Here is a 47,416-nt window from a genome sequence, read left to right on the forward strand (position 1 = left end):
GCCCTGCGCGCGCCGGTAACTCTCGATCGTCGCCTCCCGGCTCGCCGCGATGGTCGTGAGGGATTTGGCATCCGCGGGCGCCGCTCCCCCGAGGGCGAGCGTCGATCCGCGCTCGATCCGCAGCGGCAGGATCGCCCTGAGGAGACCCTGGCTCGCCTGTGCCAATGTTACGGCCCTGCTCGCAGCCGTCGCCTGCACCCGCGCGTCGAGGCAGGTCGCGACCGCGTTGCCCAGCGCCATGCAGGCCATGACGACGATCACCAGGCACAGCAACGTCCTGATCGAGAAGCGTCCCAGCCAGCGAATCATGGAATGGAAGTCCAGGGTTTCGATATTTTCTTTTAAGACATAAGTTTTTTCCGGGCAATGAATGGCAATTGTTCAAGTTAATAGTCGGGTAAATATTTATGCATCTGTAAAACTGCGAAATAATATTCTACACTTGTCAAAAAAGGAATTATAGACTGAGTAATAGAGCGACGAATTCAACGCAGTTTCGCACGCGGCGGCGTGGTGCATCCAGTTCGCTAACGCTGAACGGTGCAATGCGGGCTGGCCCGAGCCTGGATCCGGTCGTCCGGTCGGCAACCCCGTCTCTGCGAGCGGAGCGAAGCGATGACGGAGGGGGCGGCGACGCCGGACGCGTTCGGCAGGACCCCGGCTGGCGCGATGGGGCCTCACCCCAGGACTGCCCGCAGAGCCCACGCGCGACGTCCGACGCGGCGCGCGCCTGCGCGCCCTACAGCCTTCGCTCGTAGCGCCACGCCTCCATCCCGTCCTCGTAATAATCGGCCCGCACCGCGAAGCGGCTGTAGCCCCGGCGCTGATAGAGGCGGATGCCGGCGCCGTTGTCGGCCCGCACCTCCAGCCGAAGCCGGTCGCAGCCGTGGGTGCGGGCCTGCGCCTCGGCGCCGTCGAGAAGCTTGCCGCCGAGCCCGAGGCCACCGCGATTCGGCGCCACCGCGATCGAGGCGAGCCGGGCGATCCGGCTGCCGCGCCGCCGCTCCAGCACCGCCGCGCCGACGAGCAGCGGACTCGGCTCGTCGTCGAGCGCCTCGATCAGCGCGGCCAACACGTCCATGGTGGGCGACAGAATCGCGTGGCGGATCGCCCGGCGCTCGGCCCGGTCCGTGGCGAAGGCGGCGTGCTCCAGGGCGACCAGGGCGTCGAGATCGGCGAGCGTGGCGGTGCGGATCGTCGGCTCGGGGAGCCCATCGCCGACCGGGTTGCGCAGGGGGGCGCTCACGCCCGCGCCGTCGCGGTGGATCTGGTCGGCCCGGCCATCGTTCGCTCGCCTGAGTGCGTCGCCCACCGGTCAGATGCCTGCTTCCGCAACGCTTGGGAAGCCCGCAGGACACCGCTGGCTTGGCCGGAATGCGTCGTTTTTGCAACGGCGGCCGCGCGGTGTGGAAGGCGGGGGAAAAAGGGGGCGTTCCGAAGGCAATTCCCCTTGTCGCGCCGGCTCCGTATCCGTATATCGCCCCTGCCCAATTTCGCACGTGCCTGTGGCCGCGTGTCGGTTGGTGGGCATCCGGTCAACTGCCGGACAGCCGCCAGGGGTCTTAAAGGATCGATGGTCGCAAGGGTGGATCCCTACGGCCGGCATCCAGGTGGCAACACCGGACCCCGACAACAACCGGCAGCCGGAGGCGAAACCGGCGAACCCCGCTCTCCACGGGGGACGCAGCTTAAAGCAACGACGAACGGGCTTTTTTGGTCTCGTCGGCCCTCCACAGGCCGGCACCGAAGAGGCTTGTTTCTCTTTGCCCGGCGTGCGGTGGGGGTCATCCCTTCCAATCCACGGCAGCTTCCGGGTGCTCTGCGCCCGCATGGATGCACGCGTCTCCAAAGCGCGTGAGCCCACGCGACGCATCGCCCCCTGACGCCGGCGGCCAGTCCTGGCCGTCACCTTCGACAGCGCGCCCCGCGCAGGGCGCTCGCGAACCCGTGCCGGGAGACGATAATGACCGACCGCATCCGTGACTACCTGCGCGTCCGCCGCGACCTCGGCCAGGACGAGGGCCCCGTGATGGTCCTCGACCTCGACGTCGTGCGCGACAACTACACCGCCTTCGCGCGCGCCCTGCCGGACACCCGGGTGTTCTACGCCGTGAAGGCGAACCCGGCCCCCGAGGTGCTGCGCCTGCTCGCCGAGATGGGCTCCTGCTTCGACACCGCCTCGGTCGCCGAGATGGAGATGGTGCTGGCCGCCGGCGCCACCGCCGACCGGATCTCCTTCGGCAACACCATCAAGAAGGAGCGCTGCATCGGCCGCGCGCTGAAGCTCGGCATCCGCCTGTTCGCGGTGGACTGTCAGGCCGAGGTCGAGAAGATCGCCCGGGCCGCCGACGCGACGGGCGTGCCGGCCGGCGAGGTGCGGGTGTTCTGCCGCATCCTGTGCGACGGCGCGGGCGCCGACTGGCCGCTGTCCCGCAAGTTCGGCTGCGTGCCCGAGATGGCCGCGGACGTGCTGGAGCACGCCCATCGCCAGGGGCTCGAGGCCTACGGCATCTCGTTCCACGTCGGCTCGCAGCAGGGCAACACCGAGGCCTGGGACGGGGCGCTGGGCTCCGCGGCGGCGATCTTCCGCGAGTGCGCGGAGCGCGGCATCGGCCTGTCGATGGTCAATCTCGGCGGCGGCTTCCCGACCCAGTACCTCAAGGCGGTGCCGGGCGTGGAGAGCTACGGCGAGGCGATCTTCCGGGGCCTGACCAAGCATTTCGGCAACCAGATCCCCGAGACGATCATCGAGCCGGGCCGCGGCATGGTCGGCAATGCCGGCCTGATCGAGGCCGAGGTGGTGCTGGTGTCGAAGAAGTCCGCCGCGGCCGACGAGGTCCGCTGGGTCTATCTCGACATCGGCAAGTTCGGCGGCCTGGCCGAGACCATGGACGAGGCGATCCGCTACCCGATCCGCACCGCGCGGGACGGGGAGGCGACCGAGCCCTGCGTCATCGCCGGCCCGACCTGCGACTCGGTGGACGTGCTCTACGAGCGGCAGCTCTACCCGCTGCCGGTCTCGCTCTCGATCGGCGACAAGGTGCTGATCGAGGGCGCGGGCGCCTACACCACCACCTACGCGGCGGTGGCCTTCAACGGCTTCCCGCCCCTTCAGCAGATCGTCATCTGATTCTTCTCAGGACTTCCCGGCAGCCCTCGGCTGCCGGGAGCCATCTTCCGCTGCCGCATCGACGGATCGCGTTCTGCCGTCCGTCGGAAAAAACCGCTTCTCCCGCTTGTCGGCCCGGGGAGGGCACAGCCATGATCGAGATCCGCGCGGAGTGTGGCCACGACGTCCCGGCGCGCGAACGCCTGCTCGACGCGTGCTTTCCCGGCAACCGACGCGCCAAGACCTCGGAGCGCCTGCGCGAGGGCCGGCTGCCGGCCCGCGGCCTCGCCTTCGCGGCGACCCGGGCGGGGCGCCTCGTCGGCACCCTGCGGCTGTGGCACGTCGAGGCCGGTCTCGCTCGCCCGGCGCTGCTGCTCGGCCCGCTCGCCGTCGACCCGGCGATCCAGGGCCAGGGGCTCGGCTCGGTGATGATGCAGGCGGCCCTCGGCCGGGCGGAATCCCTCGGCCACGGCGCCGTGCTGCTGGTCGGCGACGCGCCCTACTACGCCCGCTTCGGCTTCGAGCGCGCGCTCGCGGAGGGCCTGACCCTGCCGGGGCCGTTCGAGCGCGACCGCTTCCTCGGGCTGGAGCTGCGCCCGGGCGCGCTTGCGGGCGCCGAGGGCATGGTCCGGGCGACCGGCGTGCTGTCGCCGGTGGACGCGGTGGCCAACGAGGCCGGGGTTGCGCGACGACACGCCGCCTGAGTGGGGACATCACGCGCAGCCGGGGTTAGATCGGCTCTCCCAAACGCGACCTCATCCTGAGCTACCCGCGTGAGCGGGCTTCGAAGGAGGCCTCCGCTGCGCTCCGACACCTCAGGATGAGGGAGAGGGTTGGACGGGCGCCCGTCTCGGATGGCGCAGGCCCGGCCTGCGCCCGTTGATGGGTGCGTGCGCGACCCTGGCCGGTCTCGTGCATTGCGCCGGGCGCCCGCGATCCCGCATAGACGATCCGCCGGCCTCCCGGAGAAGGTTGCTCGACCGATGCAGATCGCCACGCCTTACCTGATGTTCCTGGGCGACGTGCCCGACACGCTGGCGGCCAAGACCGCCTACGGGATCAAGGACTGGCGCCCCGAATGGTGCGTCGGCCAGATGCGCCTGCCCGGCTGCGCCGCCGATCTCGGCATCCCCGACATGACCCTGCCCGAGGCCCTGGCGAAGGGCTGCCGGACCCTGGTGATCGGCGTCGTCAATGCCGGCGGCGTTCTGCCGGACCACTGGGTGAAGGAGATCGTCGCGGCGATCGAGGCCGGGCTCGACGTCGCGAGCGGCCTGCACGTCAAGCTCGGTGCGGTCCCGGCCATCGCGGAGGCCGCCGCGCGGCGCAACCGCCAGCTCCACGACGTGCGCCACACCGACGAGCGCTTCCCCACCGGCAAGGGCACCAAGCGGTCGGGCCGGCGGCTGCTGACCGTGGGCACAGACTGCTCCGTCGGCAAGAAGTACACCGTGCTGGCCCTGGAGCGCGGCATGCGCGAGCGCGGCCTCGACGCGGATTTCTGCGCCACCGGCCAGACCGGCGTGTTCATCTCCGGCCGAGGCGTCGCGATCGACGCCGTGGTGGCCGACTTCATCTCCGGCGCCGTCGAGACGATCTCGCCGGACGCCGCCTCCAACCACTGGGATCTGATCGAGGGCCAGGGCTCGCTCTACCACCCGTCCTTCGCGGGGGTGAGCCTCGGCCTGCTGCACGGTGCCCAGGCCGACGCCTTCGTGGTCTGCCACGAGCCGACCCGCACCACGATGCGCGGCGTGAAGCATCCGCTGCCGACGATCCGGCAGGTCATCGACCTCACCGTGCAGCTCGGCAGCCTGACCAATCCGGGGATCAAGCCGGTGGGCATCGCGGTCAACACCCAGGCCCTCGCCGAGGGCGAGGCCCGGGCGCTGCTCGAGACCCTGGCGGCCGAGCACGACCTGCCCGCCACCGACCCGGTGCGCTTCGGCGTCGACGGGCTGGTCGACCGGATCGTCGCCGACTTCCCGGAGATCTGACATGGCGCGCCGCCTGACCCTTGCCGTCGAGCGCTTCCCCATCGCCGGCGCCTTCACGATCTCCCGCGGCAGCCGCACCGAAATCGCCGTCGTGGTGGCGACCATCACCGACGAGAACGGCGTCGGGCGGGGCGAGTGCGTGCCCTATCCGCGCTACGGCGAGAGCGTCGAGAGCGTCAGCGCCCTGATCGCGGAGCAGGCGGAGGCGATCGCCGCCGGAATCGGCCGCGCGGATCTGATGGAGCGCATGAAGGCGGGCGCGGCGCGCAACGCCCTCGACTGCGCGCTGTTCGACCTCGAGGCGAAGCTCCAGGGCCGCCCCGCCTGGGCCATCGCCGGGCTGCCGGCGCCGCGACCGGTCATCACCGCCTACACGCTGAGCCTCGGCACCCGCGAAAGCATGGGTGAGGCCGCCCGAAAGGCGGCCCATCGGCCACTGCTCAAGGTCAAGCTCGGCGGGGACGGAGATCCGGAGCGCATCGCCGCCGTCCGGGCCGCCGCGCCGGAATCCCGGCTGATCGTCGATGCCAACGAGGCGTGGCGGCCGGCAAATGTGGAGGCCAACCTCGCGGCCTGCCTGACGGCCGGCGTCGCGCTGATCGAGCAGCCGCTGCCGGCCGACGCCGATGCCCTGCTCGCCGAAATCGCGCATCCGGTGCCGGTTTGCGCCGACGAGAGCCTGCACGACCGCGCCGGCCTCGACGCGCTCGCCGGGCGCTACGACGCGATCAACATCAAGCTCGACAAGACCGGCGGCCTGACCGAGGCGACGCTCCTCGCCCGCGAGGCGAAGGCGCGGGGGTTGTCGATCATGGTCGGCTGCATGCTCGGCACCTCGCTCGGCATGGCGCCGGCGGCGCTCCTCGCCGAGGGAGCCGATTTCGTCGATCTCGACGGGCCGCTGCTGCTGGCTCGCGACCGCGAGCAACCCCTCCGCTACGAGGGCAGCCTGATGCACCCGCCCACGCCGGAGCTGTGGGGATAGGATTCGCCCCGCCTGTCACCGGCGGGGCGTCACAAGCGGTTTGGGATTAGGTATACCAGAAGGCTTGCGTTCCTCCCGCCCGGCTGCCATCCATCGGCGGTGCGATGGGGGCTGTGGCGTGCACGCGCCGTTCCCACCAGCCAGACAACACAACAGCAGTCTTCAATGCTGGGGAGGAACGACGTGGCCAGAAACATCCTGATCCTGGGGGCCTCCTACGGCTCGCTCCTGGGGACCAAGCTCCTGATGGCCGGTCACAACGTGACCCTGGTCTGCCGCAGGAAGACTGCCGACCTGATCAACCGCGAGGGGACCGAGGTCCGCATCAAGCTCCGCGACGAGAAGGAGCACCGCGCGATCCACTCGCGCGACCTGCCCGGCAAGGTCGACGCCATGCCGCCGGAAGACGTCGACGTGTCGCGCTATGACCTTGTCGGCCTCGCCATGCAGGAGCCGCAGTACAACAACCACACGATCCGCGTCCTCATGATCAAGATCGCGGCGGCCAGGCTGCCGTGCCTGTCGATCATGAACATGCCGCCGCTCCCCTACCTCAAGCGGATCCCGGCGCTCGCCGCCATGGACCTCGAGGACGCCTACACCAATGCCGGCGTCTGGGACCGGTTCGAGCCGGGGCTGGTGTCGCTCTGCTCCCCCGATCCGCAGGCCTTCCGGCCGCCGGAGGAGGAGGCGAACGTCCTCCATGTCGGCCTGCCGACCAACTTCAAGGCCGCGACCTTCGCGGACGAGGCGCACAACCGGCTGCTCCGGGAGCTGGAGGCCGACATCGACGCCGTGCGCCTCGACGGGCACGACGTGCCGGTGAAGCTCAAGGTGTTCGACTCGCTGTTCGTGCCGCTGGCCAAGTGGTCGATGCTGCTGACCGGCAATTACCGCTGCATCACGCCCGGCCAGCCGCAATCGATCCACGACGCCGTCCACGGCGACCTGGCCCGCTCGCGGGCGATCTACGATCACGTCGACGGGATCGCCCGGAAGCTCGGCGCCGACCCGGCCGATCAAGTGCCGTTCGAGAAATACGCCAAGGCCGCCGAGAGCCTTCTGAAGCCGTCCTCGGCGGCGCGCGCGGTGGCGAACGGCGCGCCCTACATCGAGCGCGTCGACCTGCTGGTGAAGCTGATCTCGCATCAGCTCGGCGATCCGAACGCCGAGATCGACCGCACCGTCGAGACCGTCGACCGCAAGCTCGACGAGCGCATCATCGAGGGCTGACGGCACCTCGCCGTCGCTCGGGCGCGACGCCGCGCGGCGTCGCGCCGCCCACTCTGTCGTCACGCGCGCAGCCGAGTGATCCCGGCTCGCGCGACGGCACCCGTCGCGGCGGCGCCCCGCTTTGCTGCGCGGCGCGCGCAGGGACGGTCGGCAGGTCTTCAGATCACTCGGCCAAGTCGAGGAAGTGCCGCCCCTGGCGGTCGTCGATCTCGATGATCCAGAGATCGGAATCGAACCGGATCTCCTTGGTCAGCCGCTCCTCGACGTCGAGGGGGCTCCCGCCGGTGACGATGGCGGTGAAGCGGCGGTCGCCGCTCTCCTCGGCCTCGAACAGGGCCTGCGGCGCCGGCCCGTAGAGGTCGGCTCTGCCGTCAAGGCGATCGACCTTCACGAAGATTGCGCCCGCCTCCGCGGACCCGCGCCGGCGCAGGACGGCCGGGACGCCCTCGACATCCAGCCGCCGCAGATGGGCCGAGACCCAGAAATCGGAGCGCAGGCGCATGCGTCTGTGGCCCTCGGCTCGCGGCAGCATGGGCAGTCCGACGCGGCGGTCGGACCGTGAACCCCGCGGGTTCGGAGCGGCGCGGCCTCCGCCATGCGCGAAAGCGCCCGCGCGAGCAACCTCGGGCGCGCGACATCGCCCCGTTCTGAAGCAACGGTTCAGTACGCGAAATATTCCACTGGAAAATCCAGTATTTTTTGGGATTAAAAAATAGTTTATCGATGTGTTGTGTCGCACATCTATAGTATTGTTTGCTGATTAACTGAGCAAAGGGCGCCCGAATTCGCATGTCACGATGATTTAAGGAGCACTCCGATGTGGAGAATGACCTCGCTTGCGACGTTGATCGTCGCCGGCCTGTGCGGTGTTGCGCCCTCGGCCCACGCCCGTTCGGAGACGCTCATGGATTGGCTGGGCAACCGCGACTCCGCGCCCTGCCCGCGCTACCAGCGGACGCCCAGCGATCGCTGCAACATCGTCGTGCATCGGCCCGGCGGTAATCCCACGCAGGACATGACCGGATCGATCGGCCACGCGAAGTCCTGGCAGGGCAATGGCGGTCCGCGCTGCAAGACGATCTGCCGGTTCACCGGCACGCAATACTGAGGGCTGCGCCGCCGAGCGCCCCCGATGAGCCGCACCCGCGCCACGCCGGCGCGGGTGTCGCGCCGGACGCGGAAAGCGCGTGCCATCCGCCCGAGCGCGCTAGCCGTGGCCCGCCCGGGCGATCAGCGCGCGCAGGGTCCGGCCCGTCGCCTCGCCGGTGACCGGCAGCTTGGCGCTGCGCTCGAACTTCTCGATCGCCGCGCGGGTGCCCGGACCCATCGCGCCGTCGGGCTTCACCGCGTAGCCGAGCTTCGACAGCGCCTTCTGCACCTGCAGCACCGGATCGCCGTCGGTTTCGGGCTTGGCCGCCTTCGCGGGCTCCTTCGGAGCTGGCTTGGCAGCCGCGCGGGCGGGGGACGCCTTCGGGGTGACCGAGGCGGTGGTCTCCTCGGACCGGATCAGCTCGCCGATCGCATCCCGGGCCGCCGGCTTGGCGGGCGTCGGCGCGGCGGCGCGGTCGGCCTCGATGACGCGAACAGGATCCCGGGCTGCCTCTTTCACGGGCTCCTTAGCGGGCGCCGCCGCCGCGCGGGGGGCGGGGGCCTTCTGGGCGAGCTTGGGCAGGATCGGCGCCGGGTGGCGCCCGGCCTGATAGCTGAGGGCGTTGACGCAGACGAAGCCCGCGGCGCCCAGGGCGACGAGGCTGCCCAGGACGGTGCCCGGGCTGGTCCGGCAGGTGGCGCCCGACGCCTTCAGCGCACCGACGAGGACGCCGCGCCAGTCGCCCGGGGCGGCGGCGCGACGCGGCGCGGGTCGGCGCGCTCGGCCGACTTCGCCCGGTACGGTGATCTCGCGGTAGCCTGACATCATGTCTCCTTCCGGGGGATCTGGGGCTCAGCCGGTGCGGCGCAGGACCCGGTCGGCCGGGGTCGCGGCACTCGGCTCAGCGTCGAACAGGCCGAGCGGCAGGCGCACTACCCGGCGGGGCACCGGGGCGCCCCGCACGGCCGTGCGSATCGGGGCGGGGCCTTGGGCCGCCGCCGGGATCCGCCCAGCGACGGGCAGGGTCACGGTCACGACGGTCCCGGCCTGCGGCGCGCTCTCGATCAGCAGGGCGCCGCCGTGCAGGCCGACCAAGCCCTGAACCACCGAGAGCCCGAGGCCGGTCCCCTCGTGGGGGCGCTTGTAGCCGCCGCCGCCGGCCTGGAAGAACGGCGTGCCAAGCTTGGGCAGATCCTCCGCGCCGATGCCGACGCCGGTATCGGCGACGACGATGTCCAGGCTGTCCGCGCCGCGGCGCAGGGAGAGGTCGACCCGTCCCCCCCGCGGGGTGAACTTCACGGCATTCGAGATGAGGTTGATCAGCACCTGCCGGCAGGCGGCGGGATCGGCGGTCAGCTCGACCGGCCCCGACGGGGCGGCGGTGAGGACGATGCCGGCCTCCTCGGCCTTCAGGTGCATCAGGTCGCAGCAGGCCTGAAGCAGGCCGGCGATGTCGAAGGTTTCGGGGGCGCAGTCGAAGTTGCCGCTCTGGATCCGGCTCATGTCGAGCAGCGTGTTGACGACACCGAGCAGGTGATGGCCGGAGGCGCCGATGATGCCGGCATATTCCCGCGCCTGGTCCCGGCCGAGGCTGGCCACACCTTCACCCGCCAGGACCTCCGAGAACCCGATGATCGCGTTGAGCGGCGTGCGCAGCTCGTGGGTGACGTTGGCCAGGAACCGGCCCTTGATCGCGTCGGCCCGCTCGGCCTCGGCGCGGGCGCGCTCCAGCTCCTCGGCATGCCGGTGATGCTCGGTCATGTCGCGGGTGACCGCCACCACCGCCATGGCGGCCTCGTGCGGCCCATGCTCGATCCGGTGGGCGCGCATCTCGGCATGGATCAGGCTCGCCCCGTCGGCCCGGCCGGCCTCGTGCTCGACATGCAGACGAAGCGGCAGGGTCGCAGGCCGCCCGGTCTCAGCGACGTCGCTCACGGCCTTGAGGAAGGCCGGCCGGTCGGCCACGTGGACGCGCTCCAGGAGGCCGTGGCCGCGCAGCCGCGTCGGCTCGCTGCCGAGCAGCCGCACCGCGGAGACGGAGGCCTCCAGCACGCGGCCGTTGCGGTCGTGCCAGGTGACGAGGTCGTCGATCGCCGAGAGCAGCAGCCGGTCGCGGGCTTCGTTGTCGCGCAGCCGTTCCCGCCAGATGCCCTCGTTGCGCATGTGTTCCAGTGCCTGGGCTGCGACATGGCCGATCGCCGTGATCGCGAAGGCCGGAAGGGCGAGCCCCGCCGAGATGTCCATGACCGGCAGGGCGCCGGCCCAGGCGCCGAGGGCGACCACGGCCAGCACGCCCAGGACCGCCATGACGGAGGCCGCGATGGTCGCCCGGAGCGATCCGGAGACCAGCGCCTCGAGGGGAATCGCCACCAGCCAGACGGCGGCGGGCGAGGTGGCGCCGCCGGTGACGCTCGCCAGGGCGATGACGAGGCCGGTGAGGCCCGCCGACGAAACCGCATGGGCGACCCAGAGGGAGCCGGTGCGGGCCAGAAGCACCGCGGCGAGGACCGGCAGCAGCAGGCTGGCGATCGCCAGGACCTCGAAGCCCGACGGGACCCCGCGCCAGAGCAGGTAGGGCGGGAGCCCGACCATCATCACGGCGCCGGTCGCCAGCCGCGACACCAGGAAACGCTGGTGGCGCGACCGGGCGGCGGCATTGTCGGCCACGGATTCGTGGACGAGACCCGCAAGCCGATCGTCGATCAGGGACGTCAGGACATTCTTGATGGGCAAGGCTGGCACACGCCGCGACGGATGCGTTCCCGCATCGATCGCGCCTCCGGTTCGACTTCGAACGACTTCCGGACGGTCGCAGAGCCGGCTTAAACGAGTGTTGCGTGACTTCTTCGAATGATCGAGATGCTTTCCGCGAGGTAACCAGCCGATTGCGAACAAGTTTCATTCACCATCGTGCGGGAAAGCCCGGGCCGGTTGAGGCCCGGTTCACCAAATCGGTCGAATGCTTTTGCTCGACATCGAGCGGAGGAACCGTCTGATGACCGTCCTGCTGCGCGCCGCGCTGGTGATCGGCGTGCTCTCCTACTTCGCGTTGATCCGTACCGGTGCGGATCCCGCCGCCGAGGCCCGCAGGCTCGCGGGCGCGGTGCCGAGCCCCCAGGCAGCCCTCGACGCGGTTCCGGCCGAGACCCGCGAGCGGGCCGTGCGCGCCGTCCTGGCCCGCGGCCTGATGGCGGAACTCAGTCGCCGCGCCGCGGAGGGGCCGGCCTCGAACGATACCCTGCAGGAGACCGATCGGCAGCCCGCCTGGCGGGGCGCCGATCCGCAGTTCGAACCGCGCATCGATCCCCGCTGACCGCCGGCGGGTCAGCCCGGCTCCCCGCCGCCCGCCGCGCGGGCTCGCACCGGTTGTGGCGCCCGCTGTCCGGCGACGCGCTCGGCGCCCTGGCGCAGCTTCGCCTCCGGACCGTGCAGCGGCTGGTGGCCGTCGCTGCGCCCGCGCTCGGCGAGCGGCCGGTCGAGGATCGCGGCGATCAGATCCCGAGAGGCCGGCCGGCTCACGGTGCGGAACAGCCGCACGAGGTCGGCCACGCGTTCGGCCGAGCGCGCCACGCCCTGGTTGAGGGTCAGAAAGATGTAGACCGCCTCCTCCTCGTGCAGGCCGGCGGCCCGCAGCCCGAGGGTCAACAGGTCGTAGCGGGCGCTCGGGTCGGCGACCACGGTGAGGAAGTCCCGGGGCAGGCCGAGGCCGTCGGCCAGCGTTGCCATGAAGGCCGGCACGTCGCGGGCGGCGGACAGGCCGGTCAGGGTCTCGCCGAGACCGCGGGGCGCCGGCGGGCAGGGGCGCAGGGCGGCGGTCGCCTCCACGGTCCGGCCGATCACGGTCCGGCGCATCGGGTCGGCGTGCAGGTAGAGCGGCACGAGGTCGGCGGCCGACACATCGGGCCTGACCAGGAGGAGCCGGGCGAGATCGGGGGCACGGCGGCCCCGGTCGACGAGCCGGGCCAGCGCCGAACCCCGCAGGGTGTGGCCGAGATTGGCGGCGAGGGCGCGGTCGATCTCGGGGCGGCCCTCGCGGGACAGTTCGTCCACAGCCTCGCGGCTCAGCCCGGCGCGGGCGGCGATGCGGGCGGCGATATCGGACCCTTCGGCGAGGGCCGCCTCAATCAGGCGGTGGTTCAGGGTCGGGGCGAGTTCCACCACCGCGTCGCGGGCGCCGCCGCCGCGCAGGGCGAGCGCCTCCAGCACCGCCGACGGCGTCTCGGGGCAGGGGGCCAGCTTGCAGGCGACCACCCGGGCCGTCTCCTCATCCACCGTGGGGATCAAGCCGCAGGCGAGCGATTCGAAGATCTCGATCTCGGTCCGGTCGCGGGCCGCCGCTCGGACGAACAGGTCCGTTTGCACCCGGAGGATCACCGGCTTGAGATCGAGATTCTCGATGCGTGACAGTTCGAGGAGCCCGGACAGGTCCGGCGGAGCATCGACGGATGGGGGCATGGGGGATCGGTTACGCAGGACTGCAGTAAGGCCACGCTAACCGCATCGACGTGAATCGACCTTTAAACCGCCTCCGCGGGCACCGTGCCGTCCTGCATCATGAGGCGCTGCACCCGCCTCCGATCCGGCTTCAGCGCGTCAGCCATAGCACAAGGCCGAGGCCCACCGCGGCCGCGACGATGATGCCGACATAGAGCGGCAGGACCCAAGGCTGCCGTTGATGGACGTAGCCTTTCGCCGCCCGCTCTGAGGGTGCCCGCTCGTTCTGCCGGGCAAGCCTGACCTCCTGCGGTGTCGGCGGCGTTCCCCCGGCCTCCTCGCAGGTCCCGAGGGGAGCCGCCCCGACATCCATGTGCGGGGCCTTGTCGGCGGTGCGGCCGCTGTCAATGTCGGCCTTGAGCTGCGCGGCGGTGGGCGAATCGGAATCCGGCGGCGGATCGCAGGGCAGGCTCGCGGGCGGCGGCGTGGTTTCGGATCGCAACGTCATCGACAGGGCTCCAGAATCCCGGATCAACGCCCGATGCGCGCTGTCGGCTGCAGCCAGGATGTCGCGGGGCTCAACCCTCCGCCGCGCCCCGCTTCAGCAGGGGCCGCGCCAGCATCTCTCCATCCGCGGTGAAGCCGGCTGCCGTACAGAACGCGCGCAGCGCCGCTTGGTCCGGCGCTGCGGCCAGGATCAACCGGTCGCAGTCCGCCTGCCGCGCCGCCCGGCCGGCCGCCTTCAGCAGCACCCGGCCGATGCCCCGGCGGCGGGATTCGGCGGCGACCACGAGGGTCGTGATCAGGCCGAACGGCCGCGGCGCGTCGAGGGTCAGGACGGGGGATACGGTGATGAGGCCGCTCGGCGGTCCCCATTCCACGGCGACGAGGGCGATCCCGCCGTCGCGTTGCAGGGCGTCGAGCCGGGCCGCGAGGTCCGCAGGGCCGACCGCGATCGCCGCCTCGCCGAGCAGGGTCGCAAGACCCGCGGCGTCGGGACCCGCGGCGGCGCGGATCTCCAGCCCGTAACGATTGCCCAAATCCCGCTCCCGATCGGTGTCACCGGGCGTTCAACGCGGGTCGCCGCGATCGGTCGCCCGCCGGACTCGCACAGCGTCCCCGCCGCGCTGCGGGGCGGAACGCGCGCGGGACTCGCGGCTTTGCTTCCCCATCGAGCGATCGGGGAGGGCGCAGCATGCCGGACGGGATGACGGATCGATCCCCGGACCCGGAGGCCGGGACGGCCTCCCCGGAGGCGCAGCGGCCGGGCCTGCGGCCCGAGGCCAAGAACGAGGCCGATCAGGCCGAGCGGGAGAAGACGGAGACCGAGATCGCAGCGGGCGACGTGGCCGACGACCTCGCCGATTTCGCCTGATCCAGCCGGCACGCTCTCTGCGCGCCGGCCGGGATCCGTGAGTCGCGGCCGGAGGCCGGGCTCAGGCCGGTGTCAGGCCGTTTCCTTGGCCTTGCGGGGGCGGCTCGCGCGCTTCGGCTTCTCGGCCACCTCTTCGACGGGCTCGGGCGCCGGGGCCGGGGCGGCGGACTTGCGGCGCTGCTGGCCGAGGCCGAGGCTCCGGGCAAGTTCAGAGCGCTGGGCGGAGTAGCTCGCCGCCGTCGACGGATAGTCGCGCGGGAGCCCGAAGCGCTCGCGATACTGCTCGATCGTCAGCCCGTTGCGCGAAAGATGGCGCTTCAGCGTCTTGTACGGCTTGCCGTCGATGAACGAGATCAGCGCATCCGGGGTCACCGACTTGCGGATCTGGGCCGGCGTCGGCTTGTCGGCCGTCTCGGTAACAGTTGCCGCAGGCGCGGAGAGCTTCGTCAGCGCGGCGTGAACGCCGGCGAGCAGACCTGGCAATTCGCTGATGGGCACGGAGTTGTTCGAGACATACGCCGAGACGATGTCCGAGGCCTGCTCGATAAAGGTCTGCTGCTGCTCAGTGGCGTTGTCGTCCATCGATGATTCCCTCTATCCGACGGTGGTGAGACGGTTCTAACGTCTGTGCAGCAAAATCAAGTCGTCGTCGAGCATTTCCCTACACAATGCGCCGGTCATGAACACGCATATTATTCAAGCCGTCGGTCGAGCTGAAATCGTCCATCGAGGCAACCGACACGCCGGCGGCGATGTTGGATGAGACCGCGGCGTCCGGGGCCGCGCCGGTTATGCCTTCGATCGCGATCTAGCCCTCGGCTTCCTCTGAGAAGATCCGTCTCCGGTCTGATGACTGGCCCAAAACTTCAGGCTGCGGCACGCCGTGAAGTCCCGCCAGCCCATCGGGGCAGGACGAACGTTTCGGCCCGACTGTCGCTTGGTCTGCCGCGGTCGGGTCGTGGGCTTGGACGTGCGCCTGGGCCATAAGGATCCGGACGGGGCGCAATCCGGGAACGATCGACGTGGACCAGCAATCGGAACCGGGCACTGTCTTCGGCGCCCACATCCCGTTCGTGGATCATTGTGGGATCGAGGCGCTCGACGTACGCGCCGGTCGGACGCGTCTGCGCCTCGCCCTTCGGCCGGAGCACGCCAACAACCTCGGCATCGCGCATGGCGGTGCGCTGTGCACGCTGCTCGACGTCGCCCTCGGGACGGCGGCCCGTCTGCGGGCGGGTCGCCCGGTGGTGACCCTCGACATGCAGACCCGGTTCCTCGCCCCCGGCCGCGGAATCCTGATCGCGGAAGGGTGCGTCACCCGGGCCGGGCGCTCGGTGATCTTTTGCGAGGCCGAGATCCGCGACGTCGCCGGAGAACTCGTGGCGACCGCAACGGGCCTGCTCAAGCCCGTCGGGGAGCGCCCGGCGGCGGCCTGACGCGATCTGGCGACACGGGCCAGCGGTTCGGCGACGCAAGCCTGCGCTCGAGGGCGAGAGCCGGCGCATGACGCGCCGGCTTGCCGATGCAGGTCAGCTCGGACCGCGGCACGGTCACGCCGAGGCTCAGACCGAATTGACGTCTGCCCGGCGGGGTGGGAAAGCCACTGTCATGACGATGCCGGACGACGCGCGCGCAGCCCTGGCTGCGCCTCCCTCAGAGGCCGACGTGACGGCCATGAAGTCCGAGGCCGCGGCGTGGTTCGAGACGCTGCGCGATCGCATCCTGGCGGCCTTCGAGGCCCTCGAGGCGGAGGCTGCGGCTCCCTTTCATCCCGACGCACCCGAGGGACCCGGACGCTTCGAGAAGACTCCGTGGACCCGGACCGACCACACCGGCCGGCCCGGCGGCGGTGGCGTCATGGCGATGCTGAAGGGCCGGGTCTTTGAGAAGGCCGGGGTCCACATCTCGACGGTGCACGGCGAGTTCGCGCCGGAATTCCGCGCGCAGATGCCCGGGGCGGCCGAGGACCCACGCTTCTTCGCCACCGGAATCTCGCTGATCGCCCATCCGTGGAACCCGCACGTGCCCACGGTCCATATGAACACCCGGTTCGTCGCGACGACGCGGGCGTGGTTCGGGGGCGGCGCCGACCTGACCCCGGTCCTGGAGCGGCGCCGCAACCAGGAGGATCCCGACAGCCGGCATTTCCACGCCTGTCTGGAGCGGGCCTGCTCGGCGCACGGCATCGACCACGCCCGCTACAAGGCGTGGTGCGACGAGTATTTCCACCTCAAGCACCGGAACGAGCCGCGCGGGATCGGCGGGATCTTCTACGACTATCTGTGGAGCGGTGATCCGCAGGCCGACCTCGCCTATACCCGCGATGTCGGGCAGGCCTTCCTGGAGGCCTATCCGAAGATCGTGCGCGACAATGTCGCCACGCCCTGGACAGAGGCGGACCGCCACGAGCAGCAGGTGCGGCGCGGGCGCTACGTCGAGTTCAACCTGCTCTATGACCGGGGCACGATCTTCGGCCTGAAGACCGGTGGCAACGTCGCCTCGATCCTGTCCTCTCTGCCGCCGACCGTGCGCTGGCCGTGAGCGGTGGGCTGCCGGCCGCCTACGCGCCGCAGCAGGACGCGGCGCTGAAGGCGATCGCCGCGTGGCGGCGCGACGGCGGATCGCAGGTGTTCCGGCTTTTTGGCTATGCCGGCACCGGCAAGACCACCCTCGCCCGGCGTATCGCCGAGGACGTCGACGGCACGGTGGTGTACGGGGCCTTCACCGGCAAGGCGGCCTCGGTGATGCGTCAGAAGGGCTGCTACGACGCCGCCACGATCCATTCGCTGATCTACCGCACCAAGGAGGCGGAGGAGGGGGGGCCGACCTTCACGCTGAACCGGTCGGGACCGGCCGCCAAGGCGGACCTGATCATCATCGACGAGTGCTCGATGGTGGATTCCGACCTCGGCAACGATCTCCTGTCCTTCGAGCGGCCGGTCCTCGTCCTGGGCGATCCGGCGCAACTGCCGCCGGTGCGCGGCGGCGGCTTCTTCACCGAGGCCGAGCCCGATGTGATGCTCACCGAGGTGCATCGGCAGGCCAAGGACGACCCGATCGTCCGCATGGCGATGACCATCCGGGAGGGCGGCCGGCTGGAACAGGGGATCTACGGGCAGAGCCGGGTGGTGTCGCGCCGCGCCCTGGACCCTGCCGAGGTGCTCGAATGCGATCAGGTTCTGGTCGGCCTCAACAAGACGCGCCGCCTCTACAACGCGCGTCTGCGCGAACTGGCCGGCCATACGGACCCGATGCCCGCGATCGGCGAGAAGCTCGTCTGCCTGCGCAACGACCGGGTGAAGGGGCTGCTCAACGGCTCGACCTGGACCGTGCAGGCCCTGCGCCCACCGCCGCGGCCGGACCTGGTGCGGCTCGACGTGGTGCCCGAGGACGACCCGGCGCTGCGCCGCCGCCCCACCGACATCAAGGTGCTCCGCGCGATGATCAGCGGGACGGACGAGGAGATTCCGCTGTTCCTGCGCCGCGAGACCGACGAGTTCACCTATGGCTACGCGCTCACGGTGCACAAGGCGCAGGGCTCGCAATGGGATCGGGTGACGCTGTTCGACGAATCCTACGCGTTCCGCGAGCATCGGGCGCGCTGGCTCTACACCGGCCTGACCCGGGCCGCGCAGGCGATCACCGTGGTGGTCTGATCTGCGGCTGCGCGCTTCGCAACCGCTTGTGAAGCCGGATCGTGCGTGCTAGGCACCCCCCGTCTCAGCGAGGCACCTTGCGGAGAGGTGGCAGAGCGGTTGAATGCACCGCACTCGAAATGCGGCATGCCTGCAAGGGCATCGGGGGTTCGAATCCCCCCCTCTCCGCCAGTTCACTGTGCTTAGTCATTGCAAAGTTTCATATTTTTTGGTTCGGCCTGCGGGTCTAACCCACTTTGCGCCCCACATTTTCAAACGGCTTCTAACGGTTGTCCTCGGACTACGATGGGCATTGGGGCCTCGCGCGCGCGGGCCGAGCAGGTTGGGGCCGGTCGTGTTTGCGGGCATGGTGTAGCTCGCTAAGAGCCACGACGATTACCGGCTTGGGCCGGGAGGATCAGGCTGCCAGGGTTGGCAGGCTGACGAGGGGATCATCGCTGATGGGGGCGATGCTTTCCAGTGTGATGTAGCGCGAGCGCTGGATGGCCCATTCGTCGTTCTGTTCCAGCAGGATCGCGCCCACAAGGCGGGTGATGGCCGCCTCGTTGGGGAAGATGCCGACCACCTCGGTTCGGCGTTTGATCTCACCGTTCAGGCGTTCCAGCGGGTTCGTGGAGTGCAGCTTGACCCGCTGCTGGACGGGGAAGCCCATGTAGGCCAGCACGTCCGACTCGGCCGTGTCCATCAGCGCGGCGAGCTTGGGGACCTTCGGCCGGAGTTGATCGGTCACGCGCCGCCACGGGAGCCGGGCCGCCTCGGCGTCGTCCTGGGCAAATGCCGTGGCGATGAAGGCCGAGACGACACGCCGCCCGCTGCGTCCGGCATTGGCGAGCACGTTGCGCATGAAGTGGACGCGGCAACGCTGCCAGGTCGCGTTCATCACCTTGACCACCGACGCCTTGATGCCCTGGTGCGCGTCCGAGATGACCAGCTTCACGCCGCGCAGCCCCCGGCGGGCGAGCTTGCGGAGAAAGTCCGTCCAGAACGTCTCGGCCTCAGACGGGCCGACCTCCATGCCGAGCCCCTCGCGACGGCCGTCACCGTTGACGCCCACCGCCACGATTACGGCGACAGAGACCGGGCTCCCATCGCACGCGTGCGATGGGGACCCTGGATGCGGCCGTCCTGACGCACCTTCACGTAGGTCGCGTCGATCCAGAGCGGGCTCCCATCGCAGCCTGCTGCGATGGGGTTCCCGGTAGGGCCACTCGCCCTCGATGGGCCGGTCGAGGAACGCGCCCACGCGCTCGTCGATCTCTTGGCAGAGCCGGCTGACCTGGCTCTTCGACACGCCCGTGCCGCCCATAGCCTGGACGAGATCATCGACCGAACGGGTCGAGATGCCCTGGATGTAGTCCTCCTGGATCACGGCGCTGAGCGCCTTCTCGGCCATTCGGCGCGGCTCCAAGAAGGCCGGGAAGTACGACCCCTTGCGCAGCTTCGGGATGCGCAGCTCGACCGTGCCGGCCCGCGTCTGCCAATCCCGGTCGCGATAGCCGTTGCGCTGGACCAGCCGCTCGGCGCTCTTCTCACCGTGGGCGGCGCCGGTCAGGCCACCCATATCCAACTCCATCAGCCGCTCGGCCGCAAAGCCGATCATCTCTCGCAGCAGATCGGCGTCGGCGCTCTTCTCCATCAGCCCGCGCAAGGCCATCATCTCGTCGGTCATCGGGGGTCTCTCGGGTTCGAGGTCGGTGCTCGCAACCCGACCCTACCCGGCAACCGCCGATGACCACCCCACGCGAGAGCCCGCCTGCTACAGCGCTGTGAACGGCGCGCAGGCGGGCTCTCCCGCTACCAGCGAGCTACACCACAACCCGGGACACGACCCGGCCGTCTCACCACCCTCAACTGCAGCCCAGAAGCAGACTTCGTCACGGCATAGGGATCCGGTCTACAGCGCGCCGTAAGTCGACCTCTGTCCCGCAACACGCGAAGGCAGACCGCGACCGCTTGCAGAAGGTCGGAACGTCGGCGTCTTTAGTCACCGGCACCTTCGACTAGCACCCTCGGTCTTTTCAAGCGATCAGCCCAGTCGGAAATCGGCTGGCGAGGTCACGTCACCTCTCCGTGATAATCCGCTCCAGCGGAATGTCGTGCGACTGCGGGCAAATCGTTTCCAGGCGTCCGAGTTCGAAGCCGACACCAACGGTGCGTGGCCTCTCCGGCATTGCGGCAATTGTCCGGTCGTAAAACCCGCCGCCATAGCCGAGCCGGTAGCCCTGACTATCAAACCCAACCAGCGGCACCACGAGGAGGTCTGGGAAAACTGCCTCGCCCGACTCAGGCATCGCGATCTTCCAAGTTCCTTGCACCATCAGGCTGCCAGGGGACCACTCACGGAAGACGAGCGGCTGCCCGCGCTCGACGATCACCGGCAGAGCAAGGCGTGAGCCGCGCTCCCGCATCGCGGTGAGAACGGCTCGTGGATCATACTCGCCCCGGAACGGCCAATAGAAGCCAATCAGCCTGCCGGCGTACGGCACAAGAGCCGCTTCCAGTGCCCGGCCGATCCTCTCGCTCCAGGCGGACCGATCCTCGGCCGAAATGCTGGTACGCCGCGCGATCAGTCTGTCCCGGGTTTCCTTACGCCAGTCACGGATCGTCGGCCAATCCGCATTGGCGGCTGGCCAAGCCGGACCTGGGCCGGTGACCTCACACACCTCATTCACGGAACTCATGGTCTCGCTCCCGCCGCTCCCGTGTTGCTGCCTATGAAACGCCATCGGTCAGTGCAGGTGCATACCGTGCCGCATCGGCTATTGCCCGCCGAAGGCGCGCAAGGGCCGTCCCGCTTCCGAGCGGTGCATCATCACGGCCGTTCCTGCAGCATCATCGATCGCGGCAAGCCGAGGCCCCACGGCTGCATGGAGTGACATCTCGCTGCGATCCAGAACGAGGTTGACGCGCTCGCACCATTCACTGTCGGGGCTGTTCGCTGCTTCTGCTTCCCGAAGCGCCTCGGCGATCACCTGACGAACCTCCTTCACGAGTTGGCGTGTCAATGGTGGCCGAGTTTTAGCAGCATACGCCTCGCTGATGATGCCGGCCCACTTGTCTGCCGTTCGACCAGGGTGTGTGCCCATGCGCCCTCCCTCGTGTCTCGAAATGTACTCAATATTCAAATCGGTCCTGAGTGATTACGCCTGCATTGGGCATTTAATACACTTATCGCGAACCGAAGCCAGCTCTTGGGTACAACAGCGATTCCACGACGAAAATAGGCCGAGGTAAGAACCGTACAGCTTCTCGCAGTTCTCGAGAGGCGATTTACATAAACGGGGCAACCGACCCGCGCCTGTCCTCGGTACGGTTACGGTGAGCGATAGGATTGCGCGCCAGGGTAGCTGCAAGTGACGGCCGCCGACATGGGCACGGGAAGCGATGGATCATCCGCTTCAGTTGAATTCCAGGCGGCCGGTTCGCGCGTATCCCGGCCATTCGCATACCCGATGCGGAGATGACGGGATGGCGGATGAACCGGAAACCTGATGTCTGTTGACAATCGATGCGCCGACCGCTTCTCGCTCCGGTGTCACCCCCGTTCCTCAGGACAATATCGAGGATGGAAGCGGCCTGCCTTCATGAACAGGCGTTCTCGACCTTTGAGAACACGGTCGTTTCGAGCGCGATGTGACAGTCCACGGCCTGCGGCTGCGAACACCGTTCGACGGCATGGAAGACCGCGTGGATCTCCTCGGCCGTCTTTTCGTCGGCGCGGACGAGACGCCCTGTCCAGGCCGTGATTTCCTGTGGCGACGACGTGCTGGTCACGAAGCCGATGATGTCGCCCTCGGCCGTGCCGACGAGGATGCGGCTTCGATACGTCTGCGAAAAACCGGGATTGGCGGCGGTGTAGGTTCCGGAGACGGCCTCGCCCATCTGGAGGAGGCGAAGTTCCGCGCCTGCTTGGCTCCGCCAGACACCATCGAACATTGTTGCCCAAGCCCGCCGATCGAGCGGCCGTTCGCACGGCCAATCACAAGCGATATAGCAGATTTGATATAACGGAAGCCCGAGCCCGGCAATGCTCCAGCGCGGTCTGTGTCTGGCGAAGTTCTGAGTACAGCTTTGCTACCAAAGGGCTTCGTACGGATGGAACCGCACGAAGTCGCCCGGCACGACCTCGATCCGGCCCTCCTCCAGCTCCACGAGGCCGTCGGTTTCGGTGAGCGATGACAGCATGCCCGCGCCGTCGCGCTGGAACTTCCGGGCTTCCCAGGTGCCGTCGGCGTCCTGAGCGAGGCTGGCCCTGACGAACTCCCTGCGGCCCGCGCGCTTCCGATAGGAGAAGGCCGCCCTAATGGTGAATCCGCGCGGCGGCGCGTGAGCCTCGCCGGCGAGCCGGGCGAGGAGCGGCCGGACGACGAACACCAGGGTGACGTAGACAGCCACCGGGTTGCCCGGCAGGCCCAGGAACGGCTTGCCGTCGATCATGCCCATCGCGACCGGCCGTCCCGGCTTGATCCCCAGCCTCCAGAACACGAGGCGCCCGATCGTCTCCACGGCGGTCTTCACGTGATCCTCGTCGCCGGTCGACACGCCGCCCGAAGTCAAAATCACGTCATGCTCGGCGGCCGCCGCCGAGAGCCTCGCCGCGAGTGCCGCCGGATCGTCACGGATGACGCCGAGGTCACGCGCCGCGACGCCCATCCGCCGGAGAAGAGCAAGCAGCAGGATGCGGTTCGAGTCGTAGATCGCGCCTGGCCTCAAGGGCGCCCCCGGCTCGACGAGCTCATTGCCCGTCGAGAACACGCCGACCCGCAGGGTGCGGCGGACCTTCAGCGTGCGCAGGCCGACCGCGGTCGCCAGAGCCAGGTCCTGCGGCCGGAGACGCCGGCCGGCCGGGATGATCGACGAGCCCTTCGCTGCGTCCTCGCCGGCGTCGCGGCTGTTGGCGCCCCGCTTCAGCCCGAGCGGCAAGGACACCCGGCCGTCGGGCAGGACGTTGACGTCCTCCTGCATGAAGACGGTGTCGGCCTCCGCCGGCATCGGGGCCCCGGTGAAGATCCGGATGGCCGAGCCCGCCACCGACACGCCTTCGGACGAGCCGCCGGCCGCGACGACCGCGCCGACCGGCAGGACCGTCGCATCGGAGGCGCGCAGGTCCGTGAAACGGACCGCGTAGCCGTCGACGGCCGAGTTGGGGAACGGCGGGACGTCGATGGGCGCAACGCAATCCTCGGCCAGGATGCGACCGTCGGCGTCATCGACGGGAACGTCCTCGGTGCCGACGATCGCTACGAGCCGCTCGCCGAATAGGGCGTGCGCGTCCTCGATGGTCATCAGAGGGCCACCGAACGCGAAGCAGTCGCCGCTGAGCTGGGCCATCCGGCTAGAGCCTCCCGAGGACGTCTTCGAAGGGGACAGCCACGTCGAGCATCAGCCCCGTCACCGCCTTCGTGTCGTTCAAATCTACGACGGGAATGCCCGATGCCGGAAATTCGACGTCGCTCACGATGCCCACGATGGTGGTGTCCAGAGGATGGATGGGCGGGCGGCCGTTGTCGACGCGATGGACCTCGATCTTGGGGATCGGCTCCCGCTTGTACCCTTCCACGATAATGAGGTCGCAGGGGCTGATCCGCCGCAGGAGCTGACCCAGGGTCGCTTCCTCCGCGTCACCCAGCTCGTGGACCTGCGCCCATCGGCGGCCCGACGAGACCAGGACCTCGCTAGCCCCCGCCTTGCGGTGCTCGTAGGAGTCCTTCCCGGGCTGGTCTGTGTCGAAGTCGTGATGTGCGTGCTTGAGGGTCGCGACCTTCACCCCGCGCGCGACGAGCACGGGGATGGCCCGAACCAGGAGGGTGGTCTTTCCGGCCCCGCTCCAGCCGGCAAGTCCGATTACGCGCATGCCGGACACCGCTGACCGCCTCCCCCGTGATGTTTCCACTGCCCCGCTCGACCACTCAGGGCAAGCGTGCGCCATGTCGTCGGGACGCGTGACCCTCGCCCCACGCAAATTGAAACGACTTCAAAAACGATATAACACCTCCGCTATAACGCGTGCCATGTGGCATGCCACCGGCGAACGCCACGCTAACGGACCCGAACGGGCACGCCATGCACGACTTCGACCTTCCCTGGATCGCGCAGGCATGAACATGGGCGACGCATCCCCTGCGGCGGACTGGGCCGCCATCGTGACGGACGCCTACTGCGTCGATGCGAAACCGCCGCTCACGCAGGAGCTTGCGGACCGCGTTCGCGCCGCGCTCGCGAGGACGGTCGATTCCCCGACCGGAGAGGCGCCGAATTCCCTAATGGACCACCTGAACGCCACCCTCGACGCGTTCGAGATCGAGCTTCGCTCCGTCGTCGGCCCCAGGATTACGTCCCTGGACCAGGGGACGGGAGCCGTTGAGATGAAACATCGGTCCGAGGCCGGTCAGCCGCTTCGGGCCTTCGGCGGCCAGTAGGACCCGACCGGACCTCGGGACGCAGCGACCACCCGCCCCAGCAGTTGGAAATCAGATACCGCATGAGTGAGGCACCGGGGACAGTCAGGAACTTTTCGCATCCCGGTCGGGGGCGGAACAAGGCGCGCAGCGTACCCAAGGGGCGCCAGGTCGAGCCGCGGGCGAAGGTCGAGATCGAGGAGCTTCTCGGCTCCCGCTCGCGCCAGCGCGACCTGCTCATCGAGTACCTCCACCTGATCCAAGACACCTATGGCCAGATCAGCGCCGAGCATCTAGCGGCGCTGGCCGACGAGATGGCCCTGGCCTTCGCCGAGGTGTTCGAGACCGCGACCTTCTACGCGCATTTCGACGTCGTGAAGGAGGGTGACGCCTCGATCCCGCGGCTGACCGTCCGGGTCTGCGACAGCATCACCTGCGCGATGTTCGGCGCCGAGGAGTTGCTGGAGACGCTCCAGCGGGAACTCGCCTCCGACGCCGTCCGCGTCGTGCGCGCGCCCTGCGTGGGCCTGTGCGACCACGCGCCCGCCGTCGAGGTCGGGCACAACTTCCTGCACAAGGCCGACCTCGCCTCCGTGAGGGCCGCGGTCGAGGCCGGCGACACGCACGCCCACATCCCGGACTACGTCGACTACGAGGCCTATCGGGCCGCCGGCGGGTACGCGACCCTCGACCGGCTCCGCAGCGGGGACCTTCCGGTCGACGACATCCTGAAGGTGCTCGACGACGGCGGCCTGCGCGGCCTCGGCGGCGCGGGCTTCCCGACGGGGCGCAAGTGGCGCTCGGTGCGTGGCGAGCCCGGGCCCCGCCTGATGGCGGTCAACGGGGACGAGGGCGAGCCCGGCACCTTCAAGGACCAGCTCTACCTCAATACCGACCCGCACCGCTTCCTCGAAGGCATGCTGATCGGCGCCCACGTCGTCGAGGCGCCGGAAGTCTACATCTACCTGCGTGACGAATACCCGATCTCCCGTGAGATCCTGACGCGCGAGATCGCGAAGCTCCCCGAGGGTGGCCCGCGCATCCATCTGCGCCGCGGCGCCGGCGCCTATATCTGCGGCGAGGAATCCTCGATGATCGAGTCCCTCGAGGGCAAGCGCGGCCTGCCGCGGCACAAGCCGCCGTTCCCGTTCCAGGTCGGCCTGTTCAACCGTCCGACGCTGATCAACAACATCGAGACGCTGTTCTGGGTCCGCGACCTGATCGAGCGGGGCGGGGCGTGGTGGAAGAGCCACGGCCGCAACGACCGCGTCGGCCTGCGCTCGTACTCGGTCTCGGGGCGCGTGAAGGAACCGGGGGTGAAGCTCGCCCCGTCCGGCCTCACCATCCAGGAACTCATCGACGAGTATTGCGGCGGCATGGCGGACGGCCACACCTTCGCGGCCTACCTGCCGGGCGGCGCGTCGGGCGGCATCCTGCCAGCGTCGATGAACGACATCCCGCTCGATTTCGGGACGCTGGAGAAGTACGGCTGTTTCATCGGCTCCGCCGCCGTCGTGGTCCTGTCGGACCGGGACGATGTGCGCGGCGCCGCGTTGAACCTGATGCGATTCTTCGAGGACGAGAGCTGCGGGCAGTGCACCCCCTGCCGTTCGGGGACCCAGAAGGCCCGCATCCTGATGGAGCAGGGCGTCTGGGACACCGAGCTCCTGGGCGAATTGTCCCAGTGCATGCGGGACGCCTCGATCTGCGGCCTCGGCCAGGCCGCCTCGAACCCCCTCAGCAGCGTCATCAAGTACTTCCCGGACCTGTTCCCCGCGCCACACGCCGCGGCGGCCGAGTGAGGGAACCGATGGCGCCCGCGAACCCTATCCCGATGCCCGAGCCAGGAGCGGCCGCATGAGCAACGCCCCCGAACAGCGCGGCGACAAGACCGAGAAGCCCGAGATCCGGGCCGACGGGCTGCAGGATGCCGGCGGCCCCGCGCAGGGCCCGAAGCCGGGGGCCGGCGGCTCCTACTCGGAAGGCGCGAAGGCGGGCGGCCAGGCGGCCCCGGAGCCGTCGGGCCTGCACGATCTGAAGGGGCGGCCGACCGCACCGCCGACCATCGCTTTCGAGCTGGACGGACAGCAGGTCGAGGCCGGCCCCGGCGAGACGATCTGGGCCGTCGCCAAGCGCCTCGGCACCCACATCCCACACCTCTGCCATAAGCCCGAGCCCGGCTACCGCCCGGACGGCAACTGCCGCGCCTGCATGGTCGAGATCGAGGGCGAGCGCGTGCTGGCCGCCTCGTGCAAGCGCACGCCGGCCGTGGGCATGAAGGTCAAGACTGCGACCGAGCGCGCCACCAAGGCCCGCGCCATGGTGCTCGAACTGCTCGTGGCCGACCAGCCCGAGCGCGAGACCTCGCACGACCCGACCTCGCACTTCTGGGTTCAGGCCGACTTCCTCGACGTCTCCGAGAGCCGCTTCCCTGCGGCCGAGCGCTGGACCGGCGACTTCAGCCACCCGGCCATGAGCGTCAATCTCGACGCCTGCATCCAGTGCAACCTCTGCGTCCGCGCCTGCCGCGAGGTCCAGGTCAACGACGTCATCGGCATGGCGTACCGCTCGGCCGACGCCAAGATCGTGTTCGACTTCGACGACCCGATGGGCGGCTCGACCTGCGTGGCCTGCGGCGAGTGCGTCCAGGCCTGTCCGACCGGCGCGCTGATGCCGTCCGCCTACCTCGACGCCGAGCACAACACCCGGACGGTCTATCCCGACCGCGAGGTGACCTCGCTGTGCCCCTATTGCGGCGTCGGCTGCCAGGTCTCCTACAAGGTGAAGGACGAGAAGATCGTCTACGCCGAGGGCGTTGACGGTCCGGCGAACCACAACCGGCTCTGCGTGAAGGGGCGCTTCGGCTTCGACTACGTCCACCATCCCCACCGCCTGACGGCGCCGCTGATCCGCCTGGACAACGTCGCGAAGGATGCCAACGACCAGGTCGACCCGGCCAATCCGTGGACGCACTTCCGCGAGGCGACCTGGGAGGAGGCGCTCGACCGCGCCGCCGGCGGCCTCAAGACGATTCGCGACACCCACGGCCACAAGGCGCTTGCCGGGTTCGGCTCCGCGAAGGGCTCGAACGAGGAGGCCTACCTCTTCCAGAAGCTGGTGCGGCTCGGGTTCGGCTCGAACAACGTCGACCATTGCACCCGGCTGTGCCACGCCTCGTCGGTGGCCGCCCTCATGGAGGGCCTGAACTCGGGCGCCGTGTCGGCGCCGTTCTCGGCGGCGCTCGACGCCGAGGTCATCATCGTGATCGGCGCCAACCCGACCGTGAACCACCCGGTCGCGGCGACCTTCCTCAAGAACGCCGTGAAGCAGCGTGGCGCCAAGCTGATCGTCATGGATCCGCGCCGGCAGGTGCTGTCGCGGCATGCCTACAAGCACCTCGCGTTCAAGCCCGGCTCGGACGTGGCGATGCTCAACGCAATGCTCAACGTGATCATCGAGGAGCGGCTCTACGACGAGCAGTACATCGCCGGCTACACCGAGAACTTCGAGGCGCTCAAGGAGAAGATCGTCGAGTTCACGCCGGAGAAGATGGCCTCGGTCTGCGGCATCGACGCGGAGACGCTGCGCGAGGTCGCCCGGCTCTACGCCCGCGCCAAGTCCTCGATCATCTTCTGGGGCATGGGCATCAGCCAGCACGTCCACGGTACGGACAACTCGCGCTGCCTGATCGCGCTCGCCCTCATCACGGGGCAGATCGGGCGCCCCGGCACCGGCCTGCATCCGCTGCGCGGCCAGAACAACGTGCAAGGCGCGTCCGACGCCGGCCTGATCCCGATGGTCTATCCGGACTACCAGTCGGTCGAGAAGGCCGCGGTGCGCGAGATGTTCGAGGAGTTCTGGGGTCAGAAGCTCGACCCGCAGAAGGGTCTCACCGTCGTCGAGATCATGCGCGCGATTCACGCCGGCGAGATCAAGGGCATGTTCGTCGAGGGCGAAAACCCTGCGATGTCCGACCCCGACCTGAACCACGCCCGGCACGCTTTGGCGATGCTCGACCACCTCGTCGTCCAGGACCTGTTCCTGACGGAGACCGCCTTCCACGCCGACGTGGTGCTGCCCGCCTCCGCTTTTGCCGAGAAGGCCGGCACCTTTACCAACACCGACCGTCGCGTACAGATCTCGCAGCCGGTGGTATCGCCGCCGGGCGACGCGCGGCAGGATTGGTGGATCATCCAGGAACTGGGAAAGCGCCTCGGCCTGCCCTGGAACTACGGAGGCCCGGCCGACATCTTCCGCGAAATGGCTCAGGTGATGCCGTCGTTCAATAACATCACCTGGGAGCGCCTGGAGCGGGAAGGCGCCGTGACCTACCCGGTCGACGCGCCGGACAAGCCTGGCAACGAGATCATCTTCTACGCCGGATTCCCGACGGAGAGTGGGCGCGCCAAGATCGTCCCGGCCGCCATCGTACCGCCGGACGAGGTGCCGGACGAGGAATACCCAATGGTCCTGTCGACCGGTCGCGTGCTGGAACACTGGCACACTGGCTCGATGACCCGGCGCGCCGGCGTCCTCGACGCGCTGGAGCCCGAGGCGGTCGCCTTCCTGGCCCCGAAGGAGCTCTACCGGCTCGGGTTGGAGCCCGGCGATACGATGAAGCTGGAGACGCGCCGCGGCGCCGTCCACCTGAAGGTGCGCTCCGACCGCGATGTGCCGGTCGGCATGATCTTCATGCCGTTCTGCTACGCCGAGGCCGCAGCCAACCTGCTGACGAACCCGGCGCTCGATCCCATGGGCAAGATCCCCGAGTTCAAGTTCTGCGCGGCCCGGGCCTCCGCCGTCCACGCGACGCCCATGGCTGCCGAGTAGGCGGCTGGACCTCCGGCGGCGCGCTCAGGCGTGCCGCCGGACCTTGACGGCGGCATCAGGAGGATGTGGCGGGCAGCGCTGGAAGCAGCAGGCTTGCCGGCACCAAGCCAAGGGCTACCTGGCCGGGCCGACGCACAACCTCAAGACTCTGCTACCGATGGATCCCGCCTCCACGCGACGTCCTCGATCCTAGGAGTCGGGCTTCATCAGCGAAGCGAGAAGGTCAAGTTCTCCCGCGACGGCCTCCGAGGCGAGCCGCTCCATGCGCAGGTAACTATCGAGGATGGCATTGCCCGTGCTCGTCAGGGTTGCGCCCCCGCCTCTCCGTCCCCCCTTGCTCGCGGAGACGAGCGGCTCCTGAAACGCCTTATTCAACGTATCGATGAGGTACCAAGCTCGCTTGTAGCTCATGCCCATCCGGCGCCCTGCGGCGGCGATGGAGCCGGTGTCGTGGATGCCGCTCAGAAGGGCGACCTTGCCCGGTCCCAGCAAGGTGTCCGAGCCGAGCTCGATCCTCAAACTGATGCTTGTGTCCCCGCCCAATGCCCACCGCCGCTTCGATGGAGGCCCCAGCGCCTCGCAGGCGTCCCTACGCGAAACGGCATCGTCGATCATCTCGGCGAGCGACAGGACCGTCCGTTTCGTTCCACGAAGGTGAGCCCAACTTATCGCGGGTCGGCGGATGCGGGCTTATGCGATCTTGGCCGGGTTGGTCGGGGGCATGCCGCCCGCAACAAGGCCGGCAAGCCACCATGCGCTCGTCACGAGGTTTTTGCGGCGGGCGAGAAGCCCAGATCGCGCAGCGCCGCGGCCGTCTCTGGCTCGCCGAGCAGTCTCAGGAAGGCCGCAAGCGCCGGCATCCCCTTGGCGTGCTCGCAATACGCTAGGTCGTAATCCTCTTCCATCAGCGGATGGAAGCCTAGCCCATAGGCATGCGCGACGCTTGCTATGGCCACGCCCCAGTCCGCCCTGCCTTGCGAGACCGCCGCGGCGACGGCGTTATGCGAGCGCGGCTGATTCCAGAACCCCGCCGGCCGGGCACCCTTCAGCAGCCCGTCAACGAGCAGGCGCGTGCCCGATCCGGCGTTGCGGTTGACCATCACGACGTCGGGGCCGGAGAGCGCGGCGGTGACCGCCTCCGCGGCCTCCCGACCTTCGAACCTAGTGTCTCCAAGGCGAAACACGAGGCCCTGGAGACGGCGCCAACCGGGCACGAGGGCCATTCCTTCGGCGAGGAACGGGGAATTGTACCGGCCCGTCTCGGGATCGAAGAGGTGCATGGCGGCGATGTCGCATTCGCCGCGCCGCAGGGCGGCAAGGCCACCGGCAGATCCAACCCAGATCGTGCGGGCGCGGTACCCTCGCTCGGCGAGTAGGCCGACCACCCGGTCCAGACCGATGCAATGGCTGCCGACGATCGTCAGATCGGGCGCCCGTACGCCGACGCCCAGGCGAACCACGGTGACGTCCTCTCCGGCCTCGACGCCTGCGCGCGCGGCTGGAACCGCGAAGAACCCGTCCGCCTGCGAGAAGGCGGTGACCGAACCCGAGCCCTTCGGCAGCGGCAAGGCTATCGTCCCCTTGGAACCGAGGGCGAGCGAGGTCATCACGAACTCAGTGCGACCAAGCTCGGAGGGCACCCGTTGGGACACGCGCGCCTCAATCGCCTCGTCCTCCCGCGGCGGCAACCCGGCAAGCGCCCGCACGAACGGAACGACGAAGTCGTGAAAGGTGAACATCGCGGAGGTGGGGAATCCCGGCAGGACGACGATCGGCCTTTCCTGAGCCACCGCCACGCAGAGCGGCTTCCCGGGCTTCAAGGCCACGCCGTGGAACAGGATTCCCGGCTCGCCGAGGCAAGACAGCACACGGTGCGAGACGTCGCCGGCACCTTTGGACGTGCCTCCCGAGAGCACGACGAGGTCGCTGTCCCGCAGGGCGGATCGGAGGGCTGCCTCAAGGACGGCAGCATCGTCGCGTACGATCCCGAGCCGAACCGGTACCCCGCCGTTCTCGGTCACCGCGGCCGCGATGATCGCGCCGTTCGAGTCGTAGATCGCGCCTTCGGGCAAGGGCTCGCCCGGTCTGACCAACTCGTCCCCCGTGGAAAGGACCGCGACGCGCGGGCGTCTGGTGACGTCGACGGCCGCTAGGCCGCACGCCGCCAGCATGCCGATTTCGCGGGCGGTGATCCGCGCTCCCTTGCGCAGCACCGTCTCGCCGCGTGCCATGTCGGCCCCGGCATATCCCACGAATTGCGCGGGCCGAACCGCGCTGAGAACATCGACGGCGAAGCTCCGGGCGTCGAACTCCGAGTGCTCGACCATCACCACGGCGTCAGCACCGCGAGGGATCATGCCGCCGGTGGAGATCGGCGTCGCCGTTCCGGGCTGGACGACGATTTTCGGCGCGACGCCGCAGGCAAGGATCTCGCGGTTCAGCGTGAGACGCCGCGGGCTCGCCGGTCCGGCTCCTTCCGTGTCGGTCGCGCGCAGGGCGAAACCATCCACCAGGGAACGGTCGAAGGGCGGAACGTCCATGGGCGAGGCGACGTCGCGGGCGAGCACGCGCCCGAGCGCTTCTTCCAAGGGCACCCTCTCGGAAGGCAGGCGCCTGTGCGGGACCGCCGCCCGGAACTTTGCGAGCGCATCGTCCCGGCTCATCACCCTGAGAAACTGCTCCTGGCTCGAGGCCGCGGCAAGGCGCTCGGCGAAATCCGCCGCCTCGTCCCGGTCTGCGTCGGGGCTCACAGGGTCCAAACCTCTGCCTCCTCGCCGGCCCGGAAGCCTTCGCTTTCCGGCTCGACCACGATGATGCCGTCCGCCTGCACCAACCGACTGAGCGGAAGGCCGGCTCCGCCGAGTGGCTCGACGCCATCCGCCCCGCTTCGGACGAAGACGACCTCGGACAGACCGATCGACGAGACGATCTTCCGTAAAAGGACCTGCCGCCGCGGCAAGCGGTCCTGCGCGCCGCCGAGCCGCGCGATGAGAGGACGGCCGAGGGCCAAGAACGCGGCGAGCGCCGCCTCGGGACGCCCGGGTACCAGAAGAACCGGCTTGCCGGCTGCGGAGCCGACGGCGGTGGTTTCCCCAGGCCGCATTGCGATGCCGTGCGCGCGGACTTCTCCGGCGAGGGCGAGGGCCGCCGCGCTGTGGTCCGAGCGGCCGAAACCGCTGCCGCCGATCACCAGCACCGCGTCCGCCGTGCCGCCGCGGAGGGCCTCGGCGATGTGCTGGATCCCTTTAGCGCGAACGGCCTCGGTCGCCGCGCCTGCTCGCGCGATCAGACGCGAGAGCAGGGGCGACACGGTATCGAGGCTGGTCGCCCCCGCGGTGACGACGCGCAAAAGTGGCTGACGGACGTCCACCGCCTTGAGGCCGATCGCCTCCAAGACGAGCAGGTGAAGCGGCTCGATCCGGGTGCCCGCCTCGATCAGCCTCTCGCTGCCAGCGACGTCGTCGCCCGTGCCGCACACACCTTCCCGCGTGGCGATGTCCGCGACGACCATGCCGTCCACAAATCCCTCCGGGGGCAGGACGGCATCGGTGCCGGACGGCAGCGGCTGTCCGGCCTCGACCCATGGCGGTGGTCGCGCCAGGAAGATCGGTGCGTAGGCCGACGCGCCGCCCACCGCAGCGGCCTCGACCGCGAAGCCGTCTCGCATCGCCGTCAGGCCCGCGGGCACGGCGGCGTGCGCCACGACCGCTCCTGCGGCTACGCGTCCGAGCGCCGCTGCGAGCGTAACCGTCGCGGGGGCGACGAGAGAAGCCTCGCCGCTCAGCAGGTTTGCCGCCTCCCGAAGCGGGATTAGCGCCGAGGACGCATTCCGGATCATCGTGGCGGCGATGCGCCATCCGGGTTCGATGATCAAGGGCCGGCGTGGCGGTCGACCCGGCGTGCGCCGCGTTCGAGTACCGGAAGAAGTCGCGTCGGCGAGAATACGTGCGGCTCTGTCTGGAGCGCCCCCGCAAAGGGGACGGCGTGCTCACAGCCCTGAAGGAGAGCGATGGCCGCGTCGAACGTCCCGACGAGACGACAACGGTCGCCCCGGGCGATATGCTCACCGACTATCCGCGCGCGCTCCCCTGGTAGGCATGACAGGTCCATTCGGCCGAACCTGCGTTTCAAGGTCGGACTCATCGGCTGGTCTCGTCACCCGCCTCGTCCCAGTCCTGAGGACCGCCCCGGGCGCATGATGCAGACGCTCCAGGARATCCTGTCCCGCCTGCTCAGTCTGGATCGCGACGTGCTGGCGATCGCGTGGCTGTCGCTGCGAGTCAGCCTCACCGCCGTCGGCATCGGTCTCGTGCTCGGCATACCCCTGGGTGCGTTCGTGGCTGTCGCCCGATTTCCCGGACGCGGCGCCGCGGTCGGCCTGCTGAACGCGTTCATGGGGCTGCCGCCGGTGCTCGTCGGCCTCGCGCTCTACCTCGTCCTTTCCCGCTCCGGTCCGCTCGGACCGCTCGGCCTGCTGTTCACCCCCGGCGCGATGATCGCCGCACAGGCGACGCTCGCGACGCCGCTCGTCGCCGCCCTGACGCAGCAGGTCGTCGCCGACGCCCGGGTGCATCTCGGGGAGCAGTTGCGCTCCCTCGGTCTCTCCGCGCCGCGTCAGGCCGGCGCGATGATCTACGACGTGCGCTTCTCCCTCGTGACCGCGGCGCTCGCCGCGTTCGGCCGGGCGATCTCGGAGATCGGAGCTGTCCTCGTCGTCGGCGGGAACATCGACGGGTATACCCGTACGATGACGACGGCGATCTCGCTGGAGACCCAGAAGGGCGATCTCAGCCTCGCCCTGGCGCTCGGCCTCGTGCTGATCGGCCTCGTTCTGGTGGTGAACGTCGCCGTGGCCTTGCTCCGGCGGCACGCCGCGCGAGTGTATGGATGAGCGCGACGCCGGCCATCCGCCTCGAAGACGTGACTCTGTCCCTCGACGGGCGAACGGTGCTCGACCATCTCTGCCTTGAGGTCGCTCGGGGCAGCGTCACGGCCATCATCGGCCCGAACGGAGCGGGCAAGAGCGTCACCCTCAGGATCATCGACGGGCTCCTGCGACCCGACAGCGGAACGGTACGGGTCGGCCCGCACCGGCGGGCCTTCGTGTTTCAGCGGCCCGCGCTGATCCGCGCAACCGCGGCCGCAAACGTCGCGCTGGCTCTCGGAGGCTTGCCCCGTCCTTCGCGCGCCGCGCGGGTGCAGGAGGCGCTCGCCCGGGTCCGCCTCGCGGAGCGTTCACGCGATGCCGCGACGCGGTTCTCCGGCGGCGAGCAGCAGCGGCTGGCGCTGGCCCGCGCCTGGGCGGTCGAACCCGACCTGCTTCTCCTCGACGAGCCGACCGCGAACCTCGACCCCGCCTCGACCGAGATCGTCGAGGGACTGGTGTCCGCGATGGCGCGGGCGGGTACCACGGTGGTGCTCGTCTCCCACAATCTCGGGCAGGTGGCGCGCCTCGCCGACACGGCGATCGTGCTGGCCTCCGGCCGCGCCGTCGAGCATGGTCCATCCCGCCAGATCCTGTTCTCGCCGCGCACGACCGAGGCGCGGGCCTACCTCGCTGGGGAATTGCCGTGGATCCCTTCCGTCGCCGCCTCCTGATCCTGGGATTGGCCGCGCTCCTGAGCGCGGCCGGCCTCCTGCCATCGGCCGACGCCGAACCGGTCTCGATCATCGTCGCCTCGACGACCTCGACCGAGCAGTCCGGCCTGTTCAAGCACATCCTCCCGCCCTTCCGGGAGACGTCAGGGATCGACGTGAAGGTCGTCGCTCTGGGCACGGGCCAAGCGCTCGACGCGGCGCGCCGCGGCGATGCCGACGTGGTGCTGGTGCACGACCGTCCGGCCGAGGACAAGTTCCTCGCAGAGGGCTTCGCGAAGACGCGGTACGACGTGATGTACAACGACTTCGTGCTGATTGGCCCGGCCTCCGATCCGGCCGGCGTGCGCGGCCTGGGCGTCCGCGAGGCCTTCGCCAAGCTCGCGGCCAGCAAGGCGGCGTTCGTGTCGCGCGGTGACCGGTCGGGCACACACAGCGCCGAGCTGCGCAGCTGGAAGGAGGCAGGCGTCGATCTCGCGGCCGTGCGCGGCCCTTGGTACCGGGATGTCGGCCAGGGCATGGGTCCCGCGCTCAACGCGGCCTCAGCTCTCGGCGCCTATATCCTCGCCGACCGGGGGACATGGCTCGCGTTCAAGAATCGCGCCGACTTGGTCATCCTGGTTCAGGGGGACCGGAGCCTGTTCAATCCCTACGGCGTGATGCTGGTGAACCCCGACAGGCACCCTGGCGTGAAGGCGAAGCAGGGACAGGCCTTCATCAACTGGCTTGTCTCACCGGAGGGCCAGCAGGCGATCGCGGGATACAAGGTCGGCGGCGAACAGCTGTTTTTCCCAAGCGCCGACGCGCCTGTGACGCGCTGACCCGGTATTCGCGCGTTGGAGGGCCGGACTGGCATTGGCATCGACGCGCGCTATCCCGGGTACTGACACGCGGCGACCAGGTATGCTGTGCGCTTTCCACGGTTCGTCGTCGAAAGCACCAACTCAGCAGCTTACGGCCCGATAGGCGCTTTCGGCATCGCGCTCGCGGGCCGCGACAGCACCGCCGCGATGTCAGCCTCCCAAGGTTCACCGGGGGACGCATTCCGGTTCCGCAACGTTCTCCTCAAGGCGCAGCGCGCATGTCCGCGCCAGCTCAAGAGCCGACATGGCTGGGCGGCTGGGAGAATGCCTATGCCCACGACGATCAGACGCGTTGAACTCGCGCAAGCCGCTCTCGACGCTTACCTCCACGCCGAGGGCGCTGACCGGCGTTGGACCGGTGGTGTGCCCGCCTGCGAGATCGTAGACTTGATCACCGACTTGCTGCTTCTCGCGAGAACTCGGGGGTATGATCCCTGCTCAGTCCTCAGCAAGGCGAAACGTCATGTGGAAGCTGAGACTGGAGAGCGCAGCTGAATGCGCTCTGCTGACTCTGGCCGCTCAGGGCACCGAGGGTGTCCGCGGTTCTCCGACGGGACAGACCTGATTACTGCTTGGTCCTCATCCTGCCAGATTTTGGGCCATGCGGCGTCACCTGCATTGCTGTCTGTCGTTTAAATTTCGGATAAAATCAGCCCGGACTGTAATATTCGAAACGCAAGATGGGTAGAAATACCAGATTGCCTGTGTGGAGACCCGGCCAGGGAGAGATGGCCGAGCGCATTCGTGCCCATGATTGGGCGGCAACACCGCTCGAATCGCTCGAGCACTGGTCGCCGCGCCTCAAGCTCGCTGTCGAGATGGTGCTGGCCAACCCGCTGGTGGCTAGCATTACAGTTGCGTTTTTGGGCTTTTTTGTTTGCTGTTCGTGGTGCTGGGCTTACGCTGTCGACGTCCCTTGTCGGCTGAGGCACGGCGTTTGAGATGGGCGTTTCGGGCGGCCGCCTGATGCGCCCGTCGCCAGAGCGACCATGCGATGACGTGAGCGGGCTGAATGCGCCGCTGTGCCAACCGCACGGCGATGCGGCGGATCTCCTGGATCGACCAGCGGATCAGCGCGCGGGCGGTCTCGGCCGCGCCCGTCTTTTTGGGGGCCGCGCGTTGGCGTGATGGCGGATCACAGCCAGCAGGGCGAAGGCCATCATCACCAAGCTGACGTGCCGGTGCCAGCCGTGCCAGGAACAGGTCTCGTTGTGGGCGAACCCGAGTTCGGTCTTGGCCGTCTCGAACACGTCCTCGATCGCCCAACGCTGGCCCTCGACCGCCGCCAGGGTCGCGACCGACGTGCCGGCCGGGCACCACGTCGTGAAGTACGCCCGCTCGCCGTCAGTCAGGCTGCGGCGGATCAGCAGGCCGCGCGTCCACAGGCCGGCCTGATCGTAGTCGGCACCGTCGAGGTCAGCCAGTTCGCAATAAGCCCAGTCGTACAGCCACGCGCCCTTCGTGCCCTCGCCCGCCGACAGGCGTACCCAGCCAGACGGAGCGAGGCCGTTTGCGATCGCCTCGGCGGTGCCGGCCACCAGCGGCTTGCCGACCCAGGAAGTGAACAGGTGATCGGTCTTGACCCCGAGCACATTCCAGGTGCTTTGCAATCTTGGCCACGGCGTCGATGCGGTGCCGGTTGTTGACCGCTTTGAGCTTCGATCTGTCCAAGGCGACGGTCACCCCGCCGACGAGGTTCAGATCCCGGCACAGCACCACGAACTGCCGACAGATCGCCTGGATTGCAGGTCTTATGTTGCGCCTGAAGTTGGCGATCGCTTTTAGGTCGAGGGCCAGGCGACCGGTCAGCCGCATGACCTCGATGTTGCGCTGCACCTGACGCTCGAGCCGCCGGCTCGACGGCATCCGGCTGAGCTAGCCGTAGAGGTAGAGCTTCAGAAGCGTAGTCGGGTCATAAGCAGGCCGGCCCGTCGCTGCGGTCTCGAAGCGGGTGAAGCCCAGGGTGGCCAGATCGAGTTCGTCGATGAACGTCTCGACGACCCGAACCGGATTGTCCTCGGTGACATGATCGTCCGGCGAACTGAGCAGCAACCGGGCCTGCCGACGGTCCTGCCTTTCGACGAACCGACCCATGCTGGCCTCCGCGGATAAGGCCGCAAGGCTATCTCAAATTTGACTTTTGACACAGTCTCGTCTGAAAGCAGTCGTTCCGTCTACGACCCATGCATCCGCCTAGCCAACCGAGTCCTTTTCTAAGCGGATCGCAATGGGGGCTGTTGATGAAGTGCCCCTGATCTACAGGCACACGGGTCAGTCGCGGTGCGCAACATTGGCTGCGGCTCTTAGGTCGGCCAGCGCGCTGTCGACTTGGCGAAAGAAACTGCCCAGGCCAGCGGCGCCCAAGGTCTGGCAAAGGTCTCCGTTGCCCACCTGTGACGGGATTGCGGCGTCCGTATACCGCGAGCGCAGTGGGCGGGCAGTGATCGCGATCGGAACTGTCCGGGTCGGTACCCGTTTCAGCACCAGCCTGCAACGGTAAGTAGGCCTAATCGATAGAACCGCCGTTGCGGGGAGGCGATGTTCGCCTTCGCTACGCGGTTGCCGCGCAGGTCTCGTGACGCCACCTGCCATCTCTGCGAGGTAGTCCATGGTCGTGTCAACGAAGTTCCTGTCCGCTGTCGCCGTCGCCCTCGGAGTCGGGATTGTCAGCACGAGCGCGTACATGTCCCGCGGTGACGCTCGCAGGGACGTCACGGGGGCATCGCGCGAGGCCACACCCTCTCTGTCTGAGCGCCTGAGGGCTCAGGCACACGGGCGATCGCTGCCCTGGTCGGATCCGGTCAAGACCGCCGCGATCCCAGCCGCCTCTCCGAAGCTCCGGTTCACCTCCGGTCCTCCTGACGAGCCCGTGGAGAGAGCCAAGTCGCCTGCGAGCGAGGAAAGGCGTCCCGCTACGCAGGCCACCCTGCCGACTGCGCCTGTGCATCCGCCAGATAAGAGAACGGGCCAGTCCCGGATCACGCTCGCTGATAGGGGCTTGCACGCCCGCACAGCGCCCAGTGTCGCGTCGGGCGTACAGGGAACTCGACTCGGGTCCCTGGATGTGCCTCAGCGCGCCCTCAACGAGGACAGTGGACACATCCGGGCTCGGGTCGTCGAAGCTGCCCGCCGCCGCACCCCGAAACCTCATCCCGCCCCGTCGCGGCATCTGCCTTCGCTTGATGCCGTCGACGAAGCCCGCTTGGCTGCGCAGCGGCCCGAGCCCAGCCGCGCGACATCACCCGTCCCAAGCCACTACAAGTCGGTGCGGCTGGCAGGTCGCGACGACCTCGACGGGGACGCTTTTCCGCCGCGCAGTGCCCGTGAGGTCAACGCTGATGCGCCCGACTGGTCGTCCGAGGACAAGCCGCACGCGAGGCGGCGCCAAAGCGTCGCCGCTTCGGACGGTCTGATGCGTTGGCTCTCCGGACCCGGTGGCCGGTTCTGAGCGATCCCCGCATCCGTCCAGGAGTTCCGTGCATGCCGAAGCCGTTCATTCCGCTGTTCTGCGCCTGCGTCGCCCTGAGTTCGTCCCCAGCCCAGGCGCTGTCGGGGGCGGAGATGCAGCGGCGTACGGCTATCATCGCCGAGCGGTACCTCGCGATCTGGTCCTCGAACGATGGCGGCGCGGTCACAGGCGTCCCGTACATGTACGGGCCGACGGTGCAATTCTACGGACGTCCTTACACGCAGGAGCGGCTCGTCGACGAGAAGCGAGCCGCTATTAGGCAGTGGCCGCTGCGCCGGTACGCTATCCGGCCCGGGACCCTGCGCGTGATCTGCAACGTGCCCAAGGTCAAATGCGCCGCGCGCTCGATCATCGACTTTGTGGTCGCCAACCCGGCTCGAGGCACGCGCAAGTCGGGCTCCGCGCGGTTCGATCTCGGCGTCAGCTATGCGGGCCGGCAGCCGCGCATCCTGTACGAGGGTGGAAGCCTGGGTCGTCATCGTGAGGGGTGAGCCAGGGCCGCCAAGCGGGCAGCCGATCCGTGGGCCTCACCGACCGGGTCCGAACCTTTAAACCAAAGGTGTTCTCAGACCTGCGCCTGATGGGCACGCTGTCCAACTTGTGGGTAGTGGGGCTAGTTTTCGCTTAGCCGCGCTCTGCGGGCGGAGGGAGCATAATAAATCACGGTTATCGTGCCCTTGACCTATGCCCCCATGATGCCGGTGGTGCTACGCAGGCCTCGACCCGCTGCCGGCACAGGCCGAATAAGGCCCAGTGATCAAGGAAGCGGTCCACCTTGCCACGCTGGCATCTGCCTTGGGCGCCGTTGAAGCCAGCGCCGTAGGCAGGTGGGGTTCAGCATGAGCCCCTTGCCGCTTTCATTCTGAGCCCACCACCGCTGTTTTTCAGCATCCTGACAGGCTGTCGAACATCGGGACGTGTATTGCATTCGAGACAGAGACGACTTCCTTGGCCTACATGTACCGCGGTGACGACGCGCACCAGCCCGCCGGATTCAACCGAATGTCGCGCAATGAGGCAGGGCACATAGCTGTCAAAAGCGCCGTGTTGCCTGAGGTTCGGCAAAAGCTCGGCAGGCTGGGCGTATCGACTTACCTATCTGACGTGACGCTCGCCGCCCCCAACTGCGTGGCGCGGTCTCCTGCTATTAAAGAGGCCGCTGCGCCACACCAAGTAGCCGAACCCGGCCGCCGCTGCCGCGGCCGTGGTGATGAGAGCCGCCTCGCTCGACATGATCCCGCCCCCGACGCCTCGCCGCCGCCGGCTCTGCAGCGCGTTCGTCTTGGCGCGCACGTAAGTGCGTGTCGCAGCGCTGATCTCCTCAGGCGAAAACAGCGCGCGGGCTGCCGGGATCAACTCATGCACGTGCCGATGCAGGTGCTGATCGACAAGGAAAGTCACATCTTCGAATGTGTCGAGCCAACCAGCCGAGTGCTTCTTGCGGTAGCGGGTGAGTTGTTGAAGCTGTCGCCAAAACTCCGCATGTCCGTGGTGCAGTTCGTCGATCAGGGCTCGTGTTGTGTTCTCGCGGCTCAGAGGACCATACAGGCTCGCGTCGAGAGCAATCGCATACAATTCTAGCTCGTCCATGAGGTCGGCGAGCAGTCGCTCTCGACTGCCGACTACGCCAGGATTGTTAAGCGCGTAGGGGATCTCGCGGATTAAGCTAGCGACGTTCTCGTGATCGCGCTCGACCAGCTGCCAAATGTCCATGTACGCTCCGCATGTGATCACTACCTCCTAACACCCCGCTGCGACGGACCGTTCCGCACGACTACGCGACAGGAGGTGACGGCGATCGGCCCGCGATGGCGGCGACGACAGGACAGGCGATCAGGCCGCGACGCTTTTCGCACCCCGACAGCCGCGGCGCTCTGAGCGAGCTGCGAGGCCGCTAAGGGCAAGCGAAAACCGGGCTCGGAACCATGTTCCTACGCCGTCGCTTTGGCCTGACGACGCCAAAGACGTGGGTTGTGATCAGCGCAAGTTCGCTGCGCGACACTTCAGGAAGTCAGATGCCGGCCGAGGTAAGTGACCGGCAGTGCGAAAAGGCAGAGAACGTAATCCGTACGGCAGGTAACGGATCATCAACGCGTTGGTCCTGAGATGATCTTGACGGCGCTGGGCAAATTGATCGCTGAAGCTGGTTCACAGATCCAGTACATCGCTTCACGATCGCCGTGGGAGAACTGGTCTTGGGAGAGCTTCAACGGCAAGCTGCGCGACGAGAGCCTGCGTCGGGATATCTTCTACTAGGCCGCGAAGCCTCGCCCGACCGGTGTAGCCGTGATCCGACCTCAGCGAACCGGCGCGGTCATCTCCGCAACGCCGTTTGCCTCAAACTGTACAAGCCGAGGTCTTGGCTTGACGGTGTCGCCTTCCAGAAGGTCGAGACGAGCGTTGATGGCCTTGATCCAATCCGCGGTCGTACAGGTGCTCAGGAGCGGTTGGACGAACCTCGCGAGGCCATGGGCGAGCATCTCGAGTCTGAGGCCTTTTAAGGCGCCGCCGTGCTCTTCAAAGACGCCGGCAACAGCTTCCCCCATCATCAGCGCTTGACCCGCTCCGGTCGAGCTTTCTGTCTCACCATCTCCTTGAGATCGCTTGGCCAGCATCGGCTTAGGCCTCCGGTGGAGGACATGTTTTCTTTACGGAACGCATGAACGGTTTGCGCGGCTATACCGTTGCGAGCGCAGTCACGTTGGACGGCGATTGACGCTGTCCGGGCTATCAGGGTTCGTGTGATGATGAGCCGATCACCTTCGGTCCGTGCCCACATCCTTAACTTCGTTCCCGACGAGCATCCTGCAGCTTACCGAGCGGGCTTACATCACGACGTGGCGATGCGGTGAAATCGTCGGAGTGGCCTGCGGCGTCTCGGAGGATGAAGATTTGATCGAGCGAGTGGGTGGCCGGCGTCATCCGAAGTGGCGTAAGCCACCCAGCTCAACAGCCGGAGAGTACACGAACACAGCCTGTCCGCCGTCGTCGGGCTGGACGCCACCGTGCCTCGACGAGCGCTTGGCATATGAGTTGGTTCAGGGCCTCGTGCAGTCTGCCATCGCTCAAGGCGTCGACCCAGGCGCGCGCCTTCAGCAATTCCGTACACTGCAGCAGGCCGCGATCGCCATGTCGCAAGACCCTGCCGTGGCGCGTGCCGCTACACAGATCGTCCGAGCAATCGACCTCACACTCCAAGAGTTGTCTGCGGTGAGGTCATAGGCGGCAGATTGATCCTGAGCGGGCGACGCGGCGACGTCCGCTTTCCCGAATTCCCGTCCAGAAGCGGACGGGCCGCTTTCGGCCAGGTCCAGTTGCATGCCTTGGCGCCACCGAACGTCTCAGATGGGTGGGTTTTTGCCGGTCTGCTTCAGGGCGGCGTATGCATCGAAGCGGACATAGCCGCAGAGACCGCTCACGACCCTGAGCAGTCGTCCGGGATGTCAGCGACGACGGACCGCTCACGATAGCATGTTAGACTTTCGAAGAGGTTGCGTCAGCGCCGATTGGCTGGCCTCGTCTCGTCGCCGTTCCGTCCGAGACCGAGGCGGTGTTAATTGACATAGACGCCAGCGCCCACGAGCGCCTCAACACCGTCAACCCGCGTCGCACAGACGTAGCTCCACTTCACGCTGGCGTGGGATTGGCCGGGCTTGGGGAACATGTAATCGACCCAGCCAGATCCAAACTTGCTGACGACCTCGATGAAGTCCCTGTGGAACCGTTTCCCGTCAGCGTCGCGATCGTCGAGGAAGTCCCGCTCCTCGCGGTCCGGGCGGTCAGCGTTGAACAACACGACGCCGTGCATATCGACTACGAACAGGTAGACATCCGCGTAGCGCCAGGAGCTACCCTTCTTCCGGAAATCCGCGAACGCTTTGCTACCCCGTTCCTCCAGAACGTAGGATGCCTTGTTAACCAGGGCCTCGATCTCCGCCGCTTCATGTGGTGGTGGGGGCCTCCTCTGTGCAAGAGCAGGAAATGTTGGGGTTAGGACCAGCAACACGGGCCATGTCACCAGCATCTTGAACATGCCGCTACCTCTTCGCGCCACATCTGGGTCATCCGCTTCATGTTGTAGGCCAGAACCTTGAAGCTCATCCCGGTCCTGACCTTTGCCAGTGTCCGGGTCAGCAAGCGGGTGGCTCCCATCCAGGGCGTCGCCGGCCGAGGCGTTCCGAAATGTTACGCCATCCGTTTGGAACGGGCTTGGTGGTCGTCTGGAGAAATCCACACGTGCAAGCCCTGCTGGAACGCTTCGCTGCGTCGCGGCCTAGCTCACCAAGCCCATCCTGAGGCCAAGCCCTACTTCTTCGGGTATCCGACATAGTAGACCCCGATGACGCCGCTGCTTGCATCGCGGATCGGCTCGTAGCCCGTCGTGTAGGGCTTGCCCAGAATGTCGGCGTCACCGAAATAGGCGTCGCCTTTCGTGATCGCCGCGAAGGCTTTCCCCTTCGGATCGAGAACGGTGCCGATCGCCCGCGAGCCGTCATCCTTCTTGACGTTCGTGGCGACGCGCACAAACTCACCGCCGCTCCTGACGAACAGCGTCGCGGTCCCGCCCACCTCCTTCTGCACGGCGTCCACCACGGCGAAATTGCCGTTCATCTTGGTCTGGCCGAAATAGAGGGCCGGGACGGTCTTTCCGGCGACGGCATCCTCCCCCTTCACGCTCGGAACACCGAGTTCAGCGGTCTTCGCCTTCAGGTGCTGCATGGCCGTCTGGACGTCCTCGGAGGACCCTGCGAATACGCTGGCAGGCATCGAAACGGCCCCGCCGGCCAGGGCAGCCAAAAGGGACAGGGCTAGTAGAGGTGTGTTCATGGCCGTCTCCCTCCGCCTTCGCCAATCGACGTGACGAAAATTCTAGTCACTCTTGTTCGAGTTGCTTGATCAGGAGGGACATCGCCATCAGTTAGACGTCTGAAGCAGAGCCGATGGACTGTTTGCCCTCGTGCTCCCGATCATCGCAGCAGATTGTGACGCTCCATAACGCCCAGTCGGCGAAGGTCTGCTTTCAGCGAGGGAGCAGCCCGTCGCGGTAGCTCGGGCGAATGCCCGCTCTCCACCCCGAGCCGAAGTTGCCAGACGGCTGACGAACGGCCGCTTTGGAGCGACGCTGACTGCGCTCTCGGTGGCCGAGTTGGGTCCTAAACGGGACATCCGCTCAGGGTGGATTTCAGCGGGTCCGCTTTCGGGCGGCAATGCAGAGAAGCGGACGTCGCCGCGGCGCCCGCTCTCGACCCGTTGCAGACCCTCACGATGTCCGCTTCGTGGCTTTCTCGCTTGCCGGTTTGTTATGGGTTGTTTGCTTGATAAAGTCCGTTTTGGCTGGTTCCAGCAGATACCCGAAACAGACCGGTGTCTATAGTCCGCCTGGGCAATACCCAAACTGAACCATGCGGATCGGCTGTTAGGGGTTTGAAACGGGTGAGGAGCCTACCTTCGGCGAGACGGTCGCAACAAACTGCATCACCGTCGAGGGCGGACGTTCGCGGACTGGGCGTTATGCAGCGCTGCCTCTCAAGCAGGGATCCGGCCGTGCGACCTAGAGCGTGGCGCTGGAGCTGCGGGTGACCGGCGGCGGCGCCCAGGAGCCGTTCAGGAGGACGTCCTTCGGCCAGTAGGTGCGGAGCATCAGGATAAAAGGCCCGGCCGGGGCAGGTAGCCAGTTCGCCTCCCGCTGCGCGCCAGGGCTCTCATGCTGGATGAGGAGATCGATCGAGCCGTCCGGGTTCGCCTTGAGGCTGTCGCGCGGGCTCACCGAGGAGCGGTTGAGTGGGTTCTCGACGAAAAAGTAGTCCGCGTCATACATCGTCAACGACCAGAAGCCGTTGACGGGCGGCAATTCGCCCGCTGGGAAGCGCATCACGTACTTCGAGGCGCCGGTCAGGCGACGGCCTGCGGCATCAACGGTGGCCACCGGGTAGACTGCGTCCTGCGGCAAGTTGCAGCCGAGCCCGACCGCCGTCACCAGAGCGCGCTGCAGGTAGTCCTTGCCGTAATCGCCGCCGTCAGTCGTGAAGGTCCAGCCGTTTACATGCTGTCCCGCCGACTTCATGTGCCCCATGATGCGAGGAATGGCCTCTTTCGGCGCCTGCGCGATTGCCTCGCGGGTGGCAGGCGGCAGGCGTGCCGGATCGAAGGGCTGGCCTGGTACGATGCCGAGCGAGGCCATCTTGGCGACCGGAACCCCGTCGGCGAGTGCCGGTGAATTGTCCTTCATCAGAGTGGCCAGCAGGTTGAAGTAGGTCGTCGCATCCATGCGGTTGACCTGCTCACGCACCGCCGTCTTCGTGTCGACGCTCGGATCGACCCGCCCCGGAGGCGGCGTGTACGGCTTGCCGGCCGCGCTCGCCGGGATGAGCCGGTACTGGTCCTGAAGCGCGTGCACTGTCCTGTAATCCTCCGGCGTGCCGGTGCAGTAGGTCCGGCCGAGGATCCAGATCAGGTTGGTCGGCGCCTGGATCAGCTTGGCGCCGGACGGCACGCTGCCGCTCCAGCCGGGTCCGGCGATGAAGTAGGTCTGCGGCCCGGTTCCGGTCGTGCGCTTGCCCGGCACGGCGAAGACATTCGTCCACGCGCTCAGCATCGGCATGAGGTAGTATCGCCCGTGCTCCTCCGGGATGCTGAGAAGGTGCGGCTCGGTCCCGACATCGACGAAGGCGCTGGAGTACAGCGTGTCGGCGTTGGGCGCGGTGACGGCCCGGAACTTCGCGTCCGGATATTCTCGCATGTTGGCGAACTGGCCCATGGGAGCGCCCTTGCCCTCGGGCGCGGCGACGTTGGTGAGCACGCGCCGGGTCATCTCCATGGTGATGAGCGGGTAACCGTAGATGTAGGCGTCCGTCGCCAGCTCCAGCGGATCGGCCACCGCGTTGTTGCCGATGAGTGGCGCATCCTGGGCTGTGCTCTGAGCCCGGGCGAGAGGCAGGCTCGAGCCGACGAACGGGATCGTAGCGGCGCCGGCGGCGAAGATCCGTCTGGTGACATCCATGACCGTCTCCTCGGAATTGCCCGCTCAGGCAGGCGGCTTCAGGAAAAATCTCGATCCCCTAGACGCGCCGAATGCAGCGCCCTCTCGCCGGACCAGCTTTGCCGCCCGTCAGCACAGAGAAAACTTCGGGAGCCACATCGGATCGCGGCGCGCGGCAGCATACTGAAGCTGAGCAAAGCAGCTTGACCGAATGGGACAACGGCTCGGTTCGGCCCGGAAGCGCGCAGTGTGTCTAACGGTCCGATAAGGCTTGCCCTCGCGGAACGCCCCAGTGCGAAGCAGCAGCCACAAACGGCGGTCTGCTAAAGGCGGGCTCAAATCAGACCAATCGCTGCTGGCTTGAACGTCCGTTTCTGTCCGCAGCGTCGAAGGCTGCTCACCGCCCCATCTGGACCTTAGTGAGCAGCAGCCGCTGGTGCAGTGACGCGGACGAAGGGTTAACGCGCGGGATGAGGTGTGTGAGTCTGGGCGATGGCTCGGACCGTCTGCGTTCTTCCTGATGCAGCCGACACGACCCGGCTCATGGCGATCGCCGAGGATCGATCGCGCCCGCTCAAGCATATCCAGCGCGCCTGCATCGTCCTGCTCTCGGCTGAGCGCCTGAGCGTCCAGGACGTGGCCCGGCGGGCGGGCGTCAGCCGACCAGCCGTATGGCGCCGGCAGCGGCGCCACGCCGGGCCGGGCGTCGATGGCCTGCTGCGCGACAAGACGCGTCCGCCCGGCACGCCGCCTCATCCGACCGAGACGGTGGCCGCGGTGCTGGCATTGACCTGCTCGCAGCCACCGGGCGAGGTCACGCACTGGACCGGCCGTGCCGTCGCCCGCGTTGTCGGGATCTCGTCGCGCGCAGTGCAAAGGATCTGGGCGGCCCACCGCCTCCGGCCGCACCGGCTGCGCACGTTCAAACGTTCACGCGATCCCACCTTCGCCGCCAAGGTCGAGGATGTCGTCGGCCTCTACATGGACCCACCCGCCCATGCGGTGATGCTGTCCATCGATGAGAAGAGCCAGATCCAGGCGTTGGAGCGGACCCGCCCCGACAGGCCGCTCGCCCGCGCTCATCCCGTCGCCCAGACCCACGACTATACCCGTCACGGCACCACGACGCTGTTTGCCGCCCTCGACATCCTGGCGGGCACCGTGCTCGGCCGCTGCATGCGGCGCCACCGGAATGGCGAGTTCATCCGATTCCTCAACGCCATCGAGGCCGCCGTTCCGCCCGGCAAGGCGATCCACGCCATCCTCGATAACGTCGCTACCCACAAGTGGACTTGCTTCAGTTCAGTGGAGAGCGGTTTGGTGGGCGATGCCCCTCTCGAACTGGGTGGGGTTTGTGAAGCCGAGTGCCGAGTGACGGCGTCGGGGATTGTAGAAGCCATCGA

General features: G+C 68.1%; 44 protein-coding genes, 1 tRNA gene and 3 pseudogenes. 23 read left to right on the forward strand and 25 right to left on the reverse strand.

The genetic code is table 11. From position 1 onward, the window contains the following. Positions 1-309 (reverse strand): annotated as a pseudogene (locus tag AC1DXK_RS14160) (methyl-accepting chemotaxis protein); the annotation flags it as partial. A gap of 430 nt (positions 310-739) precedes the next feature. Beyond that, positions 740-1,246 (reverse strand): GNAT family N-acetyltransferase, encoded by a 507-nt coding sequence (locus tag AC1DXK_RS14165; protein ID WP_457107463.1) that lies wholly within the window; start codon positions 1,244-1,246, stop codon positions 740-742. Positions 1,247-1,963: 717 nt separating this feature from the next. Here AC1DXK_RS14165 and AC1DXK_RS14170 point away from each other — a divergent pair. The 5 genes from AC1DXK_RS14170 to AC1DXK_RS14190 all read left to right on the forward strand — a co-directional run bounded on the left by AC1DXK_RS14170 (position 1,964) and on the right by AC1DXK_RS14190 (position 7,324). Beyond that, the gene (locus AC1DXK_RS14170; protein ID WP_457107464.1) at positions 1,964-3,130 is read left to right on the forward strand and encodes a type III PLP-dependent enzyme; all 1,167 of its coding nucleotides are present in this window, start codon (positions 1,964-1,966) and stop codon (positions 3,128-3,130) included. A gap of 131 nt (positions 3,131-3,261) precedes the next feature. Beyond that, positions 3,262-3,813 carry a GNAT family N-acetyltransferase gene (locus tag AC1DXK_RS14175; RefSeq protein ID WP_457107465.1) on the forward strand — a complete coding sequence of 184 codons (552 nt, stop codon included), beginning with the start codon at positions 3,262-3,264 and terminating at the stop codon, positions 3,811-3,813. A gap of 279 nt (positions 3,814-4,092) precedes the next feature. Next, positions 4,093-5,106, forward strand: a complete 1,014-nt coding sequence (gene dgcN / locus AC1DXK_RS14180) for an N-acetyltransferase DgcN (RefSeq protein ID WP_457107466.1) — start codon at positions 4,093-4,095, stop codon at positions 5,104-5,106. Position 5,107: 1 nt separating this feature from the next. Next, positions 5,108-6,091, forward strand: a complete 984-nt coding sequence (dgcA, locus tag AC1DXK_RS14185; protein ID WP_457107467.1) for an N-acetyl-D-Glu racemase DgcA — start codon at positions 5,108-5,110, stop codon at positions 6,089-6,091. A gap of 183 nt (positions 6,092-6,274) precedes the next feature. Continuing rightward, entirely contained in the window at positions 6,275-7,324 is a 1,050-nt protein-coding gene (locus tag AC1DXK_RS14190) for a ketopantoate reductase family protein (RefSeq protein WP_457107468.1), read from the forward strand. A 163-nt stretch (positions 7,325-7,487) separates the two neighbouring features. On the opposite strand, the gene AC1DXK_RS14195 is transcribed toward AC1DXK_RS14190, so the two are convergent. Continuing rightward, positions 7,488-7,826: a DUF1491 family protein gene (locus AC1DXK_RS14195; RefSeq protein WP_457107482.1), complete on the reverse strand. Its 339-nt coding sequence runs from the start codon at positions 7,824-7,826 to the stop codon at positions 7,488-7,490. A 315-nt stretch (positions 7,827-8,141) separates the two neighbouring features. Here AC1DXK_RS14195 and AC1DXK_RS14200 point away from each other — a divergent pair, with 315 nt between their 5' ends. Then, positions 8,142-8,432 (forward strand): hypothetical protein, encoded by a 291-nt coding sequence (locus tag AC1DXK_RS14200; RefSeq protein WP_457107469.1) that lies wholly within the window; start codon positions 8,142-8,144, stop codon positions 8,430-8,432. 99 nt (positions 8,433-8,531) lie between these two features. On the opposite strand, the gene AC1DXK_RS14205 is transcribed toward AC1DXK_RS14200, so the two are convergent. Further along, a complete protein-coding gene (locus tag AC1DXK_RS14205) occupies positions 8,532-9,239 on the reverse strand; it encodes a peptidoglycan-binding domain-containing protein (protein ID WP_457107483.1) in 708 nt (235 codons plus the stop codon). A 27-nt stretch (positions 9,240-9,266) separates the two neighbouring features. Continuing rightward, positions 9,267-11,156 carry a sensor histidine kinase gene (locus AC1DXK_RS14210; RefSeq protein WP_477298096.1) on the reverse strand — a complete coding sequence of 630 codons (1,890 nt, stop codon included), beginning with the start codon at positions 11,154-11,156 and terminating at the stop codon, positions 9,267-9,269. Positions 11,157-11,409: 253 nt separating this feature from the next. On the opposite strand from AC1DXK_RS14210, the gene AC1DXK_RS14215 reads away from it, so the two are divergent. Further along, complete coding sequence (locus AC1DXK_RS14215; protein WP_457107471.1) at positions 11,410-11,727, forward strand: hypothetical protein; 318 nt, start codon at positions 11,410-11,412, stop codon at positions 11,725-11,727. 11 nt (positions 11,728-11,738) lie between these two features. Here the strand turns inward: AC1DXK_RS14215 and AC1DXK_RS14220 are convergent, their stop codons facing one another. The 3 genes from AC1DXK_RS14220 to AC1DXK_RS14230 form a co-directional block, all read right to left on the reverse strand. Further along, on the reverse strand, positions 11,739-12,869 hold the full coding sequence (locus AC1DXK_RS14220) for a DUF2336 domain-containing protein (RefSeq protein ID WP_457107472.1): 1,131 nt from the start codon (positions 12,867-12,869) through the stop codon (positions 11,739-11,741). A gap of 130 nt (positions 12,870-12,999) precedes the next feature. Next, a complete protein-coding gene (locus tag AC1DXK_RS14225; RefSeq protein ID WP_457107473.1) occupies positions 13,000-13,356 on the reverse strand; it encodes a hypothetical protein in 357 nt (118 codons plus the stop codon). A gap of 70 nt (positions 13,357-13,426) precedes the next feature. After that, positions 13,427-13,888: a GNAT family N-acetyltransferase gene (locus tag AC1DXK_RS14230; RefSeq protein ID WP_457107474.1), complete on the reverse strand. Its 462-nt coding sequence runs from the start codon at positions 13,886-13,888 to the stop codon at positions 13,427-13,429. Positions 13,889-14,043: 155 nt separating this feature from the next. On the opposite strand from AC1DXK_RS14230, the gene AC1DXK_RS14235 reads away from it, so the two are divergent. Then, positions 14,044-14,223: a hypothetical protein gene (locus AC1DXK_RS14235; RefSeq protein WP_457107475.1), complete on the forward strand. Its 180-nt coding sequence runs from the start codon at positions 14,044-14,046 to the stop codon at positions 14,221-14,223. A 72-nt stretch (positions 14,224-14,295) separates the two neighbouring features. Here AC1DXK_RS14235 and AC1DXK_RS14240 read toward each other — a convergent pair whose 3' ends face one another. Next, positions 14,296-14,805, reverse strand: coding sequence for a Ros/MucR family transcriptional regulator (locus AC1DXK_RS14240; protein ID WP_457107476.1), 510 nt, complete (start codon positions 14,803-14,805; stop codon positions 14,296-14,298). 440 nt (positions 14,806-15,245) lie between these two features. Here AC1DXK_RS14240 and AC1DXK_RS14245 point away from each other — a divergent pair, with 440 nt between their 5' ends. The 4 genes from AC1DXK_RS14245 to AC1DXK_RS14260 all read left to right on the forward strand — a co-directional run bounded on the left by AC1DXK_RS14245 (position 15,246) and on the right by AC1DXK_RS14260 (position 18,050). Then, positions 15,246-15,659: a PaaI family thioesterase gene (locus AC1DXK_RS14245; protein WP_457107477.1), complete on the forward strand. Its 414-nt coding sequence runs from the start codon at positions 15,246-15,248 to the stop codon at positions 15,657-15,659. 172 nt (positions 15,660-15,831) lie between these two features. Next, positions 15,832-16,764 carry an oxygen-dependent coproporphyrinogen oxidase gene (hemF, locus tag AC1DXK_RS14250; RefSeq protein ID WP_457107478.1) on the forward strand — a complete coding sequence of 311 codons (933 nt, stop codon included), beginning with the start codon at positions 15,832-15,834 and terminating at the stop codon, positions 16,762-16,764. Continuing rightward, positions 16,761-17,879 (forward strand): ATP-dependent DNA helicase, encoded by a 1,119-nt coding sequence (locus tag AC1DXK_RS14255; RefSeq protein ID WP_457107479.1) that lies wholly within the window; start codon positions 16,761-16,763, stop codon positions 17,877-17,879. Before hemF ends, AC1DXK_RS14255 begins: the two co-directional genes overlap by 4 nt. A gap of 81 nt (positions 17,880-17,960) precedes the next feature. Beyond that, positions 17,961-18,050 (forward strand) — tRNA-Ser (locus AC1DXK_RS14260). A 226-nt stretch (positions 18,051-18,276) separates the two neighbouring features. Here AC1DXK_RS14260 and AC1DXK_RS14265 read toward each other — a convergent pair. From AC1DXK_RS14265 to mobB, 6 genes are all read right to left on the reverse strand, one after another. Continuing rightward, positions 18,277-19,548, reverse strand: coding sequence for an IS256 family transposase (locus AC1DXK_RS14265; protein ID WP_457107480.1), 1,272 nt, complete (start codon positions 19,546-19,548; stop codon positions 18,277-18,279). A 391-nt stretch (positions 19,549-19,939) separates the two neighbouring features. Continuing rightward, positions 19,940-20,560, reverse strand: coding sequence for a 5-formyltetrahydrofolate cyclo-ligase (locus AC1DXK_RS14270; RefSeq protein WP_457105310.1), 621 nt, complete (start codon positions 20,558-20,560; stop codon positions 19,940-19,942). Positions 20,561-20,638: 78 nt separating this feature from the next. Next, positions 20,639-20,965, reverse strand: coding sequence for a hypothetical protein (locus AC1DXK_RS14275; RefSeq protein ID WP_457105311.1), 327 nt, complete (start codon positions 20,963-20,965; stop codon positions 20,639-20,641). 496 nt (positions 20,966-21,461) lie between these two features. Beyond that, positions 21,462-21,815 carry an avidin/streptavidin family protein gene (locus tag AC1DXK_RS14280; protein WP_457105312.1) on the reverse strand — a complete coding sequence of 118 codons (354 nt, stop codon included), beginning with the start codon at positions 21,813-21,815 and terminating at the stop codon, positions 21,462-21,464. A 138-nt stretch (positions 21,816-21,953) separates the two neighbouring features. Next, positions 21,954-23,210, reverse strand: a complete 1,257-nt coding sequence (locus AC1DXK_RS14285; protein WP_457105313.1) for a molybdopterin molybdotransferase MoeA — start codon at positions 23,208-23,210, stop codon at positions 21,954-21,956. Between the two features lie 4 nt (positions 23,211-23,214). Then, positions 23,215-23,733 (reverse strand): molybdopterin-guanine dinucleotide biosynthesis protein B, encoded by a 519-nt coding sequence (gene mobB, locus AC1DXK_RS14290; protein ID WP_457105402.1) that lies wholly within the window; start codon positions 23,731-23,733, stop codon positions 23,215-23,217. Between the two features lie 250 nt (positions 23,734-23,983). Here mobB and AC1DXK_RS14295 point away from each other — a divergent pair, with 250 nt between their 5' ends. The 3 genes from AC1DXK_RS14295 to fdhF all read left to right on the forward strand — a co-directional run bounded on the left by AC1DXK_RS14295 (position 23,984) and on the right by fdhF (position 29,107). Next, a complete protein-coding gene (locus AC1DXK_RS14295; protein WP_457105403.1) occupies positions 23,984-24,298 on the forward strand; it encodes a hypothetical protein in 315 nt (104 codons plus the stop codon). Positions 24,299-24,360: 62 nt separating this feature from the next. Next, the gene (locus AC1DXK_RS14300) at positions 24,361-26,079 is read left to right on the forward strand and encodes an NAD(P)H-dependent oxidoreductase subunit E (protein ID WP_457105314.1); all 1,719 of its coding nucleotides are present in this window, start codon (positions 24,361-24,363) and stop codon (positions 26,077-26,079) included. A 55-nt stretch (positions 26,080-26,134) separates the two neighbouring features. Beyond that, a complete protein-coding gene (fdhF, locus tag AC1DXK_RS14305; RefSeq protein WP_477298103.1) occupies positions 26,135-29,107 on the forward strand; it encodes a formate dehydrogenase subunit alpha in 2,973 nt (990 codons plus the stop codon). Between the two features lie 189 nt (positions 29,108-29,296). Here the strand turns inward: fdhF and AC1DXK_RS14310 are convergent, their stop codons facing one another. The 3 genes from AC1DXK_RS14310 to AC1DXK_RS14320 all read right to left on the reverse strand — a co-directional run bounded on the left by AC1DXK_RS14310 (position 29,297) and on the right by AC1DXK_RS14320 (position 32,945). Beyond that, positions 29,297-29,626, reverse strand: coding sequence for a winged helix-turn-helix domain-containing protein (locus AC1DXK_RS14310; protein WP_457105316.1), 330 nt, complete (start codon positions 29,624-29,626; stop codon positions 29,297-29,299). 242 nt (positions 29,627-29,868) lie between these two features. Continuing rightward, positions 29,869-31,857 carry a molybdopterin biosynthesis protein gene (locus AC1DXK_RS14315; RefSeq protein WP_457105317.1) on the reverse strand — a complete coding sequence of 663 codons (1,989 nt, stop codon included), beginning with the start codon at positions 31,855-31,857 and terminating at the stop codon, positions 29,869-29,871. Then, positions 31,854-32,945 carry a molybdopterin-binding protein gene (locus AC1DXK_RS14320; protein WP_457105404.1) on the reverse strand — a complete coding sequence of 364 codons (1,092 nt, stop codon included), beginning with the start codon at positions 32,943-32,945 and terminating at the stop codon, positions 31,854-31,856. Before AC1DXK_RS14320 ends, AC1DXK_RS14315 begins: the two co-directional genes overlap by 4 nt. Before the next feature lie 44 nt (positions 32,946-32,989). Here AC1DXK_RS14320 and AC1DXK_RS14325 point away from each other — a divergent pair, with 44 nt between their 5' ends. The 5 genes from AC1DXK_RS14325 (at position 32,990) to AC1DXK_RS14345 (ending at position 36,506) form a co-directional block, all read left to right on the forward strand. Beyond that, the gene (locus tag AC1DXK_RS14325; RefSeq protein ID WP_457105318.1) at positions 32,990-33,202 is read left to right on the forward strand and encodes a hypothetical protein; all 213 of its coding nucleotides are present in this window, start codon (positions 32,990-32,992) and stop codon (positions 33,200-33,202) included. A gap of 100 nt (positions 33,203-33,302) precedes the next feature. Next, a complete protein-coding gene (locus AC1DXK_RS14330) occupies positions 33,303-33,998 on the forward strand; it encodes an ABC transporter permease (protein ID WP_457105319.1) in 696 nt (231 codons plus the stop codon). After that, positions 33,995-34,705: an ATP-binding cassette domain-containing protein gene (locus AC1DXK_RS14335; RefSeq protein ID WP_457105320.1), complete on the forward strand. Its 711-nt coding sequence runs from the start codon at positions 33,995-33,997 to the stop codon at positions 34,703-34,705. Before AC1DXK_RS14330 ends, AC1DXK_RS14335 begins: the two co-directional genes overlap by 4 nt. Continuing rightward, positions 34,678-35,523 carry an ABC transporter substrate-binding protein gene (locus AC1DXK_RS14340; RefSeq protein WP_457105321.1) on the forward strand — a complete coding sequence of 282 codons (846 nt, stop codon included), beginning with the start codon at positions 34,678-34,680 and terminating at the stop codon, positions 35,521-35,523. Before AC1DXK_RS14335 ends, AC1DXK_RS14340 begins: the two co-directional genes overlap by 28 nt. Before the next feature lie 770 nt (positions 35,524-36,293). Then, positions 36,294-36,506 (forward strand): hypothetical protein, encoded by a 213-nt coding sequence (locus tag AC1DXK_RS14345; protein ID WP_457105322.1) that lies wholly within the window; start codon positions 36,294-36,296, stop codon positions 36,504-36,506. 129 nt (positions 36,507-36,635) lie between these two features. On the opposite strand, the pseudogene AC1DXK_RS14350 reads toward AC1DXK_RS14345, so the two are convergent. Together AC1DXK_RS14350 and AC1DXK_RS14355 are read right to left on the reverse strand one after the other, a co-directional pair. Next, a pseudogene (locus tag AC1DXK_RS14350) lies at positions 36,636-37,157 on the reverse strand (transposase family protein); the annotation flags it as partial. A 283-nt stretch (positions 37,158-37,440) separates the two neighbouring features. Further along, complete coding sequence (locus AC1DXK_RS14355) at positions 37,441-37,659, reverse strand: transposase (protein WP_457105323.1); 219 nt, start codon at positions 37,657-37,659, stop codon at positions 37,441-37,443. Between the two features lie 1,386 nt (positions 37,660-39,045). Between AC1DXK_RS14355 and AC1DXK_RS14360 the strand changes: the two genes are divergently transcribed. Then, complete coding sequence (locus AC1DXK_RS14360) at positions 39,046-39,525, forward strand: hypothetical protein (RefSeq protein WP_457105324.1); 480 nt, start codon at positions 39,046-39,048, stop codon at positions 39,523-39,525. A 604-nt stretch (positions 39,526-40,129) separates the two neighbouring features. Here AC1DXK_RS14360 and AC1DXK_RS14365 read toward each other — a convergent pair. Beyond that, positions 40,130-40,747: a hemerythrin domain-containing protein gene (locus AC1DXK_RS14365; protein WP_457105325.1), complete on the reverse strand. Its 618-nt coding sequence runs from the start codon at positions 40,745-40,747 to the stop codon at positions 40,130-40,132. Positions 40,748-41,131: 384 nt separating this feature from the next. Between AC1DXK_RS14365 and AC1DXK_RS14370 the strand changes: the two are divergent. Continuing rightward, positions 41,132-41,287: pseudogene (locus tag AC1DXK_RS14370) on the forward strand (integrase core domain-containing protein); the annotation flags it as partial. Positions 41,288-41,331: 44 nt separating this feature from the next. Here the strand turns inward: AC1DXK_RS14370 and AC1DXK_RS14375 are convergent. The 4 genes from AC1DXK_RS14375 to AC1DXK_RS14390 form a co-directional block, all read right to left on the reverse strand. Beyond that, positions 41,332-41,649 (reverse strand): hypothetical protein, encoded by a 318-nt coding sequence (locus AC1DXK_RS14375; RefSeq protein WP_457105326.1) that lies wholly within the window; start codon positions 41,647-41,649, stop codon positions 41,332-41,334. Positions 41,650-42,587: 938 nt separating this feature from the next. Further along, positions 42,588-43,067, reverse strand: coding sequence for a cache domain-containing protein (locus AC1DXK_RS14380; RefSeq protein ID WP_457105327.1), 480 nt, complete (start codon positions 43,065-43,067; stop codon positions 42,588-42,590). Between the two features lie 272 nt (positions 43,068-43,339). Continuing rightward, complete coding sequence (locus AC1DXK_RS14385) at positions 43,340-43,861, reverse strand: Cache 3/Cache 2 fusion domain-containing protein (protein ID WP_457105328.1); 522 nt, start codon at positions 43,859-43,861, stop codon at positions 43,340-43,342. A 724-nt stretch (positions 43,862-44,585) separates the two neighbouring features. Continuing rightward, complete coding sequence (locus AC1DXK_RS14390; protein ID WP_457105329.1) at positions 44,586-46,034, reverse strand: DUF1254 domain-containing protein; 1,449 nt, start codon at positions 46,032-46,034, stop codon at positions 44,586-44,588. Between the two features lie 471 nt (positions 46,035-46,505). Here AC1DXK_RS14390 and AC1DXK_RS14395 point away from each other — a divergent pair. Next, positions 46,506-47,416, forward strand: a 911-nt coding sequence (locus AC1DXK_RS14395; RefSeq protein ID WP_477298110.1) for an IS630 family transposase, incomplete at its 3' end; no start/stop codon positions are given.

The sequence above is a fragment of the Methylobacterium sp. P3_A11 genome (assembly GCF_056403155.1).

Excerpts from the sequence above, each read along its gene's own strand:
- AC1DXK_RS14170 (WP_457107464.1), top strand. The coding sequence starts at position 1,964 with ATGACCGACCGCATCCGTGACTACCTGCGCGTCCGCCGCGACCTCGGC.
- AC1DXK_RS14175 (WP_457107465.1), top strand. The coding sequence starts at position 3,262 with ATGATCGAGATCCGCGCGGAGTGTGGCCACGACGTCCCGGCGCGCGAA.
- dgcN (WP_457107466.1), top strand. The coding sequence starts at position 4,093 with ATGCAGATCGCCACGCCTTACCTGATGTTCCTGGGCGACGTGCCCGAC.
- dgcA (WP_457107467.1), top strand. The coding sequence starts at position 5,108 with ATGGCGCGCCGCCTGACCCTTGCCGTCGAGCGCTTCCCCATCGCCGGC.
- AC1DXK_RS14195 (WP_457107482.1), bottom strand. The coding sequence starts at position 7,826 with ATGCGCCTGCGCTCCGATTTCTGGGTCTCGGCCCATCTGCGGCGGCTG.
- AC1DXK_RS14200 (WP_457107469.1), top strand. The coding sequence starts at position 8,142 with ATGTGGAGAATGACCTCGCTTGCGACGTTGATCGTCGCCGGCCTGTGC.
- AC1DXK_RS14205 (WP_457107483.1), bottom strand. The coding sequence starts at position 9,239 with ATGTCAGGCTACCGCGAGATCACCGTACCGGGCGAAGTCGGCCGAGCG.
- AC1DXK_RS14215 (WP_457107471.1), top strand. The coding sequence starts at position 11,410 with ATGACCGTCCTGCTGCGCGCCGCGCTGGTGATCGGCGTGCTCTCCTAC.
- AC1DXK_RS14220 (WP_457107472.1), bottom strand. The coding sequence starts at position 12,869 with ATGCCCCCATCCGTCGATGCTCCGCCGGACCTGTCCGGGCTCCTCGAA.
- AC1DXK_RS14225 (WP_457107473.1), bottom strand. The coding sequence starts at position 13,356 with ATGACGTTGCGATCCGAAACCACGCCGCCGCCCGCGAGCCTGCCCTGC.
- AC1DXK_RS14235 (WP_457107475.1), top strand. The coding sequence starts at position 14,044 with ATGCCGGACGGGATGACGGATCGATCCCCGGACCCGGAGGCCGGGACG.
- AC1DXK_RS14240 (WP_457107476.1), bottom strand. The coding sequence starts at position 14,805 with ATGGACGACAACGCCACTGAGCAGCAGCAGACCTTTATCGAGCAGGCC.
- hemF (WP_457107478.1), top strand. The coding sequence starts at position 15,832 with ATGACGATGCCGGACGACGCGCGCGCAGCCCTGGCTGCGCCTCCCTCA.
- AC1DXK_RS14265 (WP_457107480.1), bottom strand. The coding sequence starts at position 19,548 with ATGACCGACGAGATGATGGCCTTGCGCGGGCTGATGGAGAAGAGCGCC.
- AC1DXK_RS14270 (WP_457105310.1), bottom strand. The coding sequence starts at position 20,560 with ATGAGTTCCGTGAATGAGGTGTGTGAGGTCACCGGCCCAGGTCCGGCT.
- AC1DXK_RS14275 (WP_457105311.1), bottom strand. The coding sequence starts at position 20,965 with ATGGGCACACACCCTGGTCGAACGGCAGACAAGTGGGCCGGCATCATC.
- AC1DXK_RS14280 (WP_457105312.1), bottom strand. The coding sequence starts at position 21,815 with ATGTTCGATGGTGTCTGGCGGAGCCAAGCAGGCGCGGAACTTCGCCTC.
- AC1DXK_RS14285 (WP_457105313.1), bottom strand. The coding sequence starts at position 23,210 with ATGGCCCAGCTCAGCGGCGACTGCTTCGCGTTCGGTGGCCCTCTGATG.
- mobB (WP_457105402.1), bottom strand. The coding sequence starts at position 23,733 with ATGCGCGTAATCGGACTTGCCGGCTGGAGCGGGGCCGGAAAGACCACC.
- AC1DXK_RS14295 (WP_457105403.1), top strand. The coding sequence starts at position 23,984 with ATGGGCGACGCATCCCCTGCGGCGGACTGGGCCGCCATCGTGACGGAC.
- AC1DXK_RS14300 (WP_457105314.1), top strand. The coding sequence starts at position 24,361 with ATGAGTGAGGCACCGGGGACAGTCAGGAACTTTTCGCATCCCGGTCGG.
- fdhF (WP_477298103.1), top strand. The coding sequence starts at position 26,135 with ATGAGCAACGCCCCCGAACAGCGCGGCGACAAGACCGAGAAGCCCGAG.
- AC1DXK_RS14320 (WP_457105404.1), bottom strand. The coding sequence starts at position 32,945 with ATGATCCGGAATGCGTCCTCGGCGCTAATCCCGCTTCGGGAGGCGGCA.
- AC1DXK_RS14335 (WP_457105320.1), top strand. The coding sequence starts at position 33,995 with ATGAGCGCGACGCCGGCCATCCGCCTCGAAGACGTGACTCTGTCCCTC.
- AC1DXK_RS14345 (WP_457105322.1), top strand. The coding sequence starts at position 36,294 with ATGGCCGAGCGCATTCGTGCCCATGATTGGGCGGCAACACCGCTCGAA.
- AC1DXK_RS14355 (WP_457105323.1), bottom strand. The coding sequence starts at position 37,659 with ATGGGTCGGTTCGTCGAAAGGCAGGACCGTCGGCAGGCCCGGTTGCTG.
- AC1DXK_RS14360 (WP_457105324.1), top strand. The coding sequence starts at position 39,046 with ATGCCGAAGCCGTTCATTCCGCTGTTCTGCGCCTGCGTCGCCCTGAGT.
- AC1DXK_RS14365 (WP_457105325.1), bottom strand. The coding sequence starts at position 40,747 with ATGGACATTTGGCAGCTGGTCGAGCGCGATCACGAGAACGTCGCTAGC.
- AC1DXK_RS14375 (WP_457105326.1), bottom strand. The coding sequence starts at position 41,649 with ATGCTGGCCAAGCGATCTCAAGGAGATGGTGAGACAGAAAGCTCGACC.
- AC1DXK_RS14380 (WP_457105327.1), bottom strand. The coding sequence starts at position 43,067 with ATGTTCAAGATGCTGGTGACATGGCCCGTGTTGCTGGTCCTAACCCCA.
- AC1DXK_RS14385 (WP_457105328.1), bottom strand. The coding sequence starts at position 43,861 with ATGAACACACCTCTACTAGCCCTGTCCCTTTTGGCTGCCCTGGCCGGC.
- AC1DXK_RS14390 (WP_457105329.1), bottom strand. The coding sequence starts at position 46,034 with ATGGATGTCACCAGACGGATCTTCGCCGCCGGCGCCGCTACGATCCCG.